Source organism: Acidovorax sp. PRC11 (assembly GCF_031844105.1).
Lineage (GTDB): Bacteria > Pseudomonadota > Gammaproteobacteria > Burkholderiales > Burkholderiaceae_C > Paracidovorax.
In genome coordinates, this window is record NZ_JAUZUQ010000023.1 from 1 (window position 1) to 56,660 (window position 56,660).

The 56,660-nt window shown below is 70.7% G+C and carries 47 protein-coding genes and 2 pseudogenes; 15 read left to right on the forward strand and 34 right to left on the reverse strand.

Annotated elements, in window-relative coordinates; genetic code table 11:
• From Q9R47_RS20360 to Q9R47_RS20395, 8 genes and pseudogenes are all read right to left on the reverse strand, one after another.
• A pseudogene (locus Q9R47_RS20360) lies at positions 1-108 on the reverse strand (electron transfer flavoprotein subunit beta/FixA family protein); the annotation flags it as partial.
• A gap of 67 nt (positions 109-175) precedes the next feature.
• Positions 176-1,207, reverse strand: coding sequence for a tripartite tricarboxylate transporter substrate binding protein (locus Q9R47_RS20365; RefSeq protein ID WP_311234936.1), 1,032 nt, complete (start codon positions 1,205-1,207; stop codon positions 176-178).
• A 143-nt stretch (positions 1,208-1,350) separates the two neighbouring features.
• Positions 1,351-2,361 (reverse strand): tripartite tricarboxylate transporter substrate binding protein, encoded by a 1,011-nt coding sequence (locus tag Q9R47_RS20370; RefSeq protein WP_311234937.1) that lies wholly within the window; start codon positions 2,359-2,361, stop codon positions 1,351-1,353.
• An 88-nt stretch (positions 2,362-2,449) separates the two neighbouring features.
• Complete coding sequence (locus Q9R47_RS20375) at positions 2,450-3,730, reverse strand: CoA transferase (RefSeq protein WP_311234938.1); 1,281 nt, start codon at positions 3,728-3,730, stop codon at positions 2,450-2,452.
• 66 nt (positions 3,731-3,796) lie between these two features.
• Complete coding sequence (locus Q9R47_RS20380; protein WP_311234939.1) at positions 3,797-4,606, reverse strand: oxepin-CoA hydrolase, alternative type; 810 nt, start codon at positions 4,604-4,606, stop codon at positions 3,797-3,799.
• Between the two features lie 21 nt (positions 4,607-4,627).
• The gene (locus Q9R47_RS20385; protein ID WP_311234940.1) at positions 4,628-5,767 is read right to left on the reverse strand and encodes an acyl-CoA dehydrogenase family protein; all 1,140 of its coding nucleotides are present in this window, start codon (positions 5,765-5,767) and stop codon (positions 4,628-4,630) included.
• 4 nt (positions 5,768-5,771) lie between these two features.
• Positions 5,772-6,968, reverse strand: a complete 1,197-nt coding sequence (locus Q9R47_RS20390; protein ID WP_311234941.1) for an acyl-CoA dehydrogenase family protein — start codon at positions 6,966-6,968, stop codon at positions 5,772-5,774.
• Positions 6,969-7,003: 35 nt separating this feature from the next.
• Complete coding sequence (locus Q9R47_RS20395; protein ID WP_311234942.1) at positions 7,004-9,136, reverse strand: 3-hydroxyacyl-CoA dehydrogenase NAD-binding domain-containing protein; 2,133 nt, start codon at positions 9,134-9,136, stop codon at positions 7,004-7,006.
• A 118-nt stretch (positions 9,137-9,254) separates the two neighbouring features.
• Between Q9R47_RS20395 and Q9R47_RS20400 the strand changes: the two genes are divergently transcribed.
• A complete protein-coding gene (locus tag Q9R47_RS20400) occupies positions 9,255-10,259 on the forward strand; it encodes a LysR substrate-binding domain-containing protein (protein ID WP_311234943.1) in 1,005 nt (334 codons plus the stop codon).
• A gap of 97 nt (positions 10,260-10,356) precedes the next feature.
• On the opposite strand, the gene htpX is transcribed toward Q9R47_RS20400, so the two are convergent.
• From htpX to Q9R47_RS20430, 6 genes are all read right to left on the reverse strand, one after another.
• Positions 10,357-11,232: a protease HtpX gene (gene htpX, locus Q9R47_RS20405; RefSeq protein ID WP_311234944.1), complete on the reverse strand. Its 876-nt coding sequence runs from the start codon at positions 11,230-11,232 to the stop codon at positions 10,357-10,359.
• A gap of 112 nt (positions 11,233-11,344) precedes the next feature.
• On the reverse strand, positions 11,345-12,151 hold the full coding sequence (locus tag Q9R47_RS20410; protein WP_404977183.1) for a DUF3025 domain-containing protein: 807 nt from the start codon (positions 12,149-12,151) through the stop codon (positions 11,345-11,347).
• Positions 12,152-13,075, reverse strand: coding sequence for an NYN domain-containing protein (locus Q9R47_RS20415; protein ID WP_311234945.1), 924 nt, complete (start codon positions 13,073-13,075; stop codon positions 12,152-12,154).
• A 45-nt stretch (positions 13,076-13,120) separates the two neighbouring features.
• Positions 13,121-14,206, reverse strand: coding sequence for a dihydroorotase (gene pyrC, locus Q9R47_RS20420; protein WP_311234946.1), 1,086 nt, complete (start codon positions 14,204-14,206; stop codon positions 13,121-13,123).
• A 299-nt stretch (positions 14,207-14,505) separates the two neighbouring features.
• Positions 14,506-15,663, reverse strand: coding sequence for an ATP-binding protein (locus Q9R47_RS20425; protein ID WP_311234991.1), 1,158 nt, complete (start codon positions 15,661-15,663; stop codon positions 14,506-14,508).
• 23 nt (positions 15,664-15,686) lie between these two features.
• Positions 15,687-16,433, reverse strand: a complete 747-nt coding sequence (locus Q9R47_RS20430; RefSeq protein ID WP_311234947.1) for a response regulator — start codon at positions 16,431-16,433, stop codon at positions 15,687-15,689.
• A gap of 190 nt (positions 16,434-16,623) precedes the next feature.
• Between Q9R47_RS20430 and Q9R47_RS20435 the strand changes: the two genes are divergently transcribed.
• The 9 genes from Q9R47_RS20435 to Q9R47_RS20475 are packed head-to-tail and all read left to right on the forward strand — an operon-like array spanning position 16,624 to position 24,584.
• Complete coding sequence (locus Q9R47_RS20435; protein WP_311234948.1) at positions 16,624-18,030, forward strand: efflux transporter outer membrane subunit; 1,407 nt, start codon at positions 16,624-16,626, stop codon at positions 18,028-18,030.
• Entirely contained in the window at positions 18,027-19,163 is a 1,137-nt protein-coding gene (locus Q9R47_RS20440; RefSeq protein ID WP_311234949.1) for an ABC transporter permease, read from the forward strand. The genes Q9R47_RS20435 and Q9R47_RS20440 overlap by 4 nt, the downstream gene beginning before the upstream one ends.
• Positions 19,160-19,921 (forward strand): ABC transporter ATP-binding protein, encoded by a 762-nt coding sequence (locus tag Q9R47_RS20445; RefSeq protein WP_311234950.1) that lies wholly within the window; start codon positions 19,160-19,162, stop codon positions 19,919-19,921. The genes Q9R47_RS20440 and Q9R47_RS20445 overlap by 4 nt, the downstream gene beginning before the upstream one ends.
• Entirely contained in the window at positions 19,918-20,880 is a 963-nt protein-coding gene (locus tag Q9R47_RS20450; RefSeq protein ID WP_311234951.1) for an HlyD family efflux transporter periplasmic adaptor subunit, read from the forward strand. Before Q9R47_RS20445 ends, Q9R47_RS20450 begins: the two co-directional genes overlap by 4 nt.
• A gap of 14 nt (positions 20,881-20,894) precedes the next feature.
• Positions 20,895-21,647: an MtnX-like HAD-IB family phosphatase gene (locus Q9R47_RS20455; RefSeq protein WP_404977184.1), complete on the forward strand. Its 753-nt coding sequence runs from the start codon at positions 20,895-20,897 to the stop codon at positions 21,645-21,647.
• Positions 21,644-22,564, forward strand: a complete 921-nt coding sequence (locus Q9R47_RS20460; RefSeq protein WP_311234952.1) for an alpha/beta fold hydrolase — start codon at positions 21,644-21,646, stop codon at positions 22,562-22,564. Before Q9R47_RS20455 ends, Q9R47_RS20460 begins: the two co-directional genes overlap by 4 nt.
• Positions 22,561-22,947: an EamA family transporter gene (locus Q9R47_RS20465; protein WP_311234953.1), complete on the forward strand. Its 387-nt coding sequence runs from the start codon at positions 22,561-22,563 to the stop codon at positions 22,945-22,947. Before Q9R47_RS20460 ends, Q9R47_RS20465 begins: the two co-directional genes overlap by 4 nt.
• Positions 22,948-22,951: 4 nt before the next feature.
• Positions 22,952-23,359 carry an EamA family transporter gene (locus Q9R47_RS20470; protein ID WP_311234954.1) on the forward strand — a complete coding sequence of 136 codons (408 nt, stop codon included), beginning with the start codon at positions 22,952-22,954 and terminating at the stop codon, positions 23,357-23,359.
• The gene (locus Q9R47_RS20475) at positions 23,349-24,584 is read left to right on the forward strand and encodes a DegT/DnrJ/EryC1/StrS family aminotransferase (RefSeq protein ID WP_311234955.1); all 1,236 of its coding nucleotides are present in this window, start codon (positions 23,349-23,351) and stop codon (positions 24,582-24,584) included. Before Q9R47_RS20470 ends, Q9R47_RS20475 begins: the two co-directional genes overlap by 11 nt.
• 59 nt (positions 24,585-24,643) lie before the next feature.
• Here the strand turns inward: Q9R47_RS20475 and Q9R47_RS20480 are convergent, their stop codons facing one another.
• The 3 genes from Q9R47_RS20480 to Q9R47_RS20490 are packed head-to-tail and all read right to left on the reverse strand — an operon-like array spanning position 24,644 to position 27,998.
• Positions 24,644-25,552 (reverse strand): hypothetical protein, encoded by a 909-nt coding sequence (locus Q9R47_RS20480; RefSeq protein ID WP_311234956.1) that lies wholly within the window; start codon positions 25,550-25,552, stop codon positions 24,644-24,646.
• Entirely contained in the window at positions 25,549-26,628 is a 1,080-nt protein-coding gene (locus Q9R47_RS20485) for a GNAT family N-acetyltransferase (protein ID WP_311234957.1), read from the reverse strand. The genes Q9R47_RS20480 and Q9R47_RS20485 overlap by 4 nt, the downstream gene beginning before the upstream one ends.
• Positions 26,625-27,998, reverse strand: coding sequence for an aminotransferase class III-fold pyridoxal phosphate-dependent enzyme (locus tag Q9R47_RS20490; protein ID WP_311234958.1), 1,374 nt, complete (start codon positions 27,996-27,998; stop codon positions 26,625-26,627). The genes Q9R47_RS20485 and Q9R47_RS20490 overlap by 4 nt, the downstream gene beginning before the upstream one ends.
• A 213-nt stretch (positions 27,999-28,211) precedes the next feature.
• Between Q9R47_RS20490 and Q9R47_RS20495 the strand changes: the two genes are divergently transcribed.
• Together Q9R47_RS20495 and Q9R47_RS20500 are read left to right on the forward strand one after the other, a co-directional pair.
• Positions 28,212-28,712, forward strand: a complete 501-nt coding sequence (locus Q9R47_RS20495; RefSeq protein ID WP_311234959.1) for a hypothetical protein — start codon at positions 28,212-28,214, stop codon at positions 28,710-28,712.
• 74 nt (positions 28,713-28,786) lie between these two features.
• Positions 28,787-29,698, forward strand: a complete 912-nt coding sequence (locus Q9R47_RS20500; RefSeq protein WP_311234960.1) for a hypothetical protein — start codon at positions 28,787-28,789, stop codon at positions 29,696-29,698.
• A gap of 36 nt (positions 29,699-29,734) precedes the next feature.
• Here the strand turns inward: Q9R47_RS20500 and uvrA are convergent, their stop codons facing one another.
• A complete protein-coding gene (gene uvrA, locus Q9R47_RS20505; protein ID WP_311234961.1) occupies positions 29,735-35,629 on the reverse strand; it encodes an excinuclease ABC subunit UvrA in 5,895 nt (1,964 codons plus the stop codon).
• A 302-nt stretch (positions 35,630-35,931) separates the two neighbouring features.
• Here uvrA and Q9R47_RS20510 point away from each other — a divergent pair, with 302 nt between their 5' ends.
• The gene (locus Q9R47_RS20510; RefSeq protein WP_311234962.1) at positions 35,932-37,050 is read left to right on the forward strand and encodes an ABC transporter substrate-binding protein; all 1,119 of its coding nucleotides are present in this window, start codon (positions 35,932-35,934) and stop codon (positions 37,048-37,050) included.
• Positions 37,051-37,095: 45 nt separating this feature from the next.
• Here the strand turns inward: Q9R47_RS20510 and Q9R47_RS20515 are convergent, their stop codons facing one another.
• The 14 genes and pseudogenes from Q9R47_RS20515 to Q9R47_RS20580 all read right to left on the reverse strand — a co-directional run bounded on the left by Q9R47_RS20515 (position 37,096) and on the right by Q9R47_RS20580 (position 51,620).
• A complete protein-coding gene (locus Q9R47_RS20515; RefSeq protein WP_311234963.1) occupies positions 37,096-37,293 on the reverse strand; it encodes a hypothetical protein in 198 nt (65 codons plus the stop codon).
• A gap of 117 nt (positions 37,294-37,410) precedes the next feature.
• Positions 37,411-38,400 (reverse strand): porin, encoded by a 990-nt coding sequence (locus Q9R47_RS20520; RefSeq protein ID WP_311234964.1) that lies wholly within the window; start codon positions 38,398-38,400, stop codon positions 37,411-37,413.
• A gap of 437 nt (positions 38,401-38,837) precedes the next feature.
• Positions 38,838-39,050: pseudogene (locus tag Q9R47_RS20525) on the reverse strand (porin); the annotation flags it as partial.
• Positions 39,051-39,243: 193 nt separating this feature from the next.
• Complete coding sequence (locus Q9R47_RS20530; protein WP_311234965.1) at positions 39,244-40,902, reverse strand: MFS transporter; 1,659 nt, start codon at positions 40,900-40,902, stop codon at positions 39,244-39,246.
• 168 nt (positions 40,903-41,070) lie between these two features.
• The gene (locus Q9R47_RS20535) at positions 41,071-41,721 is read right to left on the reverse strand and encodes a 2-hydroxychromene-2-carboxylate isomerase (RefSeq protein WP_311234966.1); all 651 of its coding nucleotides are present in this window, start codon (positions 41,719-41,721) and stop codon (positions 41,071-41,073) included.
• Positions 41,722-41,773: 52 nt separating this feature from the next.
• Positions 41,774-42,049: a DUF1289 domain-containing protein gene (locus Q9R47_RS20540; protein WP_311234967.1), complete on the reverse strand. Its 276-nt coding sequence runs from the start codon at positions 42,047-42,049 to the stop codon at positions 41,774-41,776.
• Positions 42,046-42,555 (reverse strand): YbaK/EbsC family protein, encoded by a 510-nt coding sequence (locus Q9R47_RS20545; protein ID WP_311234968.1) that lies wholly within the window; start codon positions 42,553-42,555, stop codon positions 42,046-42,048. The genes Q9R47_RS20540 and Q9R47_RS20545 overlap by 4 nt, the downstream gene beginning before the upstream one ends.
• Before the next feature lie 64 nt (positions 42,556-42,619).
• Positions 42,620-43,531: a hydroxymethylglutaryl-CoA lyase gene (locus tag Q9R47_RS20550; RefSeq protein ID WP_311234969.1), complete on the reverse strand. Its 912-nt coding sequence runs from the start codon at positions 43,529-43,531 to the stop codon at positions 42,620-42,622.
• A gap of 43 nt (positions 43,532-43,574) precedes the next feature.
• Positions 43,575-44,501, reverse strand: a complete 927-nt coding sequence (locus Q9R47_RS20555; RefSeq protein ID WP_311234970.1) for a glyoxylate/hydroxypyruvate reductase A — start codon at positions 44,499-44,501, stop codon at positions 43,575-43,577.
• 66 nt (positions 44,502-44,567) lie between these two features.
• Positions 44,568-46,601 (reverse strand): acetyl/propionyl/methylcrotonyl-CoA carboxylase subunit alpha, encoded by a 2,034-nt coding sequence (locus Q9R47_RS20560; protein ID WP_311234971.1) that lies wholly within the window; start codon positions 46,599-46,601, stop codon positions 44,568-44,570.
• A gap of 35 nt (positions 46,602-46,636) precedes the next feature.
• Positions 46,637-47,362 (reverse strand): DUF4126 domain-containing protein, encoded by a 726-nt coding sequence (locus Q9R47_RS20565; RefSeq protein ID WP_311234972.1) that lies wholly within the window; start codon positions 47,360-47,362, stop codon positions 46,637-46,639.
• Between the two features lie 21 nt (positions 47,363-47,383).
• Positions 47,384-48,187 (reverse strand): enoyl-CoA hydratase/isomerase family protein, encoded by an 804-nt coding sequence (locus Q9R47_RS20570; RefSeq protein ID WP_311234973.1) that lies wholly within the window; start codon positions 48,185-48,187, stop codon positions 47,384-47,386.
• A gap of 48 nt (positions 48,188-48,235) precedes the next feature.
• Positions 48,236-49,843, reverse strand: a complete 1,608-nt coding sequence (locus Q9R47_RS20575) for a carboxyl transferase domain-containing protein (protein ID WP_311234974.1) — start codon at positions 49,841-49,843, stop codon at positions 48,236-48,238.
• 43 nt (positions 49,844-49,886) lie between these two features.
• Positions 49,887-51,620: an AMP-binding protein gene (locus Q9R47_RS20580; protein WP_311234975.1), complete on the reverse strand. Its 1,734-nt coding sequence runs from the start codon at positions 51,618-51,620 to the stop codon at positions 49,887-49,889.
• Between the two features lie 167 nt (positions 51,621-51,787).
• On the opposite strand from Q9R47_RS20580, the gene Q9R47_RS20585 reads away from it, so the two are divergent.
• Both Q9R47_RS20585 and Q9R47_RS20590 read left to right on the forward strand, forming a co-directional pair.
• Positions 51,788-52,897 (forward strand): AraC family transcriptional regulator, encoded by a 1,110-nt coding sequence (locus Q9R47_RS20585; RefSeq protein ID WP_404977187.1) that lies wholly within the window; start codon positions 51,788-51,790, stop codon positions 52,895-52,897.
• 347 nt (positions 52,898-53,244) lie between these two features.
• Entirely contained in the window at positions 53,245-55,356 is a 2,112-nt protein-coding gene (locus Q9R47_RS20590) for a Ulp1 family isopeptidase (RefSeq protein ID WP_311234977.1), read from the forward strand.
• On the opposite strand, the gene Q9R47_RS20595 is transcribed toward Q9R47_RS20590, so the two are convergent.
• A complete protein-coding gene (locus Q9R47_RS20595) occupies positions 55,304-56,029 on the reverse strand; it encodes an HAD family phosphatase (protein WP_311234978.1) in 726 nt (241 codons plus the stop codon). The two genes, Q9R47_RS20590 and Q9R47_RS20595, sit on opposite strands and share 53 nt — an antisense overlap.
• 136 nt (positions 56,030-56,165) lie before the next feature.
• On the reverse strand, positions 56,166-56,612 hold the full coding sequence (locus Q9R47_RS20600) for a YchJ family protein (protein WP_404977188.1): 447 nt from the start codon (positions 56,610-56,612) through the stop codon (positions 56,166-56,168).
• Positions 56,613-56,660: the final 48 nt, after the last annotated feature.

Here is a 56,660-nt window from a genome sequence, read left to right on the forward strand (position 1 = left end):
GTTCATGCTCATCTTCACGTTCGCGATGTCCACACCCGTGTGGTCCGACTTCACGCGGACCTTCACGTTGTAGTCCACCACGCGCTTGACGGGGACCAGGATTTTCATGGGATGACCTCGTTGGATAAAGAAGGGAAGAAAAGGAAGGGGATGCAGTTGGAATCAGGAAGCCCGGTCACTCGGATGCGATGCCCTTGTCGCGGATGATCCCGCCCCACTTGGCGTAGTCCTGCCGCACGCGCTCGGCCATCTGGGCCGGGTCCTGGAAGTGCGCGATCGCGCCCGCGCCCAGCAGCCGGTCCTGCACGTCCTTCTCGGCCAGGATCTGCCGCACCTCGCCGGCCACGCGGTCCACCACCGCCTTCGGCGTGCCGCGCGGCGCCATCAGGCCGCCCCACGACACCGCGTCGTAGCCCTGGAAGCCCTGCTCGGCGATCGTCGGCACGTCGGGCAGCATGGTCACGCGCCGCGGCGAGCCCACGGCGAGGGCGCGCAGCTTGCCGGCCTGCACGTGCGGCAGCGCGGCCACGAGGTCGGCATACATCACCGGCACCTGGCCGCCGATGGTGTCGGTGATCGCGGGCACGCCGCCCTTGTAGGGCACGTGCTGCATGTCGAAGCCGCCCATCTGCTTGAGCAGTTCCATGCTCAGGTGGCCGAAGCTGCCGGTGCCCGAGCTGGTGTAGTTCATCGGCGTCTTCTGCGCCTTGGCATGGGCGATGAGCTGCGGCAGGGTCTTCACGTCGGGCAGCTGCGCGGGATTGACCACCACCACGATCGGCAGGTCGTACACCGTGGCCACGGGCGTGAAGTCCTTGAGCGTGTCGTAGCCGGTCTTCTTGTAGAGGTGCGGCGCCAGCAGCGTGGGCGTGGCCAGCATCATCAGCGTGTAGCCGTCGGGATCGGACTTGGCCACCTGCAGCGCGGCGATCGAGCCCGAGGCGCCCGGCCGGTTGTCCACCACCACGGCCTGGCCGAGCCGCTCGGCCAGCTTCTGCCCCACGATGCGCGACGCCGTGTCGGTGGGCCCGCCCGCGGGGAAAGGCACCACCAGCCGGATCATCTTGCCGGGCCAGGCGCCGCCCGGCGCGGATGGCTGCGCCCCGGCGTGGCCGGCCGGCAGCAGCGCGAGCGGCCCGGCGGCGGCGAGGCCCAGCAGCGTGCGGCGGGTGGCGCGGGCCAGGGGGGCGGTGGGGAACAAAGGCATTCGTCGGGTCTCCGGTTCGGTTCTGGGTTCAGGAAAAGCAGGGAAAGAACAATCGATGCGGCGCCCTTTCAGCGCCGCCATGGCAGAAGCCCGCGCTCATCGGGCACGGGGCCGGCGCGGCTGCGCGCAGGCCCCTTCGCCCGTCAGTCGAGCTTGGCGCCGGCCGCCTCGACCAGGGCCTTCCAGACCGGCATGTCGCGGCGGTAGTTGGCCTGGAAGGCTTCGGGGCTGTTCATGAGCGGCATGAAGCCCGCGCCGCGGATGCGTTCGAGCAGCTTCGGATCGCGGGCGATCTCGCGCAGGTGCCCCTGGAGCACGTCCATCACTTCCTTGGGCAGGTTCGCGGGGCCGCCCATGGCGACCCAGCCGAAGACGGCATAGGCATCGTCCGTCACGCCCTGCTCGTGGATCGTGGGCAGCTGCGGCAGGATGTCCATGCGCTGCATGCCGGTCACGCCGATGGCCTTGAGGCGGCCCGAGTCGATGAAGGGCTTGGTGTTCTGCGCGCTGGAGAAGCACAGCTGCAATTGGCCGCCGATCAGGTCCTGGATCATCGGCGCCTCGCCCTTGTAGGCCACGTGGGCCATGTCGGCATCCTGCGTCTTGCTCATGTAGGCGCCGCCCAGGTGCGCGTACGAGCCCACGCCCCACGAGCCGTACGAGACTTTGCCCCGGTTCGCCTTCACGTAGGCGAGCAGTTCCTTCATGTTGCTGGCGGGCACCGAGGGGTGCACCACCAGCGTGACGGGCGCGGCCGCGATCTGCGTGATCAGCGTCAGGTCCTTCTGCGGGTCGTAGGGCAGCCTGGTGTAGAGGAACTGGTTGATCAGCATCGAGGTGCTGAGCGAGAGCAGCAGCGTGTAGCCATCGGGCGCGGCCTTGGCGACCGCGTCGGTGCCCAGGATGCCGGCGGCGCCGCCCCGGTTGTCCACCACCACCGGCTGGCCCAGGCGCTGCGACAGGGCTTCGCCCACGCTGCGGGCGATGATGTCGGTGGCGCCGCCGGCGTTGAACGGCACGATGAGCTTGATCGGCTTGGTGGGCCATGCGGCCGCCTTGGGGGTCTGGGCGGGGGCCGTGCCCAGCCAGCCGGCGCCGCCGAGCGCGGCCATGCCGTGCAGCACGGCGCGGCGGTTGAATCGGGAACCTGTCATGGTGTTGTCTCCGGGGGTTCTCTGGGGAGGATCGGCTCCGGTGCGCCGCCTCTGCGGGCGGCCTGCTGCACCGGGCCGGCGGGGGGAATCAGGCGGGCGGCAAGGGCGCCTCCGGCAGGGTCAGCACGCCGCGCTGCTGCAGGCCCTGCAGTGCCTCGTCGCTCAGCTGCAGCAGGCGCTGCAGCACTTCGCGCGTGCCCTCGCCCAGCGTGGGCGGCGCATGGCGGATCGGCAGGCGCTGGCCGTCGATGCGGTAAGGCGGCGCGAACACCGGCGTGGTGCCCACCACGGGGTGCGGCATGTCCTGCAGCAGGCCGCCGCGCCGCGTGCGCTCGCTGGTGAGCGCTTCGTGCAGGCCGGCCACCTTGCCGCAGGGAATGCCGCAGGCCGTCATGCGCTCCAGCAGCACGTCGCGCGGGAAGCCGCGGATCAGCTCCGTGAGCATCGGGCCGATCTCGTGCCGGTTCTTCGCGCGCTGCACGTTGGTGGCGAAGCGCGGGTCTTCCACGATGTCGGGCCGTTCGATCACCTGGCGGCAGAACTTGTCGAACTGCGCGTTGTTGCCCACGGCGATGATGAGCGGGCCATCGGCCGCATCGAACATGCCGTAGGGCACGATGGACGGATGGGCGTTGCCGTAGCGTGCCGGGTCGTGCCCCAGCTGCATCGCGTCGAGCCCGTAGTAGCCGGTGACCATGAGGCCGCAGTCGTAGAGCGCCATCTCGATGAGGCGGCCCCGGCCGGTACGGCTGCGCTGGAACAGCGCCGCCAGCACGGCCTGCGCGGCGTACATGCCGGTCATCAGATCGACCACGGCCACGCCGAATTTCAGCGGCGGCTGCGAGGCCTCGCCGTTGAGCGCCATGAGCCCCGTCTCGCCCTGGATCACCAGGTCGTAGCCCGGCCGCTTCGCCTCCGGGCCGGTCACGTCGTAGCCGGCCACGGCGCAGTAGATCAGGTCGGGCCTGATCGCCTTGAGCTGCTCGTAGCCCAGGCCCAGCTTCTCGGCGCCGCCGGTCTTGAAGTTGTGGATCACCACGTCGAACTGCGGCAGCAGCTCGTGCACGATCTTCGCGCCCTCGGCGCTCTGCAGGTCCAGCGTGATCGACCGCTTGTTGCGGTTCATGCTGTTGTAGTAGGTGGTCTCGGTCTTGCCGATGCGCATGCCCCAGTCGCGCGTGTCGTCGCCGCGGCCGGGATGCTCCACCTTCACCACCTCGGCGCCGAAATCGGCCAGCACCTGGCCGCACAGCGGCCCGGCGAACACGCGCGAGAGATCGAGCACGCGCACGCCCTCCAGCGGAAAGTCGATGGCGTCGGTCGATGCGGTGTCAGGGGTGGTGGCGTTCAATGTCTTGTCTCCAGTCATTCGTTCATTGTGGTGCGGCGGGCGGCGCGGCCGCAGCCCCCTGCGCGACCCGGTACGGAAAGCGCGTCAGCCCGCCGGGCCGCGCAGCCGCACGTAATCGGGCGCGCGCTTTTCCAGGAAGGCGGCGATGCCCTCGCGCGACTCTTCGGTCTCCTGCGACAGCACCATGCTCTGCGCCTCGCTCTCCAGTTGCTCTTCCAGCGTGGCCTGGGGCGCCGCCAGGCACAGCGCCTTGATGCGCGCCATGGCCTGCTGCGGCCCGTTCGCCACGCTGCCGGCCAGTGCCAGCGCACCGGCCAGCGCCTCGCCGGGCTCGGCCAGGCGGTTGACGGCGCCGAGGGCATGCAGGCGCTCGCCCGAGATGCGCTCGCCCGTCAGGCACAGCTCCGTGAGCACCTGGCGCGACACGAACTCGGCCAGGAACGCCGTCGCGCCGCCGTCGGGCGTGAGCCCGACCTTCACATAGGCCACCGAGAAGACGGCATTGCGCGCCGCCACCAGCATGTCGCAGGCCAGCGCCAGCGACAGGCCCGCGCCGGCCGCCGCGCCTTCCACGGCGGCGATCACCGGCTTGCCGCTGCCGCGCACCGCGCGGATCAGGTCGTGCAGGCCTTCCAGCTTGGCGCGGCGCTCTTCGATGGGCAGCTCGCGCCGCTTCGCCAATTGGCGCAGGTCGCCACCCGCGCAGAAGTGGCCGCCTTCGCCGGTGAGCACGATGGCGCCCACCGCGGGATCCTGCTGCGCTGCGGCCAGCGCCCCGGTCAGCGCGGCGTAGAACGCGGGCGACAGGGCGTTGCGCGCGGCGGTGTTGTTGTTGCTGAGCACCAGCACGGCGCCTTCTCGGCGCTGCAGCAGGGGCGCGGTCGTCTCCGTCATGGGGCTGGATCCTTCTCGTTTTTAAGCCGGTTGACCAAGGGCGATGTAGCGCGCCAGATGGTGGTCTTCATCGCCCAGCTGGTGGTCGATCATCACCAGCCGCTTCGCATAGTGCGCCAGCGGCAGCTCCCAGGTCATGCCGATGCCCCCATGCATCTGGATGCTTTCCTCGGCCACCAGGGTGCCGATGCGGCCGATGCTGAACTTGGCCGCCGAGAGCGCCCGCTCGCGCGCGGTGCGGTCGGTGCCGTCGATCGCGGCCGCGGCGTTGATGACGGCCGAGCGGGCCTGCTCCACCTCCAGCAGCAGATCGGCCATGCGGTGCTGCAGCGCCTGGAAGCTGCCGATCGGCACGCCGAACTGCTTGCGGGTGCGCAGGTATTCCAGCGTGTGTTCCTTGGCCACGTCCATCGCGCCCACGGCCTCGGCGCAGAGCGCCAGCAGGCCCCAGCCCACGGCGCGTTCCAGCAGCGCGGCGCCCTCGCCTTCCGCGCCCAGCAGCGCCCCGGCGCCCACGGCCACGTTCGTGAAGACCAGTTCGGCCGTGCGGCCGCCATCGATGCGGCCATGGGCCCGGCGGGTGAGGCCCGCGGCATCGCCCGGCACGAGGAACAGCGATATGCCCGCGGCATCGAAGCTGCCGCCGCCCGTGCGGGCCGACACCAGCAGCCAGCCGGCGCTGGCGCCGAACAGCACCACGCCCTTGGCGCCGTCGATCACCCAGCCATCGCCCGCGCGGCGCGCGGTGGCCGTGACGCGCGTCGGCTCGTAGTGGCCGCCCGGCTCGTCGTGCGCCAGCGCGGCCACGGCCTCGCCGGACATCAGCGGCGCCAGCACGGCGTCTTTCTGCGCGTCGCTGCCGGCCGCCGCCACGGCGCGGCCCACCACCAGGGCGCCCAGCAGGGGTTCGGCCACCAGGCCGCGGCCCAGGCGCTCGAACACCACGCTGACGTCGAAGCCCGCGCCGCCGAAGCCGCCATCGGCCTCGGTGAACAGCGCGCCGATCGCGCCCAGGTCGGCGAAGCCGCGGTACAGCGCGGGGCTGTGGCCCTGCGCGCCGTAGGCGGCGTGGTTGCGCTGCTCGATGCCGGACTGCCCGGCGATGAAGCGGTCCAGCGTGTCCGCCAGCATGCGGCGGTCTTCGGTGTGTTCGAAATTCATGGCGTCACAGTCCGAGGATCATCTTGGAGATGATGTTTTTCTGGATCTCGTTGGAGCCGCCGAAGATCGACAGCTTGCGGTAGTTGAAGTAGTTGGCAGCGGCGGCGGCGGCACCATCCGGCCCCACGGCCCGGTCTTCGTGGCCGGCATGCAGCGCCTCTTCCTCGAAGGGCAGCGCGTAGGGGCCCATGGCGCGGCGCGTGAGCGAGAGGATCTCCTGGCGGATCTCGGTGCCGCGGATCTTCAGCATGGAGCTTTCCGCGCCCGGCACGCCGCCGCCGGCCACCGCGGCGATCACGCGCAGGTTGGTGGTCTTCATGTTCTCCAGGTCGATTTCCACGCGGGCGAGGCGCGCGGCGAACAGCGGGTCCTGCGCGAGCGGACGGCCGTTGCACTGCACGGTGGCGGCCACGCGCTTCAACTTCTCCAGCGCGGCCACCGAGAAGCCCACGCCCGCGATGTTGGTGCGCTCGTAGGTGAGCAGGTACTTGGCATAGGTCCAGCCCTTGTTCTCCTCGCCCACCAGGTTCCCGGCCGGCACCTCTACATCGGTGAAGAACACCTCGTTCACCTCGTGCTCGCCGTCCAGCGTGATGATCGGGCGCACCTCGACGCCGGGCGAGCGCATGTCCACCAGCAGGAAGCTGATGCCCGACTGCGCCTTGGCCTCGCGGTCGGTGCGCACCAGGCAGAAGATCATGTTGGCGTGCTGGCCGAGCGTGGTCCAGGTCTTCTGCCCGTTGACGACGTAGTGGTCGCCCTGGCGGACAGCCGTGGTCTTCACAGAGGCCAGGTCCGAGCCCGCGCCGGGCTCCGAATAGCCCTGGCACCACCAGTCCTCGCCGCTCAGGATGCGCGGCAGCCAGTACTGCTTCTGCGCCTCGCTGCCGTACTTGATCAGCACCGGGCCCAGCATGTTCACGCCGAAGGGCACGATGCGCGGCGCGCCGGCCAGCGCGCATTCGTTCTCGAAGATGAACTTCTGCACGGCGTTCCAGCCCGGCCCGCCGTATTGCCCGGGCCAGTGGTTCGCGAGCCAGCCGCGCGCGTTCAGGATCGCGTGCCAGCGCTCCATGTCGGCCTTGTCCAGGCGCAGGCCGGCGCGCACCTTGTGCGACAGGTCGGCGGGCAGGTGCTCTTTCAGGAAGGCCTGCACTTCGTCGCGGAAGGCCTCCTCCTGGGGGGTGAATTGCAGATCCATGGGGTCTTTCGTGGGTCGCTCGTGCAGTCGTTCGGTCAGTGCGTTTCGGCGGCGGCGCGGTTCAGGCTGCCGAAGTCGCGGCCCTCGGCCACCAGCTTTTCCAGCAGCGGCGCGGGCGTCCAGAAGAGGGGGTCTTCCTGCGCGAATTCGCGGATGTCGGCCAGGATCTTCGGCAGGCCCACCGTGTCGGCGTAGTGCATCGGCCCGCCGCGGAAGCGCGGGAATCCGTAGCCCGACAGAAAGGTCACGTCCACATCCAGCGGCCGCAGGGCGATGCCCTCCTCCACCACCTTCGCACCTTCGTTGACCATGGCGGCCAGGTAGCGGCGCATGATCTCTTCCGGCGTGAAGCTGCGCGGCACGACGCCCTTCTTCGCGCGCTCGGCATCGACGATCGCCAGCACCTCCGGATCGGGCTGGCCGGTGCGGGCGCCCTCCGGGTACAGGTAGAAGCCGCGCCCGGTCTTCTGGCCGAACCAGCCGCGCTCGCAGATGCGGTCGGCGATCTCCACGTAGCGCGCGTTGGGGTCGCGCGTGGCGGCCCGGCGCTTGCGCGTGGCCCAGCCGATGTCGCCGCCGGCCAGGTCGGTCACCTGGAACGGGCCCATCGGGTAGCCGAAACCGCGCACCGCCGCGTCGATCTCATAGGGCGACGCACCGTCTTCCATGAGGTAATCGGCCGCCTGCTTGTACACGGCCAGGATGCGGTTGCCGATGAAGCCATCGCACACGCCGGCGCGCACCGGCACCTTCTTCATCGTCCTGGCCAGCGCGAAGGCCGTGGCGACCACGTCGGCGCTCACCTTGGCCGGCACCACGATCTCCAGCAGCCTCATGATGTTGGCCGGGCTGAAGAAGTGCAGCCCGATCACGTCCTGCGGGCGCTGCGTGGCGGCGGCGATGGCGTCGATGTCCAGGTACGAGGTGTTGGTGGCGAGCACGGCGCCGGGCTTGCAGACGCGGTCCAGCTCGCGGAACACCGCCTTCTTGACCTCCAGGTCCTCGAACACCGCCTCGATCACCAGATCGGCCGCGGCGATGTCTTCGTAGCGCGTGCTGCCGATGTAGCGCGCCATCACGGCGGCCTTGGCGTCGGCGGTCATGCGGCCCTTGGCGACGAGGCCGTCGTAGACCTTCTCCACATGAGCGCGGCCCCGGGCCAGCGAGGCGTCGTCGCGCTCGATCATCGTCACGGGCAGGCCGGCGTCCAGCGCCGACACGGTGATGCCCGCGCCCATGGTGCCGCCGCCGATGACGGCGATGGACGTGATCGGCCGCGGCGCCGCGGCCTTCGCCTCCGGCACCTTGGCGACCTCGCGCTCGGCGAAGAAGGCGTGGATCAATCCCGCGCGCTGCGGGCTCGCCAGGCACTCCATGAAGGCCGCGCGCTCGCGCTGCATGCCTTCGTCGAAGGGCAGCTCCACGGCGTTGCGCACGCATTCGACGATCTTCTGCGGCGAGAAGAGGCCGCGCGATTTCTTGGCGGTGTCGGCCGCGAGCGCGTCCAGCTCGGCCAGCGCCGCGGCCTTGTCTGCGATGGCGACGTCGCGCGTGCGGCGCAGCGGCGCCTGCGCCGCCTGCAGCTCCTGCACGCAGGCCAGGCCCGCGGCCACTGCGTCGCTGCCGTCCACCAGCCGGTCCACCAGGCCGGCGGCCAGGGCCGCCTTGGCGCTCAAAGGCTTGCCGCTCAGCATCATCTCGGCGGCCGGCTTGACGCCCATCAGCCGCGGCGCGCGCTGCGTGCCGCCCGCGCCGGGCAGCAGGCCCAGGTTCACTTCGGGCAGGCCGAGCTGCGCGCCCGGCAGCGCCACGCGGTAGTGCGCCGCGAGCGCCACTTCCAGCCCACCGCCCAGCGCCGCGCCATGGATGGCGGCCACCACGCGCTTGCCGCAGGATTCGATGCGCTGGCAGACCTCGGGCAGCGAGGGCTCCACGGGCGGCTTGCCGAATTCGCGGATGTCGGCACCCGCGATGAAGGCCTTGCCTTCGCCCACGATCAGCACCGCCTGCACATCGGCCCGCGATTCGGCCTCGCCGATGGCGTCGCGCAGGCCCTGGCGCACCGCCGCGCCGAGCGCGTTCACGGGCGGGTTGTCGATGCGGACGACGAGAACGTCGCCCTGCAGGCGCGTTTGCACGGGCGAAGCGGTAGCCGCTGCTGAGGTCATGCCTTTGTCTCCTGGATAACTGTTCCGGGACATTCTTGCGGCGACAATGTTTTCTGACAATCCCATCATCCATTGACAGACTGTCAAAGGATTTCAACCAATCCCACCGAACGCGCCTATGGACCTGCCCTCGCTGACCCTGCTGGTCGAGATCATCGACAGCGGCAACCTGAGCCAGGCCGCGCGCAAGCTGCGCATGACCCGCGCCAACGTGAGCTACCACCTCACCAAGCTGGAGAAGGCGGTGGGCGTGCAGCTGGTGCAGCGAACCACGCGCCGGGTGGAGCCCACCGAGATCGGCCTGCGGCTCTACGAGCATGGCCGCACCATCCGCAACGAGCTGATGGCCGCGCAGGAGGCCGTCACCACGCTGGGCCAGGGCCTGCAGGGCCGCGTGGGCATCAGCGTGCCCAGCGGCTACGGGCAGATCGTGATGGGCGACTGGCTGATCGAATTCAAGCGCACGTACCCGGGCATCGTGCTGGACGTGCTGTTCGAGAACCGCGCCGACAACCTGCGCGACGAGGTGGACATCGCCATCCGCGTGGTGCAGGAGCCGCCCCTATCGCTCGTGGCGCGCAGCCTGGGCAACGTGCGCTACCTGGCCTGCGCCTCCGCCGACTACGCCCGCCGGCACGGCCTGCCGCGCACGCTGCATGCGCTGCGCGCCGGCCCGGTCATCACGGCCGGCGTGACCGGGCGCCAGCTGCGCCTCGCCGCCTACCAGGGCGCCGAGCGGCACGAGGTGCTGCTGGAGCCCACGCTGATCTCCGAGCACTTCCCATTCTTGCGCCAGGGCATCCTCGCCGGGCTGGGCGTGGGGCTGGTGCCCGACTACGTGGTGCAGGACGCGATCGCCACCGGCGAGGTACTGACCACGCTCGACGAGTACCGCCTCAGCATCTTCGGCACCCACATGTACCTGCTGTACCTGCCCAACCGCCACCAGACGCGGGCCGTGCGCACCTGCATCGACTTCCTGCTGGACAAGGCGCGGCATGCGCAAGGAGGACCGGACGCAGCGGCGGGAGAAGGAGACAGCCGGACGGCAGCCCCACCGGCGGCCATCGCGGCCGAGGCCGCGGCCCCGGCGCAGGCGCAGGCGCCTGCCGGCCGCTCGTGACACCCCGGCACAGAAAAAACCCCGCCGTGTCGCCACGGCGGGGTTTTTCGTCCTGCGCTTTCCTGCCGGCAGCCCGAACCCGGCTGCCGTGGAGCCATCAGCCCTGCGCGTTCTGCAGCGCGGCGATGCGCTCCTCGATCGGCGGGTGGGTGCTGAACAGCTTGCCGATGCCGCCGGAGATGCCCATGGCCTGCAGGCCCTTGGGCAGTTCGGCCGGGTGCATGCCGCCCAGGCGGGCCAGCGCGTTGATCATCGGCTGGCGGCGGCCCATGAGGCGGGCGGCGCCCGCATCGGCGCGGAATTCGCGCTGGCGGCTGAACCAGGCCACGATCATCGAGGCGAGGAAGCCCAGCACGATGTCGAGCACGATGGTGGTGACCATGTAGCCGATGCCGGGGCCGGAGCTGTTCTCGTCGTTGCGGCGCAGGAAGCTGTCCACCGCGTAGCCGATCACGCGCGAGAGGAACACCACGAAGGTGTTCATCACGCCCTGGATCAGCGTCATGGTGACCATGTCGCCGTTGGCGATGTGGGCCACCTCGTGGCCGATCACGGCCTCGACCTCCTCGCGGGTCATGCCCTGCAGCAGGCCGGTGGACACCGCCACGAGGGCGTTGTTCTTGAAGGCGCCGGTGGCGAAGGCGTTCGGGTCGCCCTCGAAGATGCCGACCTCGGGCATGCCGATGCCGGCCTGGTCGGCGAACTTGCGCACGGTCTGGACGATCCAGGCCTCGTCGGGCGAGCCCGTGCCGTCGATCACGCGCACGCCGGAACTCCACTTGGCGACCGGCTTGCTGATGAGCAGCGAGATGATCGCGCCGCCGAAGCCCATGATGAAGGCGAAGCCGAGCAGCGCCCCCAGGTTGAGGCCGTTGGCCGTCAGGTAGCGGTTGACGCCGAGCAGGCTGGCGACGATGCCCAGCACCACCACGACGGCCAGGTTGGTGAGCAGAAATAGCGCGATGCGTTTCATCGAAGGTTCTCCACGAAGGGGAAGCGTTGGGTGCGGGGGGAAGATACGGCCTGGTACCGGACCCGGCACGACAGTAATTTGGGGATGTCGGTCGGGCGTTCAAGCCGCCGTGTCAGCGCGGAGGGACCCCTGTTGTGTACTGTGATGCGGGGCGTGCGCTGCGGAACACGGAAGAGTCATCATAGAAGGAAAAGTTCTCGTTTTCGGCCCACCAGCCGGGCACCCCCAGCACGGGAAGGGGCGTGAACGGCTTGGCCTCCAGCCGCCCGGGCTGCAGCGCGCCGGCCAGCCATGCATCCACGTCCGCTACGCTTTCAGGAGCATCCGGCACCAGCAACACGTGGGCCGTGAGCGGTTTGCGGGGCCTCACCAATTGCTCCAGCAGGGCATGGCCGAAAATTTCCAGGCGCGCCTGCCGCCAGAGCGGGCGCAGGTCCGTGAACAGCCGGCGCCACGCGCGCGCGGCCAGCGCCTCCCGCAGCTCCCGGGGCGCGAACAGCACCGCCCCGTTCTCGTCGAACACCGTGACCGCATCGCGCAGCGGGCCGCGCACGGCGCCGACGCCCTGGGTGGCGATGGCGCCGGCCTGCAGGGCATTGAGCCGGCGCTTGGCCTGCGGGTAATGCAGCCAGATCAGGCCGTTGAAGAAATCGTGCAGGTTCTCGCGGGTGGGGACGGTGCCGGTGCCGTAGATGAAACCTTCGTAAGGCATGCCCCTGGCCAGCACGGCCTGGGGCACGAAGCGCATGCCGGCTCCCGCGCCCGTGGCAGCGAGCCCGCCCATGCCGTCCATGGCCGCACGGTTCAGTGCGTCCGGCAGGGTCATGCCGGCACGCCACGCGGACTCCACCTGGGCGCCGAGGGCCGACAGCGGCTGCAGCCACGGCGGCTCCGCGCCGAAAACGTCGAGTGCCGGCACTCAGCGCGGGGGCAGCAGGTAGCGCACGGTATTGGGCTGGCGGGCGGGCAGCAACTCGAAATCGTTCGGAAATTTCTTGAAGAGCTTGGTGGAGGCCGCGTTCTTGCCGAGCAGCTTCGCATCGTGCAACAGCTTCACGATCTCGCCCAGAGGCTGCGTGCTTCCGCCTTCCAGTGCGGGGGCGTGGCGCAGGATCTGCTGCACCGTGACCTGATCGGGTAGCTGGGCGGCGCTTTTCGCGCGCGGGGCGGGTGCCGGTGTCTTTTTGGCCGCGGCCGTCGCCTTCTTCGCGGGGGTCTTCCTGGCGGGTGCCTTTTTCGCAGCCGCCTTTTTGGCGGGCGCGGGCGACGGCCCGCCCTCCACGGCGGCCTTGTCGGCCGCCACCCGCTTGGCGGGCACGGCCTTCCTGGCGGGGGCCTTCTTGGCCGGCAAGGCGGGTTGCATCGTGGCGGCCGCAGGCACCAGTGGCGTGCCGACGTCCGCCGCGGTGGCCGTGAAAGCGTCCTGCGCAGGCCCCCCCACGAATAGCACCTTGTCGTACGCATCGACGGCCTCGGGGGCCATCTTGCCCCGCTCGGTGACACAAACGACCCGGAAACCACGTTCCCTCAGACGCAGCACCAGCGGCACGAAGTCCGCATCGCCGGACCCGATGGCGATCGTTCCGGGCCGCGGCGTCGCAAACGACAACTCCATGGCATCCACGGCCAGGGCCACGTCGGTGGTGTTCTTCGACAGCGGAAGATTCACGTAGGGACGGATCAGCCGCGTGCGGAGCACCTCCGCCAGCCCCTTGAGCTTTTCGGGGCTTCCGTAGGCGCGGCGCAGGGAGGTCCGGCCCTCCGAGTCCTCCAGGACACGGCATGCCTCTTCCACCCAGGGCGCCGCGCACAGGTTGTCTGCATCGATGAAAAACGCCGTCATGGGCTTTCCTTCCGTGTGTCTGCCGCTCGAGCGTTCAACGACGGCTCACGCCACCACGCGCCACGCCAGCGCCTCGCCCGAGCGCAGCGGCTTGAGCAGCGCCTCGCCGAAGGGGAAGCTCTCGGGCGGGGTCCAGGATTCGCGGCGCAGCGTCAGGGTGCCCTCGTTGCGCGGCAGGCCGTAGAAGGCCGGGCCGTGCAGGCTGGCGAAGCCTTCCAGGCGGTCGAGCGCGCCGGCGTTGTCGAACGCCTCGGCATACAGTTCCATGGCCGCGTGCGCGCTGTAGCAGCCCGCGCAGCCGGTGGCATGCTCCTTGAGGTGGGCGGCGTGCGGCGCGCTGTCGGTGCCGAGGAAGAACTTCGGGCTGCCGCCGGTGGCGGCCTCCACGAGCGCGAGCCGGTGCGTCTCGCGCTTGAGCACCGGCAGGCAGTAGTAGTGCGGGCGGATGCCGCCCGTGAAGATGGCGTTGCGGTTGAACAGCAGGTGCTGCGGCGTGATCGTGGCCGCGGTGTACGCATCGCTGGCGGCCACGTACTGTGCCGCCTCGCGGGTGGTGATGTGCTCGAAGACGATCTTCAGTTCGGGGAAATCGCGGCGCAGCGGGATGAGCTGCTGCTCGATGAACACCGCCTCGCGGTCGAAGAGATCGACCTCGCTGCCCGTGACCTCGCCGTGCACCAGCAGCAGCAGGCCGGCCTTCTGCATGGCCTCCAGCACGGGGTAGATCTTGCGCAGTTCGGTCACGCCGGCATCGCTGTTGGTGGTGGCGCCGGCCGGGTACAGCTTGCAGGCGACGACGCCGGCTTCCTTCGCGCGCGCGATCTCCTCGGGCGGCAGGTTGTCGGTGAGGTAGAGCGTCATCAGCGGCTCGAAGCGCACGCCCTCGGGCACGGCGGCCAGGATGCGGTCCTTGTACGCCAGGGCCTGCGCGGCCGTGGTGACGGGCGGCCGCAGGTTGGGCATGATCACCGCCCGTCCGAACTGCGCCGCCGTGTGGGGCACGACGGTCAGCAGCGGCTCGCCGTCGCGCACATGCAGGTGCCAGTCGTCGGGCCGGATGATGGTGAGCGTGTCCACCGGTGCGGAGGCCGGGGAGGATGCGGAGGGGGTGGGGCGTGCGGCAGCGGTCATGGGGGGCGATTCTCCCATCGCCGCCCGGCCGTGCCCACGGCGCGCACCCATAAAAAACCCTGCCCTCCGTGAGGAGGACAGGGTGAAACCCCGGATGACGGGGTGAGGGGGGACGGGAGGGAGGGGAGCGGTGCGGCGGAACTGCCGCGCTGGCCCCTTCCATGGACATCCATCGTAGGGACCGGCCCGGGGACGGGCTGTGGTCCGCAGGAGGCTGGCCGCGTAGGACGGCGTGCCGCCGCGTCCCCGCGAGGAGCACGCCCGCCTTCGGAACGGGCACCTCCCGGACGGTGGTGGGATCAGGCCGCCAGGGGAAACGCGACCGAGAAGCACGCACCGGCCCCGGGGAGGTTTTCCACCCGGACCTCGCCGCCCTGGCGCTGGACCAGCGCCTTCACGATGGAGAGCCCCAGGCCGGAGCCCTCGCGCCGCCGCCCCGGTTCGTGCGGAAAGCGCTCGAAGGGGCGCTCCAGCAGGCGCGCGGGCAGGCCGGGCCCCGCGTCGCTCACGCGCAGCACGGCATGCGCCCCCTGCACCGCCACCTCCACGCCGAGGCGGCCGCCGGCACGCGCATGGCGCAGCACGTTCTCGACGAGGTTGAAGAGGATCTGGCGCATGCGGTCCGGGTCCAGCACCACGCAGGGCTCCTCGGCGCCCTCCGGCGGCAGCCGCAGTTCCAGCGCCACGCCATGGTCCTCGATGCGGTGCGCATGGCCGGCGAGCGCGTCGCGCACGAGATCGGCGAGGTCCACCGTGCGGGTCTCCAGCGACAGCTGGCCCGCGTCGGCCATCGCCAGGGTGTGCAGGTCGCCGACGAGGCGACCGAGGTATTCGACCTGCTCCAGCAGCGCGCGCGACTCGGCCGCGTCGGCCTCGATGACGCCGTCGCAGATGGCGTGCAGGCGCGCGCGCAGCACCGTGAGCGGCGTGCGCAATTCGTGCGAGATCGACGCCGCGGAGGCGCGCTGCTCCTTGGCCATGCGCTCCAGCGCATCGATCATCTGGTTGAAGTGCCGCACCATGTCGGCCATCTCGTCGTGGTAGCGGCCGGGCTGGGCGCGCACCGAGAAATCGCCCAGCGCCACGTGGGACGCCACCTCCGCCATCGAGGCGAGCGGCTGCGTGACGATGCGCGACACCCAGAAGCCCACGATCAGCCCGACGGGCAGGCAGACCACGAGACCGACCACCAGCGACCATTTCTCGCCGAACAGCAGGTCGCCGTGCCAGTAGCGCCCGTAGATCTCCATCGCGCGCGGGCTGTCTTCCATGTCCCGCTCGCGCAGGTCGTCGAGTTCGCGCTGCACATTGGTCGGCAGGCTGCGGTAGAAGTCGCGGTACTGCACCTCGGAGAACAGCATCACGCTCACGGTGAGCAGCGCCATCGTCGCGAGCACCGTGGCGGCGATGCAGAGCCCGAAGCGGACCCAGACGCGGCTGAAGAAGGAGCCCTGCATGGGGATCGGTCGCACGCCGCGGCTCAGCCCGGAGCGCCGTCGCCGGGCCAGAGCCGGTAGCCGATGCCGCGCACGGTCTCGATCAGGTCCCCCTGGCCCGCCTGCTGCAGCTTGCGGCGCAGCTTCGAGAGGTGGGAATCGATCACGCGGTCGAGCGCATCGCTCTCGGGCAGGCAATGCTCGATGAGATGGCTGCGGGAGAAGCAGCGACGGGGCTGCGCGGCCAGGCAGGCGAGCAGGCGGTACTCGGTCAGCGTGAGGGGCAGGGCCACGGGCCGACCGTCCTCGCCATGGGCGAAGGCGGCATGCGCCTCCTGGTCGATCTCGATGCGGCCCACGCGGATGCGCTGGGCGCCCCGCGCCGGTGCCGCGGGCTGGGCCTGCGCGCGCCGCAGCACGGCGCGCACCCGCGCCACCACCTCGGGCGGGCTGAAGGGCTTCACCACGTAATCGTCCGCGCCCAGGCGCAGGCCCAGGAGCTTGTCCACGTCGTCCGCGAGGGCCGTGACCATGATGACGGGGGTGTTGCCGTCTTCGCGGATGGCGCGCAGCAGATCGAGGCCGTCCATGCCCGGCAGGTGGATGTCCAGCAGCACCATGTCGGGCCGGAGCTGGCGGAACAGCCGCAGCGCCTCCAGCCCGTCGTGGGCCTGCTGCGCGCGCAGCCCGTCGCGCTGCAGGTAGGCCGTGAGGATGGTGGCGATGCCGGGCTCGTCCTCGACCACGAGGACGAGCGGGCCGTTGGCCTGCGGAGCGGCGGGAAGGTTCATGGAGGAATGGGCGATGCTGGGCGGAATTATCCACAGCCGGCAGCGCCCCGGGCAAAGCCCCTGCGTCTCCACGAAGCCTCCATATGCCATGCAAGGCGGCGCAAGCTTGGGGCGTTCCAATCGGCCCCATCACCCTGGACGCCTTCCGTGCCCGCCCGGGATTTCCCTTTTTCGCAACGTACCGCCGCGCGTGTTCCTTCCGCCCTCCTCCCTGCGTCCGCTCCGCCACGGCCTGTTCGCCGCGGCGATCGCGATCCTGGCCGGTTGCTCGACCACGGATGTCCGCCGTCCGCAGGCGCCGGTGCTGCCGGCCGCCTGGACGTCGCCCGTCCCGGCGGGGGCCGCGGCGCCGCCGGAATTCCGCGCCTGGTGGAAGGCCTTCCACGATCCCGCGCTCGACGCGCTGGTGGACGAGGCGCTGGCCGGCAACCTCGACCTGGCGATCGCCACGCACCGGCTGCGCGAGGCACGCCTGCAGGCCGGACGCGCCGCGGTGCAGTTCCGCCCCTCGTTCAGCGCCGGGGCGCGGACGCTGCAGGACATCGAGGCCGCCGACAGCTACTTCCACGCCAGCATCGACATGGTGTGGGAGCTGGGCCTGTTCGGCGCCGCCGACAGCGCGCGCGAAGCCGCCGCGGCGGACCGGGAAGCGGCGGTCGCGGACGGCCAGGGTGCGCGCGTGGCCGTGGTGGCGGACGTGGTGCGCAACTACCTCGACCTGCAGGCGGCGCGCCGGCAACTGCAGTTGCTCGACCGGCTGGCCGAGCTCGACGAGCGCACGCTGCAACTCGCCCAGGTGCGCCAGCGCACCTGGACCGGTGGCGCCGACGAAGTGGCCCAGGCTGGCGTGCAGCGGGCCCGCACGCGTGCCGCCCGTGCCGTGCCCCAGGAGGCCCTGGCCCGTGCCGCCCAGTCGCTGGCGGTGCTGCTGGGCCGGCCCGCGCCGGACCCGGCCTGGACCGCGGCCGGCACGCTGCAGGCACCGGCCCTCGCGCCGTTCGCCTTCTCGTCCCTGCCCGCCGACCTGCTGCGCACGCGCCCCGACATCCAGGCCGCGGAAGCCGCCGTGCGCAAGGCCGCGGCCGACGTCGGCATGGCCCGCTCCGAGCTCTACCCCCGCTTCGCGATCACCGGCTCGCTGCTGTACGCGTTCAACATCACGCGCAACCGCCGCACCACCAGCGACAACGTGCCGGCCATCGGCCCCACGATCGACATCCCGCTCTTCGACTGGGGACGCCGCCGCATGCAGCTGGACGCGCAGGAGGAGGCCCTGCAGAGCGCCACCCTGGCCTACCAGCGCACCGTGCGCGGCGCCGTCGCCGAGGCCGACGGCGCACTCGCCGCGCTGGCCGCGCAGCAGCACCGCGCGGACGCGCTCGCCGAGGCGCAGCCGGCGCTCGCGGAACGCGTGCGTGCCGGCGGCGTGCAGGCACGGCTGGGCCTCGCCAGCGAATACGACGGCCTGGCCGCGCGCCGCGCCGCGCTGCAGGCCGATGCCGAATGGGCCACCGCGCAGGACGCGCGCTCGCTGGCCTTCGTGGCGCTCTACAAGGCCCTGGGCGGCGCGCCGCTGCCCGCCGGGGAGACGCCATGATCGCCCTCGCCCGCAAGACCCTCATCCACGAATGGCGGCGCTTCGTGCCCGCCGTGTTCGCGGTGGGCTTCTCGTGCGTGCTGCTCGCGGTGCAGGCGGCGCTGGTGCTGGGCATCTTCGGCAGCGCCGCGCTGTACGTCCGGGCGTCCGGCGCCGACCTCTGGGCCGGCTACCCCGGCACGCAGAGCGTGAACTTCGGCCGCGCGATCGGCCGCGACGTCGACCTGCGCCTGGCCATGGACCCGGCGGTCGCCGCCACCGAGCCCTACGTCTGGGTGGATGCGGACTGGCGCGGCACGCAGGGCGGTGGCGGCGGCGTGTCCGTCTACCTGTCGGGCATCCGCACCGCGCCGGACGGCATGCTGTTCTCCCGCTTGCTCGCGCCCTGGCAGCGCGAGGCCCTGCGCACGCCCGGGGCCGTCATCGTGGACCGGGCGGACCTCTCCACCCTCAGCGCCACCGTCGGCGGCAACGCCTGGATCAACGGCCATGCCGTGCGCGTCGTGGCGGCCGTGGACGGGCTGCGCGGCCTGGGCGGCGCGAACGTGCTGTCCTCGCTGGACACCGCGCGCGAGATCGCCGGCGGGAACGCTGCCGCCAACCCCACCTACGTCGTGGCCCGCACCCATTCGCCCGAGCAGGCCGCCCAGGTGCAGGCGCGGCTGGCCGCCGGTGCGCCGGGCTTCGGGCCCTTCGAGGTCTGGACGGCGCCCCAGTTCGCGCGGCGCTCGCAGCTCTACTGGCTGCTGGACACGGGCGCGGGCGTGGCCGTGCTGTTCATGGTGGGCATCGTCTGCCTCGTCGGCACGGTGGTCACCAGCCAGTCGCTCATGGCCGTGGTGGCCGGATCGGCCCGCGAGTACGCCGTGCTGAACGCGCTGGGCGTGAGCCGCCGCGCGCTCGGGCGCCTGGTGATCGAGCAGGCCTGCTGGATCGGCGGGCTGGGCCTGCTGCTCGGCGGCATCGCCAGTGCGGGGCTGCTGTGGATCGCCATGGTGCAGGGCGTGCCGGTGGCCATGACGCCCGCCACCGCCCTCGCCTGCGCCGGCCTCGTGGCGCTGGTCGCGCTGCTGTCGGGCCTGCTGGCCATGCGCGGCCTGATGGCCGCCGATCCTGCCCTGTTGCTGCGATGAACTCCGCCCCGACCATGGTCTCCGACGTTTCCCGCACCGCCGCGCCGCGGTCCGGCGCCCCGAGCCTGCAGGCACTGGAGCTGCAGAAATCCTTCGTCTCGGGCGTGGTGCAGGTGCCCGTGCTGCGCCAGCTCTCGCTGGCCATCCACCCGGGCGAGCTCACCCTCATTTCCGGCCCCTCGGGCTGCGGCAAGAGCACCCTGCTGTCGCTGCTCTCCGGGCTGCAGCGGCCGGATGCGGGCCAGACCTTCGCGCTCGGGGAAGACCTGGGCGCCCTCAGCCAGCGCGCGCTGGAGCGCTTCCGCCTGCTGCACACGGGATTCGTGTTCCAGGGCTTCAACCTGTTTCCCGCGCTGACCGCGCTCGAGCAGGTGCAGCTGCCGCTGGGCTACCTGGGCATGGATGCGCGCGAGAGCGCCCGGCAGGCGCGGCGCGCGCTCGACGAGGTCGGGCTCACGCAACGCGCGCACATGCGGCCCGCCCAGCTCTCGGGCGGCGAGAAGCAGCGCGTGGCGATCGCCCGGGCCATCGCCAAGTCGCCGCAGCTGCTCTTCGCCGACGAACCCACCAGCGCACTGGATGCCGACAGCGGCCAGCGCGTGATCGACATCCTCCACCGCATCGCGCGCACCCACGGCACCACCGTGCTGTGCGTGAGCCATGATCCGCGCCTCGTGCGGCACGCCGACCGCGTGCTCGGCATGGAAGACGGCGCCATCCGCAGCGACTGGCGCCAACCGGACGCCACCACCCCATGACACGCCTCTTCTCCCTCTCCCGGCCGCGGGCGGCACGCGGCATGGCCTGCACCGCCTCGGCCCTGGCCCTGGCCTGGCTCGCCGCCTGCACCGACCACGGCGCCGCGCCTGCGTCTGCGCCCGCCGCCGACGCCGCAGCCGCCTCCGCACCGGCGGGCGCTGCGGCGGACGTGGCCATCGCCCGCGGCCGCATCGAAGTGCAGGGCGGGCTGCTCGAACTCTCCCCGCTGCAGGACGGTGTGGTGGAATCCGTGGCCGTGCACGAAGGCGAACCGGTGAAGCGCGGCCAGGTGCTGCTGCGCCTGTCCGGCACGAACGCGCAGGCCGAGGCCGGCATCGCGCAGGCCGAACTGCAGCTGGCCGAGGCGCGCGAGCGCGCCCGCGCCCAGCAACTGCCGGCACTGCGCCGCACCGCGGCCCGCCTGGCCGAGGCCGCGGCCGCCAGCGCCGCCGAGCCGCAGCGCGCGGACGACGCCGCGCAAGCCCTGCGCGCCGCCGAATCCGATGCCGCCGTGGCCCGCGCGGAAGCCGAGGTCGCCCGCCGGCGGCTCGAGCAGGTGCGCAGCCAGCAGGCCCGGCTCGAACTGCGGGCGCCCGAGGACGGCACCGTGGTCCACCTGAAGACCCAGGCCGGCCAGCGCCTGCTGGCGGCCTCCACCGGCCACGCGGCGATCACGCTGCTGCCGCGCCGTCCGCTGATCGTGCGCGCCGAAGTCAACGAAAGCTACGCCGCCTCCGTGCAGCCCGGCATGCGCGCCTCGGTGGCCACCGACGGCGACGCCATGCCGGTCGACCTGCCGCCCGCGCACGTGGTGCGCCTGAGCCCCGTACTGGGCACCGCACGGCTGCAGGACGACAGCCAGCGCGGCCCCGTGCGGGTCGTGGAATGCGTGCTCGAATTCGACAAGCCCCCGCAGGTGCGGCCCGGCCAGAGCGTGCGCGTGAGCTTCCATCCCTGACGAGGAATGACCCGATGACGACAGCCTCCTTCCCCCTTTCCTCCCTGCGCCGCGGCGCCGCGCCGGACGCCGGCCTCGACGCACCGTTCCCGGGCTGGATGGTGCAGTGCGATTTCGACGGCACCATCAGCACGGTGGACGTGACCGACGCCCTGCTGCAGCGCTTCGGCCAGCCCGGCTGGCAGGCGCTGGAAGACGCCTGGGAGCGCGGCGAGATCGGCTCGCGCGAATGCATGAAGGGCCAGGTCGCCCTGCTCGACATGGACCGCGCCGAACTGGACGCGCATCTGGCGACGATCGCCGTGGACCCGCATTTCGCCGCCTTCGTGCGCGAGGCGCGCCAGCTCGGCATGCCGGTGCAGGTGGTGAGCGACGGCATCGACTACGCCATCCGCACGGTGCTGGCCCGCCACGGCCTGGAAGACCTGCCCGTGATCGCCAACCGCCTCGTGCAGGCCGGCCCGCGCCAGTGGCGGCTCGAATCGCCCTGGGCCAGCGCCGCCTGCGCGCGCGCGAGCGGCAACTGCAAGTGCGAGCGGCTCGAAGAGCAGCGCACGCTGCACGGCCGCGTGCTCTTCGTGGGCGACAGCACCTCGGATTTCTGCGTGTCCGGCCGCGCGGACTTCGTGTTCGCCAAGTACAAGCTCATCGGCCACTGCGAAAGCCAGGGCATCGCGCACGCGCCCTTCGTCGATTTCGCGGACACCATCGGGCTGCTCCACCGGCTGGAAGCGCTCGCGCCGCGCGCGCTGGAGCTGGCGGCATGAGCGCGTCCGCCGCCACCCTGCGCGCCACGCCGGACACGGGCGTGCCCGACACCCCGGCCTGCCGCCACGACACGCGGCATGAATACCTGCTCGAAGGCCACGGCCCGCTGGCGCAGACCGGCGTGCTGCTGATCCACGGCCTCACCGGCACCCCCAACGAGATGCGCCTCGTCGCGAAGGGCCTGCACCGCGCGGGCTTCACCGTGCTGGCGGTGCAGCTGGCCGGCCACTGCGGCACGCAGGACGATCTCGTCGCCACCCGCTGGCAGGACTGGGCGGCGAGCGTGCGGCGCGGCGCCGACCGGCTCATGCAGCGTACCGGGCAGCCGATCGTCGCCTGCGGGCTCTCCATGGGCGCCGTGCTCGCGCTCGCGCTGGCCATCGAGCGGCCGAAGCAGGTGGCGGGCGTCGTGGCGCTCTCGCCCACGTTCCGCTACGACGGCTGGAGCATGCCCGCCTACACGCGCCTGTCCTTCCTGCTGCCGCTGTTCCGGGCCCTCGGCATCGGCCGCCGCAGCGTCTTCATGGAGCAGCCGCCCTACGGCATCAAGGACGCCGCGCTGCGCGAGCGCGTGGTCGCGCAGATGCACTCGGGCGACAGCGCCGCCGCCGGCCTTCCCGGCAACCCCTGGTGGTCGGTGATCGAGATGCGCGCGCTGGCCGCCCACGTGCGCCGCAACCTGGGCGCCGTGCGCGCGCCCTGCCTGGTCATGCACGCGCGCCACGACGACATCGCTTCGGCGGACAACGCGCGCGAGATCGCCCGCGGCGTGCGCAACGCCCCCGTCGAACTCGTGCTGCTCGACGACAGCTACCACATGATCACCATCGACCGCGAGCGCCGCACGGTGCTGGCCCGCACCGTCGCCTTCGCGGAGGCCGTGGCGCGCGGGCACGGCGCCGGGGCGGCGCCATGACGCCCGCGGACGGCGGCGGCATCACGCCGCTGGTCGCCGTGCTCTGGCTGCTGAACATGCTGGTGGACACGGGCGGGCAACTGGCCTTCAAGGCCGCGGCGACCGCGGACCCGCGCGCCGGCAGCGGCCTCGCACGCTGGATCTGGATGGCGCGCCGCCCGTGGATCTGGCTCGGCATCGGCTGCTACGTGGCCGAATTCCTGGTCTGGCTCGCGTTCCTCTCGCTGGTGCCGCTCTCCGACGGCGTGCTGCTGGGCTCGATCAACATCGTGGCCGTGATGGTGGCCGGCCGCTTCCTGTTCCGCGAAAAGCTCTCGCCGATGCGCGTGGCCGGCATCCTGCTCGTGTCGGCCGGCGTCGCCGTCGTGGGCCTGAAGGGCTGATGCCATGAAGCGCTTCTACGCCATCGGCTTCTTCATCCTGGTCGCGTTCGACACGCTCGCGCAGATCAGCTTCAAGCTCGCCGGCGAGCATGCGCTGCCGCTGGAATTCTCCGGCGCCTGGCTCTCGCGCGTGTTCGGCCAGCCCTGGATCTACGGCGCCTTCGTGGGCTACGTGGGCGCCTTCTTCACCTGGATGACGCTGCTGGAGCACGCACCCATCGGCCCGGCCTTCGCGGCCTCGCACCTCGAAGTGGTGTCCGTGCTGGCGCTCTCGGCCTGGCTGTTCAACGAACCCATCGGCTGGCCGCAACTGCTGGGCGCGGCACTCATCGCGGGCGGCATCGCCTGCCTGGCGCGCAGCGAGGCGGCGGAGCAGTCGCCCGAGGCACCGGCCGCGCCCCATGGCGCCTGAGGCACCGCCCACCGCCGGCCTGCCGCTGCGCTGGAGCGACCTGCGCCCGGGCGGCGACGCCGGTCTGGGGAGTGCGCTCGCACATTTCCTCGGCGTGCCGGCCGTGCAGATCGAATGCTCCGGCACCGCCGCGCTGGTGATCGCCCTCTCCGCACTGCGCGCGGCCCAGCCCCGCCGCGACGAGATCGTCGCGCCTGCCTACACCTGCCCGCTGGTGGCCCTGGCCGCTGCGCACTGCGGGTTGCGGCTGCGCCTGTGCGACCTGCGGCCCGGCAGCCTCGACCTGTGCACCGGGTCGCTCGCCGCGCTCTGCGGCCCGCGCACGCTGGCCGTGCTGCCCACGCACCTGGCCGGCCGCGTGACCGACGTGGCGCCGGCCCGGGCCATCGCGCACGCCGCAGGCGCCCGCGTCATCGAAGACGCGGCGCAGGCGCTCGGCGCACGGCAGGCCACCGGTGCCTGCATCGGCACCGGCAGCGACATGGTCTTCTTCAGCATGGCCGTCGGCAAGGGGCTCACGCTCTACGAAGGCGGCGCGCTCGTGGTGGCCGACCCCGCCCTGCGCGCGGCCTGCGCACGGGCCGCGGCCACCCTCGCACCCTGGCGCCGCGGCTGGGAATGGCGCCGCAGCCTGGAGCTGATCGGCTACGCCGCGCTCTACCGCCCGGCCGGCCTGCCGCTGGCCTACGGACTGCCGCTGCGCCGGGCGCTGGCGCGCGGCGACCGTGTCGGTGCCGCGGGCGACGATTTCGACGACGCCATCCCCCTGCACCGCGTGGGCCGCTGGCGGCAGGCCGTGGGCGTGCGCGCCCTGGAGCGCCTGCCGGCATGGCTCGCCGAGAGCGAGCCGCGCGCGCGTAACCGCATCGCCTTGTTGCACGACCAGGTGCCCGCGCTGCAGGTGCTGCAGGACAGCCCCGCCGTGCCAGGGGCGCGCGGCACCTGGCCGACCCTGCTGGTACTCATGCCCGATGCGGCCAGCCGCGAGACCGCCCTCCGCGCGCTGTGGGGCGCAGGCCTGGGCGTGAGCCTGCCGTTCGTGCACGCCCTGCCCGACTATCCGCGCTACGCGCGCTGCATCGCCCGAGAAGCGGATGAAGACTGGCCGAACGCCCGCGACTTCGCCCGCCGCGTGATCGCCATCAGCAACAGCCCCTGGCTGCCGGATGCCGGCTTCGCCCGGGTGTGCGACACGTTGCGGCGTGCCATCGGCACGCGCCCCTGACACCTGCCCCAGCCCCGGTACCGGTACCGCTGCCGCACCGCGCAGTCGGCTCGCTGCGGTCAGTCCGCTTCCAGCAGATCCAGCAGCCACACGTTGAATGCCGCCTGCGCAGACTGCCAGGCCGGCAACTGCGCATGCTCGGCATCCGTCTGCTGCCCGTCGCCCGCGCTGAGCCAGCGCTTCCACGCGGCGGCATAGCGGTAGGTGGAGACATCGCCCGTCACGTCGCTGCCCACGATGCGGCCGCGCAGCCCGGCGATCACCGCGGCGGCGTGGCGCGCCTCCAGCGTGCCCTGGTCCCAGTTGGTCTGCACCACGCGCCGCGAGAACACGTCCTTGTCGATGCTGAAATAAGTCGGCGCCTGCTGACGCGCCAGCATCCGGGTCAGCTCCGCCACCAGCGCATCCGCATCCGGGAACGCGCGGAACCGGTCCGCGATGCCCAGCCAGCGGGCCCAGCCCGTGTCGACACCGCTGCTCCAGTAGGTGAGCCGGCCCGCTCGTAGCGGACCGAGGTAGTTCTCCCAGGCATGGCCCGCGCCGATGTCGTCCGAGGTGATGCCCGCCACATGCACGTGCGCCACCTGCGGCAGCATCGCCACGCGCCGCACCCAGGAGCCGCAGTGCACGCCGAACGGGAACCGCATGTTGTCCGGATGGTTGTCCAGCACCACCACCTGCAGCGGCCGCGCCTGCGAGAAGCCGTGCGCCGCGATGCAGCGCTCGATGAGCGGCCAGCTCAGGTGGTGGAAGTCGCCGCTGCCCAGGAACACCGTACCGTGCGCGGGCACGGCCGGCATGGCCGCGTCCAGCGCCTGCCGGAACGCCTGCATCGTGCCCATCCCGCAGCCGAAGCGCATCCGCTCCTGCCAGGCCGCCGCCAGCGGCAGGCGGATTTCGCCGGGCAGCGTGCCCACGGAGCCGTCCACGTCCAGCACGACGGGGGGTGGAGAGAAGGTGGCCGTCATGCCGCACCCTCCGTGCCGTCCTGCCAGCGCCGGTCGCTTTCGAAGTGGCCGGCGAACCGCCGGGCCAGCGCGCGCAGCGCCGGATTGCGCACGTACACGGCATGGCGCGTCCAGGTGAAGCGCGCACCCAGGCTGCGCTTGACCTCCGGATCGGTCCAGCCCGCGATGTAGTCGCTGAGGCCCCGCTCCAGGGCGTATTCCAGATTGACCATCCAGCTCACGAAATACAGGTTGACCTCGCGTGCCGCGGGGTAGGAGAGGCCGATGTACTTGTCCACGAGGCGCCCGCCGTGCTCGTAGCAGAGGTTCCAGCCCAGCAGCTCGCCCGTGGCGGCGTGCCGGTATTCGAACACGATGCCGCCGCTCGCTCCATCGCGCAGCAGCGCGGCGAAGAACCCGCGCGTGAGCCGGTCGAAATGCACCTCGCTCTGCGCATGCACGCCCTCGTAGAGCGCATAGCACGCATCCACGCGCGCATCGTCGGCATAGGCTGCGCCCGTCGGCACCCGCTCGATGCGCAACTGCGCGCGGCTGCGCAGCTTGCGCCGCAAATTGCTGCGCCGGCTGGACGACAGGCGCGCCAGGTACTCATCGAGGCTGCCGAAATCGATCGGCACGTAGGCCAGCGCCTGCCCCTCCACCAGCACGAAACCCTGCCGCACGCAGGCCTGCGCCAGCGCTTCGGCATAGGCGTTGTCTGCATCGCCCAGCAGCGGGGAATCCTGCGGAATATCCTTCACGATCGCGAGCGTGAAGCCGCGGCCCGGCCCGGTGCGCACCGCCTCGGCGAAGGCCTCCGGCGCCATGGCCTGCGGCAGCGGCGCGTACTCGGTCACGGTGGTGCCCACGAAGGCCGTGCGCACGCGCAGCCACCGGGACCAGTGGCCGAACAGCGGCCAGCCGCGCAGCCGTGCCTTGAATTCGTCGTCCGCCGTCGTGAGCAGATCGAACGGTGCCGAGAACACCGGCACCGGCAGCCCCTGCAGCCACGCGAAACCCTCCGGCGGATGCGCGCCTGCCTGCGCCACGAGCGACTCCGGCTCCAGTCGGTTGCGCCAGCCAGGGGCTTGGCTCACTTCTTGGCGCGCGTGAGAAGTTGGTCCAGCAGCACCATCGCCTCGTCGATCTCGGAGCGCGAGATCATCAGCGACGGCGCGAACGTGATCACGTTCTTGTAGTACCCGCCCACGTCCAGCACCAGGCCGCGCTTCTGGCCTTTGTATTCGAGCGTGCCTTCCAGGCCCATGTCCACCATCTTGTCGAGCAGCGCGCGGTTGGGCGTGAAGCCATCGGCCTCGCAGATCTCGGCGCGCAGCGCCAGGCCCAGGCCATCGACGTCGCCGATTTCCTTGTGGCGCTTCTGCAGTTCCTTCAGGCCTTCGAGGAAGTAGGCGCCGCTGTCGCAGACCTGCTTGCCGAAGTCCACCTCGTGGGTCATCTTCATCACCTCCAGGCCCAGGGCGGTGCCCAGCGGGTTGGAGGCGAAGGTGGAGTGCGTGGAGCCCGGCGGGAAGATCGTCGGGTTGATCAGTTCCTCGCGCGCCCACAGGCCCGAGAGCGCGTTCAGGCCGTTGGTCAGCGCCTTGGCGAACACCAGCACGTCCGGCTGCACGCCGAAGTTCTCGATCGACCACAGCTTGCCGGTGCGCCAGAAGCCCATCTGGATCTCGTCGACCACCAGCAGCACGCCGTGCTCGTCGAGCACCTTCTTGATGCCCTTGAAGTAGTTGGCCGGCGGGATCACGTAGCCGCCCGTGCCCTGGATGGGCTCGATGTAGAAGGCGGCGTATTCGCACTGGCGGGTCTTGGGGTCCCAGACGGCGTGGTATTCGTTCTCGAACTTGCGGGCGAACTCGGCCACCAGCGAATCGCCGTATTCCTCGGCCGTCATGCCCTTGGGGCGGCGGAAGGGGTACGGGAACGGAAGGAACTGCGCGCGGTCGCCGAAGTGGCCGAAGCGGCGGCGGTAGCGGTAGCTGGAGGTGATGCTGGAAGCGCCCAGCGTGCGGCCGTGGTAGCCGCCCTCGAACGCGAACATCAGGCTCTTGCCGCCCGTGGCGTTGCGCACCACCTTGAGCGAGTCCTCGATCGCCTGCGCGCCGCCCACGTTGAAGTGCACGCGGCCGGGGCGGCCCCACTTCTTCTCGGCGTCCTGCGCGATGGTCTTGGCCAGCTCGATCTTGGTGGGGTGCAGGTACTGGCTGGCGATCTGCGGCAGCGTGTCGAGCTGCTGCTTCAGCACGTTTTCCAGGCGCTCGTTCTTGTAGCCGAAGTTCACGGCCGAATACCACATCTGCAGATCGAGGTACTGCGTGCCGTGGTCGTCCAGCATGTAGCTGCCGTTGCAGCCCGTGAAGATCTTGGGCGGGTTCACGTAGTGGACGGTATCGCCGAAGGAACAGTACTTGGCTTCGTCCGCGAGGAGCTGGGCAGCGTCGATGGTCATGGAAGGAAAAGGTCCGCAACTGGAAACAAGGATGGGCGCGAGTCTGCGCAGCCAACCTTGATCGACTATCGAGCGTTTGTGTGCGGTTTGTGCAGATGGTGGAGAACGCGTGCGCAGGGGGAGGCGCAGGGGCCTGGAGGCGCGGCAACCTTTTCTTACAGCCGGCTCGACCGTGGCGGATTAAATTCCGCGGCCAGAGGGGGGAACAAACACATGCTGACCATCGACCCGCAGGACAGGGTGATCGAGAACGGGCGGCTCATAGCGCGGCGCCAGGGGCCAGATGTACCGGCCGCGCGCATCCGTGGTGCATCGGTCCACGATCTAACAAGGGCACACAGCGTCGCAAGAGCTGGGCGCCGAGCACTCTGGCTCGTCGTTGCTCTTGGACTGGCATTTTGCTTCTGGTATGCCGGTACGCCTGTTCTCAAGGGATCGGAGACAAGTCCCATGAAGGCTTATCGCGTCGATTACTACGACGCGTCTCCGATGCAGCGCGCCCTGCATCGCCAAATGAAGACTCCTTCAGTGGTGCGGTTGTACCGCGCCCAGCCCGAAGCCTTGTTGGCCCAGAGCGAGGTCGTTGATCTTTGGATGAACGGGACGCTGCATTGGTGGACCGATCCGCCGACACACGCGGTGGTGGTCGGCAGCAGCGTGGTGTTCGAGAACATTCCGGCGGAGTGTCCCTCTGCTTCTGGTTGCCCGCGTTGACGGGCTCGCGAAACCACCCTTCCCTTCGCGCGCCACGCCCCTGTGCCAGCACATCCCACTTCCAATCACGCACCATGACACCCCGCACCCGCACATCCCCCTGGCTGCTCGCAGCCCCCGTGCTGTTGCTGCTCGCAGCGGGCGTGGGCCTGCTGCAGGCGGGAACGCAGGACACCGCCCCCGCAGATGCCCATGCCGGCACCGCGCCCGCCGCCCGCCCCGTGTCGGCGGAACTGGTCCAGGCATACAACCAGGCCGGCAGCCTGCGAGACTTCGTCCGCCATGCCCTCGCGCACCCGGAAGCCGGCGGCGCGTTCTATGCGACGCAGGTGCTGCGCCGCTGCCGCACGCTGCAGGCGACCACGGCGCCGGAATCGGAGGCAGGAGCCGCGGCGGTTGGGGCATCCCTTCCCGCGCCCGCTGCCCGCGACGAGGCCCGCGCGGCGGCGGCCACCCTGCGCCAGCGCTGCGCCGGGCTGTCCCCGGACGACCTCGCGGAACGGCACCTCGCCCAGGCGGTCGCGGACGGCCTGGAGCATGGCGATCCGCTCCTCGCCATGGCGCTGCGCGCGGGCAAGGCCGCCTACCAGGGCCCGGAGCGGCGCAAGTCCCTGCTGTTCGATCTGCTGGCCGCCGGAGATCCGCTGCTGATCCAGGACGTGGCGCTGCGCATCGCGGTGCAGGCGGACCCGGACACGGGCGTGCGCGGCCACCGCTTCGAAGGCGCGTTCCATCCGCAATCGCTGGATGGCAACGTCGAACTGGCGCTGTACCTGCTGCCCTGCGGCCTGGGCCTGGACTGCACGCGGGCCACCGACTGGGACCTGCTCCTGCGCTGCGCCAACGGCTTCGAGTGCGCGGCCAGCCGCCAGGACCATGTGGCGGCCGTGCTGCGCGGCCAGCCCGGAGCCTATGAGCGCACGCTGGCGCTCTGCCAGCGCATGGTCGCAGCCGTGCGCAGCGGGCAGGTCGCCGTCTTCCTGTGACGGCGGCCCCGGCGCACCAGGGCGCAACGGTGCGCCCTACGCGCCCCGCGCCAGCACGGGTGCGATCGCCTGGCCGGTGTGCGTACCGAGCCGCACCACCTCTTCCGGCGGCGCCGCCGCCACGATCCGGCCCCCCTCCCGGCCGCCCTCCGGCCCCAGGTCGATGATCCAGTCGGCCTCGGCGATCACGTCGAGGTCGTGCTCGATCACCACCACGCTGTGGCCCGCGTCGACCAGCCGGTGCAGCACGCGGATGAGCTTGTGCACGTCGGCCATGTGCAGGCCCACCGTGGGCTCGTCCAGCACGTAGAGCGTGTGCGGCGCCTTCTGCCCGCGCCGGCCCACCTCGTCCCGCACCTTGGTGAGTTCGGTCACGAGCTTGATGCGCTGCGCCTCGCCGCCCGAGAGCGTCGGGCTGGGCTGCCCCAGGGTCAGGTACCCCAGGCCCACGTCCTTGAGCAGTTGCAGCGGGTGCGCGATGCCCGGCATGCTGGCGAAGAACTCCACCGCCTCGTCCACTTCCATCTGCAGCACGTCGCCGATGCTCTTGCCGCGCCAGGTGACGGCCAGCGTCTCCGGGTTGAAGCGCGCGCCGCGGCAGGCCTCGCAGGGCACCTTCACGTCGGGCAGGAAGCTCATCTCGATGGTGCGCACGCCCTGGCCCTCGCAGACCGGGCAGCGCCCCTCGCCGGTGTTGAAGCTGAAGCGCCCCGCCCCGTAGCCGCGCGCCTTGGCCTCCAGCGTTTCGGCGAACAGCTTGCGGATCGTGTCCCAGAAGCCGATGTAGGTCGCAGGGCAGCTGCGCGGCGTCTTGCCGATCGGGGTCTGGTCCACCTCCAGCACGCGGTCCACCGACTCGAAGCCCGCCAGGCCCGTGCAGCCGACCAGCGGCGGTGCCTTGCCGGCATCCATGGCGTCACGCCCGGCCTTGGTGGAGCGCTGCTGCACCCAGGCCTGCACATTGGTCAGCAGCACGTCGCGCGCCAGCGTCGATTTGCCCGAGCCGCTGACCCCGGTGACGGCCACGAGCCGGTGCAGCGGCACGGTGGCCGTCACGTTCTGCAGGTTGTGCAGGCTCGCGCCGTACACCGTCAGCCAGCGGATGGCGGCGCGCTCCCTGGCGTCCTCCAGCGCACTGGCCTGCAGGGCCGCGGCCTGCGCGGCCCGCTTCTTGGCGGCGGCGCTCTGGCGTCCGGCGGGAGCTTCCACAGGCTGGGCCGGCGCCGCGGTGCCGGCATCCAGCTCGGCCGGCTGCATGCTGCGCCGCGCCTGCAGCGGATGGCGCATGGCGTGCAGCAGGTAGCGGCCGGTCTGGGAATCTTCGGCGGCCTGGATGTCCGCCACCGTTCCCTGCGCCACCACGCGCCCGCCGCGCTTGCCGGCGCTGGGGCCGATGTCGATGACGTGGTCCGCGCGGCGGATGGTGTCCTCGTCATGCTCCACCACCACCAGCGTGTTGCCCTTGTCGCCCAGCTTGTGCAGCGCATTCAGCAGGATCTGGTTGTCGCGCGCATGCAGGCCGATGGTGGGCTCGTCCAGCACGTAGCACACGCCCTGCAGGTTGCTGCCGAGCTGCGCCGCCAGCCGGATGCGCTGGGCCTCTCCGCCCGAGAGCGTCGGCGCGCCCCGGTCCAGGGTGAGGTAGGACAGCCCCACCTCCTCCAGGAATTCCAGCCGGCTGCGGATCTCGGGGATCAGGTCGCGGGCGATCTCCGCCTCGCGCGCGGTGAGCACGCCGCCTTCCAGCGACTGCACCCAGCGGCGCACGTCGCTCACCGACATCGCCGCGATGTCGGCGATGCCCACGCCGGCGAAGCGCACCGCGCGCGCCGTGGCGTTCAGCCGCGAACCCTGGCAGGTGGGGCAGACGGTATCGACCACGTCCTCCGCCTCGGGCTCGGCGAAGGTCTGCTCGCGGCCGCGGTTGTCGTCGGACTGCACCGAATCATCGAACACCTTGCGCTGCGCGGCCGTGAGCTTGACGCCCGTGCCCACGCAATCGGGGCACCAGCCGTGCTTGCTGTTGTACGAGAAGAGGCGCGGATCCAGTTCCGCATAGCTCGTGGCGCACACCGGGCAGGCGCGCTTGGTGGAATGCACGTGCACATGGCCGATGCCGGCGGTAGAGACGCCCTCCTCCATCGCGCGGCGCAGGTCGCCCAGGTCGCTCAGCACGTGCACCACGCCCTTGCCCAGGTCCAGCGCGCGCGCCAGTGCCCCGCGCAATTGCGCCTCGCTGCGCGGCTCCACGTCGATGCTCTCCACGGGCAGCTCGATGGTGTGCTCCTTGAAGCGGTCGATGCGCGGGAACCCCGTGGTCGGCAGGAACTGGCCGTCCACGCGCAGGTGCGTGTAGCCGCGCGGCCGCGCCCAGTCGGCCAGCTCGGTATAGACGCCCTTGCGGTTCAGCACCAGCGGCGCCAGCAGTCCGATGTGCTGGCCCTTGAACTGCGTGAGCAGGTGCGCGGCGATGCTGTCGGCGGTCTGCGGCTGCACGGCGGCGCCGTCGTAGATGCAGTGCTGCACGCCCAGCTTCACGTACAGAAGACGCAGGAAATGCCACACCTCGGTGGTCGTGCCCACCGTGCTCTTGCGCCCGCCGCGCGAGAGGCGCTGCTCGATCGCCACCGTGGGCGGGATGCCGTAGACGGCGTCCACCTCGGGCCGCCCGGCCGGCTGCACGATGCTGCGCGCATAGGCGTTCAGCGATTCGAGATAACGGCGCTGGCCCTCGTTGAACAGGATGTCGAACGCGAGCGTGGACTTGCCCGAGCCCGACACGCCCGTGATCACGTTGAACTTGCCGCGCGGGATGTCCACGCTCAGGTGCTTGAGGTTGTGCTCCTTGGCGTTCACGATCTGGATCGCGTCCTGCCCCTCGGTGCGCTCCGCCTGCCGCGCGGCGCGCTGCGCGCGGCGCAGCACGGCGGCTTTCTCGTGCACCGAGTGGCCGCCCTCGCCCAGCGCCAGCTCGTACTCGCGCAGCGCCTCGCCCGTGTGCGAGGTGCGGTGCTGGCGCAGGTCGTCCGGCGTACCCTGCGCCACCACCAGGCCGCCGGCGTCGCCGCCTTCCGGCCCCAGGTCGATCAGCCAGTCGCTCGCGCGGATCACGTCCAGGTTGTGCTCGATGACGATGATCGAATGCCCCGCGTCCAGCAGCTTGCGCAGCGCGCGCATGAGCTTGGCGATGTCGTCGAAGTGCAGGCCCGTGGTCGGCTCGTCGAAGAGGAACAGCGTGCCCTTGCGCGCGAGCGGCTGCCGGCTGCTGCTGGCGCTCTTCGCCGCCTCGGCCAGGAAGCCCGCGAGCTTGAGCCGCTGCGCCTCGCCGCCCGAGAGGGTGGGCACCGGCTGGCCGAGCTTCACGTATTCGAGCCCCACGTCCACGATGGGCTGCAGTGCGCGGATCACGTCGCGGTCCTGCGCGAAGGCCTGCGCCGCTTCGCTCACCGTCAGGTCGAGCACGTCGGCCACGTTCACGGTGCGCCCGCCGCGCTCGATCGTCACCTCCAGGATCTCCGGCCGGTAGCGCTTGCCGTCGCAGTCGGGGCAGCGCAGGTACACGTCGGAGAGGAACTGCATCTCCACGTGCTCGAAGCCCGAGCCGCCACAGGTCGGGCAGCGCCCGTCGCCCGAGTTGAAGCTGAACTTGGCGGCGGTGTAGCCGCGCTGGCGCGCGAGCGGCGCCACCGCGAACAGCTCGCGGATGGCATCCCATGCGCCCACGTAGCTCACGGGGTTGGAGCGTGCCGTCTTGCCGATCGGCGACTGGTCCACGAACACCACGTCGCCGAGCTGCTCTGCGCCCAGCAGGCGGTCGTGCGCGCCCGGCGATTCGGTCGCCTTGCCGAAATGCCGCAGCAGCGCGGGCGCGAGCACGTCCTGGATCAGCGTCGACTTGCCCGAGCCCGACACGCCCGTCACGGTGACGAGGCGCTGCAGCGGGAACTCCACCGAGACGTCCTTCAGGTTGTGCTCGCGCGCGCCCTCCAGCACCAGGCGCGGCGTGGACGGCGCCACCGTGCGCTGGATGCCCGCGCTGATCTGGCGCCGCCCGCCCAGGTACACGCCCGTGAGCGTGTCGGCACGGCGCAGGTCGGCCGTGGTGCCGTCGAACACGATCTGCCCGCCGCGCTCGCCGGGGCCGGGGCCCATGTCGATCATGCGGTCGGCCGCGAGCATCACGGCCGGATCGTGCTCCACCACCACCAGCGTGTTGCCGGCGTCGCGCAGGCGCAGCATGGCCTCGGTGATGCGGTGCATGTCGCGGGGGTGCAGGCCGATGCTGGGCTCGTCGAGCACGAACAGCGTGTTGACCAGCGAGGTGCCGAGCGCCGTCGTCAGGTTGATGCGCTGCACCTCGCCGCCGGAGAGCGTGCGGCTCTGCCGGTCGAGCGTGAGGTAGCCGATGCCCACGTCGCACAGGTATCTGAGGCGCGTGGTGATCTCCTCATGCAGCAGCTTGAGCGCCTGCGCATCGCCGGTCCTGGATGGCGCTTCGCCCGAGGTGTCCGCGGCATCGCCCTCGGGCAGCGCCATGCGGTCGAAGAAACGCCGCAGCCGCTCGATGGGCAGCATCATCAGGTCGTGCAGCGCGAGCCCGGGCAGCGCCTCCAGCTGCGCGCGGCTCCACGCCACGCCCTGCGGCATGAACCGCCGCGCGGGCTCCAGCACCGCATCGGCGTCCTCCTTGCTGCCCACGCGCCACAGCAGGCTCTCGGTCTTGAGCCGGGCCCCTGCGCACACCGGGCACGGCGTGTAGCTGCGGTACTTGGAGAGCAGCACCCGGATGTGCATCTTGTAGGCCTTGCTCTCCAGGTATTCGAAGAAGCGCCTGATGCCGTACCACTGCTTGTTCCAGTTGCCTTCCTTGTAGTTGGGCGCGCCGCCGATCACCCACTGCTTCTGCTCTTCGGTGAGCTTGTACCAGGGCGTGTCGCGCGGAATGCCGGCGGTCTCGGCATGGCGCATGAGGTCGTCCTGCGCCTCCTTCCAGGCCGGCGTCTGGATCGTCTTGATCGCGCCCGCGCGCAGCGTCAGCCGGTCGTTCGGGATCACGAGGCCGTAGTCCACGCCGATCACGCGCCCGAAGCCGCGGCAGGCCTCGCAGGCGCCCACGGCCGAGTTGAACGAGAACATCGACGGGATCGGGTCGGCATAGCGCAGGTCGCTCTCCGGGCAGTGCAGGCCGGTGGAGAAGCGCCACAGGTCCGGTTCGCCCTCTTCGTGCAGCCGGTAGACGTTCAGCCGCCCCGTTCCGCGCTTGAGCGCGACCTCGATCGCCTCGACCACGCGGGCCCGCTCGGCATTGCCGAGCCGGAAGCGATCGGCCACGACATCGAGCACCTTGCGCGGGCCGGTGGGCGTACCGACCTCACGCTCGGCCTGCACCTTCGTGAAGCCGCTGGCGGAGAGCCACTGCTCCACCTGCTCGGCCGAGGTGTTCGCCGGCAGCTCGACCGGGAAGGTGAGCACCACGCGCGGATCGCCCGCCTCGGCGCAGCGGCGCTGCAGCTCGGCATAGATCGTGTCCGGCGAGTCGTGGCGCACGGGCTGCGCGGTCTGGCGGTCGAAGAGCTGCGCGGCGCGTGCGAACAGCAGTTTCAGGTGGTCGTTGAGCTCCGTCATCGTGCCCACGGTCGAGCGCGAGGAGCGCACCGGGTTGGTCTGGTCGATGGCGATCGCGGGCGGCACGCCCTCCACCTTGTCCACGGCCGGCTTGTCCATGCGGTCGAGGAACTGGCGCGCGTAGGCGCTGAAGGTCTCCACGTACCGGCGCTGGCCTTCGGCGTAGAGGGTGTCGAACACCAGGCTGGACTTGCCGGAACCGCTCGGGCCCGTCACCACGGTGAGTTCGCCGGTGCGGATATCCACATCCAGGTTCTTGAGATTGTGCTGGCGCGCGCCATGGATACGGATCAGGCCCTGGGTCATCGGGGGGATCTTTCGGTGGGGAAGGCGGGCCATTCTAGGAAGAGCGGACGGCCGGCCGGAGTCGGAGGGGGGCTTATCCATATGGGGGACTTCCTGCCGTTGACAACCACCGCCGGGACGCCGGGCGCGGCCTCCCACCCCGTTGCGTTCCGCGCTGCGGTTCGGGCATTGCAGCGACTGCCGAATTCCACCCCACCGGGGGTGCCGCCTCTTGTCACCCCGGTCGCGCTCGGGCATCGTGCAGCGCTGCGCCGGCGGCACGGCCGCTCCCCCTTTCCCATCGCTTACTGGAGATCCCCGTTATGGCCCGTTTCTGGCAGAGAACCCGCCTCGTCCTGGCGCTCGCGGCCGCCGTGGTGTCGGCGCCCTCCTGGGCGCAGCTGCTCATCGGCCAGACGGCGGGGTTCACCGGCCCCGTGGCGGCCGGGGTGCAGGAGACCACCGAGGGCGCGCGGCTTTACCTGAACGACGTGAACGCCCGCGGTGGCATCCACGGACAGAAGATCGAACTCGTCTCGCTCGACGACAAGTTCGATCCGGCGCTCACCAAGGCCAACGCGCGCACGCTCATCGAGCAGCGCAACGTGCTCGCCCTGTTCCTCACGCGCGGCACGCCGAACACCGAGGCCGTCATTCCGCTGCTCGACCAGGCCGGCGTGCCCCTGGTGGGCCCCTCCACCGGCGCCATGGTGCTGCACCGGCCCGTGCGCCGGCACGTGTTCAACGTGCGCGCGCCCTACCAGCGCGAAGCCGAGAAGGCCATCAGCCACCTGGCATCGATGGGCATCACCCGGATCGCCCTCGTGATCACCGACGACAGCTTCGGGACCGACGGGCTGGCCGGCGCACTCAGGGGCTTCGAGTCCGCGAAGCTGAAACCCGTGCTGCAGGAACGCTTCGACCGGGCCAGGCCCGACTTCTCCGCCATCGCGCCCAAGCTGGTCGAATCCCAGGCCCAGGCCGTGCTCATGGTCGCGTCGGGCGTGGCCGCCGCGGAAGGCTATGCGGCCTTCCGGACCGCGGGTTCGGGCGCCCAGCTGGTCACGCTCTCCAACAACGCCTCCTCGGGCTTCGCCAAGAGCCTGGGGCCCAATGCGCGCGGCGTCATCGTGACGCAGGTGTTCCCCAACGAGCGGGCCATGAACTACCCCCTGGTGCGCGAAGCGCACGACCTCGCGAAGGCGCAGGGCAAGGAGGTGAGCCCCGCCATGCTCGAAGGCCTGGCGGCTGCCAAGGTGCTGGTGGAAGGCCTGCGCCGCGCCGGCCCCAAGCCCACGCGCGAGCGGCTGCAGGCCGCGCTGGAGGGACTGCAGAAGTTCGACATCGGCGGGCTCGAGGTGAACTTCAGCCCCGAAGACCATTCGGGCCTGGACTTCGCCGACCTGTCCATCATCGGTACGGACGGCAAGTTCCGCCGCTGAGGCATGGCGCCGCCCGGGGACGGCCGGAGGCTGCGCCGCGCCTTCTTACCGGGAAGCGGCTCCGCTGGCCGGGATGGCCGGCAGGGAGGCCGGGGTGGACGCGGGCACGGCTGCGGGCTCGGGCGCATGGACCGCGTCGGCACCATGCTTCTCGCCACTCATGTCCACCTTGTCCCCCGCCTTCATGATCACGAAGAGCGAAAGCGCTGCGAAAACGATGAACCCCACCACGATCTTCCACATACCGGTCTCCCTGGATTGAAATATTGAACGGAAAGCAGGCTGAAAAAAAGCCCCACAACCCTGGCGGGGTGTGAGGCCCTTCACACGGCGGCGGCCGGAGCCGCCACGCGTTCAGACTCAGAAGTTGTGGCGAACGCCCACGGCCAGCGAGCTGAAGTCCGCGCCGGCCACGCCGGTGGCGTAGGAGGCGTTGCGGTCGTTGTTCACGCGGGTGTAGTAGCCGTACACCTTGGTGCGCTTGCTCAGGTTGTAGTTGTAGGCCACGGTGTATTGCGTGGCGGCGCTGTCGCTCAGGTTCTTGTAGCTGTTGGCGCGGCCCACGTTCAGGTGGAACTCCGAAGCGCCCATGATGTAGGCGCCGGACAGGCGGAAGTTGTCACGCTTGCCCACGGCACCGGCCGTGTCGGACATGGCGTTCCAGTCGTCGCTGCGCTGGTAGTAGGCGCCCACCATGAAGGGACCGGCCGTGTACAGGGCGCGCAGGGCGAACTGGTTGGAGTCGGCCAGCTTGGAGTAGCCGGCGCCCAGGGCCAGGGCGCCCAGGTTGTAGTTGGCAGCCAGGTCGTACAGGTTCTTGCCGCCCGAGGTCTGCTCGTGCATGCCCACGGCGCCTTCGACCGTCAGGCCACCCAGGCTGGGGGTGCGGTAGGCCACCGAGTTGGAGTTGGTGAACTGGTTGCGCATCACGCTGGCGTAGAACGCGTCGGCGGACGAACCGGTGTCGTGGTTGTGCAGGCTGACGTAGTCGGCCGTGGCGAAGTAGGACTCGGCGGTCCAGCGGCCCAGGCGGACCATACCGAAGTTGCCGGACAGGTTCACTTCGCTCTGACGGGCGAACAAACCGCGGGAATCGGTCGTGCCGGTGTCGGAGTTGAAGCCGCTTTCCAGCTGGAAGCCGGCCTTCAGGCCGCCGCCCAGGTCTTCCACGCCCTTGAAGCCGAAACGCGATGCGTTGTTGAACAGGCCGGTGACGGTGGAATCACCCACCTTCTGGCGCTCGACGGTGGTGTTCACGCGGCCATACAGCGTGACGCTGCTTTGCGCGAACGCTGCGGTGCTGCCCAGGAGGGCCAGAGCGGCGAGAGCCAGACGATGGGTCTTTTGCATGTGATGTCCTCGGATGCTTGTTCGAAAAGTTGGTGTAGGCACCGCGGTCGGCTTATGGCAACAGAATGCAAGTGCAGCTACTGGACAAATTCTAGGTGTAACAACCCGATTACCACGGTTGAAAGTCACGGCAATAACGAAGCTGACGTGTAATTGCCACAAACTGGCGTGTTTTCCCCACACTTGCAGACATTCGGCGGTTCTGCGTCAGGGTTTTCCCGACGCGGGGTCGCAGAGGAACGGCGACACCGGAAGCCAACGTTGTCCGTCGCCGGGGCACGTCCCGCACCGACCTCCCGCTGAAATCCCCTTGGTTACCGGCCTGGGCCAGGGCTTGCCTCGTTTCGCGACCTGGATGGCGCCCGCGGTGTAATGGCCGTGCAGGCCCGCATCCCAGTTGTCGCCAGCTTGGCATATCCGGCGACGGCGACCGACTGGTACAGCCGGTTGGAGAAATTGCCCGTGTCGTGGTTGGGCTGGTCCTGCACGCCATAGTCCGCCACGGCGTAGTACGACTCGGGAATCCAGTTGCCCAGGCGGATCTTGCCGAAGCTGCCCGACAGATGGACTTCGCTCTAGCGGCCGAAGAAGGTCTTTGCGGCCTCGCCGATGGAACTGCCGAAACCGCTTTCGAGCTGGAATCCGGCTTTCTGCATGGGACTCCCTGGAATATTGTGGTCGGAACGGGCCGCCGTCATTATTGCCACGCCCCCTGCATACCGCGTCGCCTACGTGCAACGCGACGGCGCACACCCGAAGCGCTCCATCCGGCATTTGCAACCGACAAAAAAACGGGGTGCGCGGCACCGCACGTGCCGCGCCCCCCGCCTGAAGACATCGCCGTCAGTCGTTGGCGTAGATGTCCACGTCCTTCGTCTCACGGATAAACAGCGTGCCGATCACGGCGGTCACGCCCGCGATGATGATCGGGTACCAGAGGCCGTTGTACATGTTGCCCGTCTGCGCCACGATCGCGAACGACATGGTGGGCAGCAGGCCGCCGAACCAGCCGTTGCCGATGTGGTAGGGCAGGCTCATCGAGGTGTAGCGGATGCGGGTCGGGAACATTTCCACCAGCATCGCGGCGATGGGGCCGTACACCATGGTCACCAGCAGCACCAGATAGGTCAGGATGATGACCATCATCACCTTGTTCATCTTGGCGGGGTCGGCCTTGGTGGGGTAGCCGTCGGCCTTCAGCGTATCGGCCACGGCCTTCTTGAAGGTGGCGTCCTTGGCCTTGGCTTCATCGGCGGGCAGGCCGCGGGCGGTGTAGCTCGGGATCGTGGTCTGGCCGATCCTGATCACGGCCGGGGTGCCGGCCGGCGCGGCTTCGTTGTCGTAGCTCACCGAGCTGGCGGCCAGCACCTGCTTGGCGACGTCGCAGGAGCTGGTGAACTTGGCCGTGCCGGTCGGATTGAACTGGAACGAGCACTCGGCCGGGTCGGCCACGATCACCACCTTGTTCTTCGCCTGCGCCGCGGCCAGGTCGGGGTTGGCGGCTTCGGTCAGCGCCTTGAAGACCGGGAAGTAGGTCAGCACGGCCAGCACGCAGCCCAGCATGATGATGGGCTTGCGGCCGATCTTGTCGGAGAGCGAGCCGAACACGACGAAGAACGGCGTGCCGATCAGCAGGGCCGCGGCGATCATCAGGTTGGCCGTGACGGCGTCCACCTTGAGCTGCTGCGTCAGGAAGAAGAGCGCGTAGAACTGGCCCGTGTACCAGACCACGGCCTGCCCGGCGGTGAGGCCGATCAGCGCCAGGATCACGATCTTCAGGTTCTTCCACTCGCCGAACGACTCGCGCAGCGGTGCCTTCGAGGTCTTGCCTTCGGCCTTCATGCGCTGGAAGGCGGGAGATTCGGACAGCGACAGGCGGATCCACAGCGACACGCCCAGCAGCAGGATGGAGACGAGGAACGGAATGCGCCAGCCCCAGTCACCGAAGGCTTCCTCGCCCATCACGGTGCGGGTGCCCAGGATGACCAGCAGCGACAGGAACAGGCCCATCGTGGCGGTGGTCTGGATCCACGAGGTGTAGGCGCCCCGCTTGCCCTGCGGCGCATGCTCGGCCACGTAGGTCGCGGCACCGCCGTACTCGCCGCCCAGGGCCAGGCCCTGCAGCATGCGCAGCACGATCAGGATCACCGGAGCCGCCACGCCGATGCTGGCGTAGGTCGGCAGCACGCCCACGATGAAGGTGGACAGGCCCATGATCAGGATGGTGACCAGGAAGGTGTACTTGCGCCCGATCATGTCGCCCAGCCGCCCGAACACCAGGGCGCCGAACGGCCGCACGATGAAGCCGGCGGCGAAGGCCAGCAGCGCGAAGATGAAGGCCGAGCCCGCATCCAGCCCGCTGAAGAACTGCTTGGCGATGATGGCCGCGAGCGAGCCGTACAGGTAGAAGTCATACCATTCGAAAACGGTGCCCAGCGACGAGGCCAGGATGACTTTTCTTTCTTCCGGCGACATGGGCCGGGGAGCGACGTTGGTAGCCATGGTGCTTGTCTCCATGAGGTGGTCGGTGCGACTGCTGCGCGGCCCCCCTCCAGGAACACCGCGTGCAACCTGGGCGCACTATCGATCCAACGTCTGACCGAAGTCTGACAAGCACGGCCCATCCGGGGAAAACCCTTTCCCGGGACAAACCCGCACCGGCGGCGCGGCCTACTTGAGGCCCGAGGGGATTTCGGCCACGGCATCCCAGCGCGGCCCCTCGAACCACGGGTCGCCCTCCAGGCGGGCGCGCAGCATGGGCAGGCCGTCCAGCCCCCAGAACAGCTGCCCGTCCACCACGAAGGCAGGCACGCCGAACACGCCCTGCACGGCGGCTGCGTCGGTATTCGCGCGCAGCAGTGCCTTGGCATGCGCACCGTGCTCCTCACCGGGGGGTTGCGCGCGCAACTGCGGAGCCAGGACCCGGGCCAGGTCCTCCAGCCGCCCGGGGTCCAGCGGATCGGCCCCTCCGAGCCACACGTGGCGCAGCACCGTGCCGGCGACGAAGCGGTTGATCGATCCGTCCTCGCTGCAGGCCAGGGACTGGCGCAGCAGCGGCAGCGGGTTGAACGGATGCCGCGCGGGCATGTCCAGCCCCGTGCCCAGCGCATGGCCCAGCCACTCGGCATGGCGGTACGTCCAGTCGCGCTTGGGCGCGATGCCGGCGGGGCCCGGGTTGCCGTGCTGCTGCAGCAGCGCCCCGAGCAGCACCGGCCGGTACTCGACCGAATGGCTCAGGCCCTCCAGCACCTGCGGCAGGCGCTCGAAGGCCAGCCAGGCGTAGGGCGAGACGAAATCCAGGTAGAAAACGATGTGCTTCATGGGGTCCTTCCTTCTCGGTACGTACGCGGCCGCCGCCCTGCCCGTCAGCCCGTCAGCCCGGCGGCCCTGCCGGAGCCTGCGGTGCCAGCCCCGCGCGCTGCAGCAGCGCGGCCCAGATGGCGCGCTGCCGGCCCGGCGGCGCGGCCGACCAGTCGCGGATCTCGTCCAGGGTGCGGAAGCACCCTTCGCAATGGCGGCCGCCGGCATCCATGCGGCAGACGCCGATGCAGGGCGACGGCACCGGCCCCCGGCCCTCTTGCGCGAAGCCGCCCGCGGCCGCGGCCTGCGCGGCGCGCTCCGCGAGCGCCTGGAGCGCCTCCCGGGTCATGCCGCGGCGGGCGGCGGCTGCACCACGTCCACGACCGGCGCGCCCGTGAGCGCTTCCAGGTCCTGCGGCCGCAGCGGGAACACGCCGTTCGGATGGCCTGCCGCGGCCCAGATCTCGTCGAAGCGGAACAGGTCGCGGTCGATCAGCGTCACCGGCGGCGTGGCATGGGCCACGGGCGAGACGCCGCCGATGGTGAAGCCGGTCCTGGCCTTGACGAATTCGGCATCGGCGCGGCCCGTCTTGCCCACCAGCGCATCCACCTTCTTCTCGTCCACCCGCCGGTCGCCCGAGGTGACCACCAGCACGGCCGCATCGTCGCTCTTGCGGCGGAAGATGATGCTCTTGGCGATCTGGCCGACGGCGATGCCGAGCGCATCGGCCGCTTCCTGCGCGGTGCGCGCCGAGCTGTCCAGCATGCGCGGGCCGTGCGGATGGCCCTTGGCCTGCAGCGCGGCGGCGACGCGCTGCACGCCGTCGGGAAGGGTTCGAAGTTCGGCGCCACACATGGGTACGGTCTCCTGGAAAAAGGTGGACGGGCTCCGGATTGTGCCGCGCCGAAGAGCCCGTGCGTCAGCCGGCGCGCTTGTTCAGCAGCGCCGTGGCCGCGCGCGAATTCGGCTTGCGGCCGAGGAAATCGCTGATGTAGGCGCCGGCATCCACCAGCGCATCCAGGTCGATGCCGGTCTCGATGCCCATGCCCTGCAGCATGTAGACCACGTCCTCCGTGGCCACGTTGCCCGTCGCGCCCTTGGCATACGGGCAGCCGCCCAGGCCCGCGACCGAGGTGTCGAACTGCCAGACGCCCATCTCCAGCGCGGCCAGGGTGTTGGCGAGCGCCTGCCCGTAGGTGTCGTGGAAGTGGCCCGAGACATCGTCCAGCGCATAGTGCGCGAGCGTCGCCTCGATGGCGCGCTGCACCTTGCGCGGCGTGCCCACGCCGATGGTGTCGGCCACGCCGATGTGCTGCACGCCGATGCCCTTCATGAGGCCGGCCAGGTAGCCCACGCGGTCGGGCGACACCTCGCCTTCGTACGGGCAGCCCACGGTGCAGCTCATCGCGCCGCGCACGTGGATGCCCGCGGCGCGCGCGGCCTCCACCACCGGCGCGAAGCGTTCGATGCTCTCGGCGATGCTGCAGTTGATGTTCTTCTGGCTGAACGCCTCGCTGGCGGAGCCGAACACCACGATCTCGTCGGGCCGGTCCTGCACGGCCGACTCGTAGCCCTTCATGTTGGGCGTGAGCACCGAATAGCGCACGCCGGGGCGCCGCTCGATGCCGGCCATCACGGCGTGGTTGTCCGCCATCTGCGGCACCCACTTGGGGCTCACGTAGCTGGTGACCTCGATCTCCGTCAGGCCGGCCGCCTGCAGGCGGTGCACGAGGCCGATCTTCACCTCGGCGGGCACGGGGGATTTCTCGTTCTGCAGCCCGTCGCGGGGGCCGACGTCCACGATCTTGGCGCGGGTGGGTAGAGAGGACATGGGAGGGTTCCTGAAAAGGGTTCGAGGGAGGCAGGCAGCGGCGTCAATAGCCCCGCGCCGGATCCACCTCGCCGCGCACGGACTCGGCCCCATTGCGCAGCGCGTCGATCTTGCGCGCGATCTGGGCGATGCTCTCCGCGCGCAGCGTGCGGGCCGAGGTGTGGGGCGTGACGGTGACGCGCGGATGGCCCCAGAACGGATGGCCGGCCGGCAACGGTTCGGTGCGGAAGACGTCGAGCGTGGCGCCGGCGACGTGGCCGCTCTCCAGCAGGGCGAGCAGATCGTCCTCGACGAGGTGCGCGCCGCGCGCGACGTTGATCACGTAGGCCCCGGGCAGCAGGCGCGAGAGCGTCTCCTTGCGCAGGATGTCCGTGGTGTCGGGCGTGAGGGGCAGCAGGTTCACGAGCACGCGGCTCGCGGCCAGGAAATCCTGCAGGCCGCCCGTGCCGTGGAAGGTGTGCACGCCCTCCACCGCCTTGGGCGAACGGCTCCAGCCCACCACGGGAAATTCGAAATGCGCGATCGCGCGCGCCACGCGCTCGCCCAGCACGCCCAGGCCCATCACGCCCACGGGGAAGTCCTGGCGCAGCCGCGGCTTGCGGAAGGCCCAGCGGCCTTCGCGCTCGGCGGCCTCATAGGCGTCGAATTCGCGGAAATGGCGGATCACGGCGTGGCTCACGTACTCGGCCATCTGCACGGCCATGCCGGCATCGTCGAGCCGCACGATGCGGCAGCCCGCGGGCATGCGCAGCTTGACGAGCGCGTCCACGCCCGCGCCGATGTTGAAGAGCGCGCGCAGCCGGGGCTGCTCGTCCAGGAACTGCTGGGGCGGCGCCCACACCACCGCATAGTCGGCCTGGGGGGCGCCGGGCTCCCACACGGTGATGCGGGCGTCGGGCAGGACGGAGCGCAGCCCCTCCAGCCAGGGAGCGGGCGGGGTATCGGTACAGCAGAAAAGAATGTCGGTCATGCCCTGGAGCCTATCGCAGCATGGCCCGCGGACGCTGTCGCGCGGGCACGCGTTCCGCGGGTTCCGTCAGGCGGCGGCCGCGAGCCGCAGCAGTTCGGCCCCTTCGGTCACCTGGTCGCCCGGCGCATAGAGCAGCTCGGCCACGGTGCCGTCGGCCGGGGCGGCGATGGTGTGCTCCATCTTCATCGCTTCCATCACCGCCAGGGCCTGGCCCTTGGCCACCGTGTCGCCCGCCTTCACGGCGAACGACACCACCTTGCCGGGCATGGGTGCCGTGAGGCGGCCGCCCTCGGCCTGCACCTCGCCGGCATGCGCCAGCCGGTCGACGGCCGTGAGCTGGGCCGCACCGCGCGGCAGGAACACATGGCGCGACTCGCCGCGGGCATGGACCACGGCCCGCGTGCGCTCGCCCGCGAACGCGAGGTCGATCGCTTCCGAGCCCTCGCCTTCTCCCTCCACCGCCTGGAACACGAGCGGCCCTTCGGCCAGCACCGCGCCCCCGGATTCCACGCGCAGCACCGGCGCATCGCCCGGCCGGTAGGTGAGCACGGCGGAGGCGGCCGTGCCCGCGCACTCCACGTCGAAGCGGCGGCGGTTCTCGCCCCAGCCCTGCCAGCCGTCGCGGCGGCCGAACGGATCGCCCGCGCGCTCGGCCGCACGTTCGGCCCGCAGCGCATGCGCCACCGTGGCGGCCAGCGCCAGCGGCAGCGGCACGGGGGCTTGGTGGAACAGCACGGCCTGCTCGCGCTGGATCAGCGCCGTGTCCAGCCGCGCATGCGCGAACGAATCCGAGCGCAGCACGTGGCGCAGGAACTGCACGTTGGTCGCCAGCCCCACGATGTGCATGCGCGACAGCGCCTCGTCCAGCCGCGCCAGTGCCTGCTCGCGCGTGTCGCCGTGCACGATGAGCTTGGCGATCATCGAATCGTAGAACGGGCTGATCGCATCGCCCTCGCGCACCCCGGCGTCGATGCGCACCGTACCCCGCTCGAAATGCGTGCACGGCCCGTGGCGGTAGACGGCCAGGCGGCCGGTGGCGGGCAGGAACTGGTTGTCCGGGTTCTCGGCGCAGATGCGCGCCTCGATCGCATGGCCGGTGATGCGCAGTTGCTCCTGCGCGAGCGGCAGCGGCTCGCCGGCCGCCACGCGCAGTTGCCACTCGACCAGATCCTGCCCGGTGATCGCCTCGGTCACCGGGTGCTCCACCTGCAGGCGCGTGTTCATCTCCATGAAGAAGAAGTCCATCGCGCCGCCCTCGCGCTGCTCGACGATGAACTCCACCGTGCCGGCGCCCACGTAGCCCACGGCCTGCGCGGCAGCCACCGCCGCCTCGCCCATGCGCGCGCGCATCTCGGGCGCCATGCCGGGGGCGGGGGCTTCCTCCAGCACCTTCTGGTGCCGGCGCTGCACGGAGCAGTCGCGCTCGAAGAGATAGACGCACCGGCCGTGCGCGTCGGCGAACACCTGGATCTCGATGTGGCGCGGGCGCTGCACGTACTTTTCGATCAGCACCGCGTCGTCGCCGAAGCTGTTGATCGCCTCGCGCTTGCACGACTCCAGCGCCGCCGCGAAATCGGCCGCCTTCTCCACCGCGCGCATGCCCTTGCCGCCACCGCCCGCGCTCGCCTTGATGAGCACCGGATAGCCGATGCGGTCCGCCTCGCGCTGCAGCAGGGCCGGGTCCTGGTCGGCGCCGTGGTAGCCCGGCACCAGCGGCACGCCGGCCTTCTCCATCAGCTGCTTGGATTCGGCCTTGAGGCCCATGGCCTGGATCGCCGATGGCGGCGGGCCGATGAAGACGAGGCCGGCGTCCTGGCAGGCCTGCGCGAACTCCTCGTTTTCGGACAGGAAGCCGTAGCCCGGGTGGATGGCCTGCGCTCCCGTGCGCCGTGCCGCCTCGAGGATGCGCTCCCAGCGCAGGTAGCTCTCCTTCGGCGCGCTGCCGCCGATGTGCACCGCCTCGTCGCAGGCGGCCACGTGGCGGGCCGACGCATCGGCATCGGAATACACGGCCACGGTCTTCACGCCCATGCGGCGCGCGGTGGCAGCCACGCGGCAGGCGATCTCCCCGCGGTTGGCAATCAGGATCTTGTCAAACATCGTTGCGTCTCACTCCAAAATCGGGCCGCCCGCACTCATCGCGTGGCCGGGGCCGCAGGCCGGGAAAAGAAAACGGACAGCCGCCGCAGCACGGCGCGCAGGAACTTCCACAGCAGCACCAGCAGCAGCACGGAGAGCGCCACCATGCAGGCCAGCGCGATGCCGAACAGCACCGGGTGCTGCGTGGCGAGCCACACCACCACCACGACGAGGCCATCCTCGAAGAACGACAGCAGCCAGTTGGACACGGGCTCGGGCGAGGTGTTGACGGCGGCACGCGCCGTCATCTTGGTGGCGAGCGCCGTGGCGGAGAGCGATCCGCCCATCAGCCCCGCCGCCACGGCCATCGCGCCGTTGTCGGCACCGAACACGCCCGCGGCCAGCAGCGCACCCGCAGGCACGCGGATCGCCGCGTGCGCCGCGTCCCACAGGCTGTCGAACCACGGCACCTTGTCGGCGATGAATTCCACGCACAGCAGCATCCCGCTCACCAGCAGCACCACCGGGTGCTGCAGCATGCGCAGCCCCTCCGGCAGCGCGATCCAGCCGCCCGCGCCCATCGCGCCGACGAGGAAGACCACCGCATACAGCCGGAACCCGCTGGCCCAGCCGAGTCCCGCGGCGAGCGCCAGCAGGCCCGGCATGTCCAGCGCGCCCGTGGCACGCCGCGCCTGCTCCGCCACGGCCTGTGCCGTGCCCGCGTCCACGTGCAGTCCGGCCGCATGCAGCCACTGGACGATGTGCAGCCAGAGGGCATCCATGGGATCGCGGCACGCGGCCCCTCAGTCCTGCGCCGGCAGCCACGAAGGCTTGCGCTTCTGCAGGAAGGCCTGCACGCCCTCGCGGCCCTCGTCGCCCGCGCGGATGTCGGCGATGGCCTCCACGGTGGAGGCGATGAGCGCATCGTCGATGGGCCGCGCGGCGATGTCGCGCACCAGCCGCTTGCCCGCGGCCACGGCCTGCGGGCCGGCCGCGGCCAGCGCCTGCAGCACCGCGTCGAGACGCTCGTCCAGCAGTTCGAAATCCACCACCTCGTGCACCAGCCCGATGCGCAGCGCTTCCAGCGCACCGAAGCGCTCGCCGGTGACGAAATAGCGCCGCGCCGCGCGCTCGCCCATGGCGCGCACCACGTAGGGGCCGATCGTGGCCGGGATCAGCCCCAGGCGGACTTCGCTCAGGCAGAACGCCGCGGTATCGACCGCCACGGCCACGTCGCAGGCGGCCACCAGGCCCACGCCGCCCGCGTACACGTCGCCCTGGATGCGCGCGATGGTGGGCTTGGGGCACTCGTTGATCGTGCGCAGCATGGCCGCCAGCAGCCCCGCGTCCTGCACGTTCTCGGCGCGCGAATAGTCGGCCATGCGGCGCATCCAGTTCAGGTCCGCGCCCGCGCAGAACGCAGGCCCTTCGGCCGCGAGCACGATGGCGCGCACGCCGTCCTGCCGGCCCAGGGTGTCGAACGCACGCGTCAGTTCGGCGATCACCTCGTCGCTGAACGCGTTGCGCACCTGCGGGCGCGCGAGCGTGACGCGCGCGACCGTGCCGGCCTGGCCCACGTGCAGATGCTGGTAGTCGGGGGTGGTCATGGATGGATCCTCCTCGTCGGGTTCAAAGATAGGGGCCCGCGCCGGTGCTCACATGCGGAAAACGCCGAACTTCGTGTCCTCCACCGGCGCGTTGCGCGCGGCGGCCAGGCCCAGCGCGAGCACGCGGCGCGTGTCGGCGGGATCGATCACGCCGTCGTCCCAGAGCCGCGCGGTCGCGTAGTAGGGATGGCCCTGCTCTTCGTACTGGCGACGGATCGGCGCCTTGAAGGCTTCTTCCTCTTCCGCGCTCCAGGCGCCGCCCTTGGCCTCGATGCCGTCGCGGCGCACGGTGGCGAGCACGCTCGCGGCCTGCTCCCCGCCCATGACGGAGATGCGCGCGTTCGGCCACATCCAGAGGAAGCGCGGCGAATAGGCGCGGCCGCACATGCCGTAGTTGCCGGCGCCAAACGAGCCGCCGATGACGATCGTGAACTTCGGCACGGCCGCCGTGGCCACCGCCGTGACCATCTTGGCGCCGTTGCGCGCGATGCCCTCGTTCTCGTACTTGCGGCCCACCATGAAGCCGGTGATGTTCTGCAGGAACACCAGCGGGATCTTGCGCTGGCAGCACAGCTCGATGAAATGCGCGCCCTTCAGCGCCGATTCGGAGAACAGGATGCCGTTGTTCGCGATGATGCCCACGGGCATGCCCTCGATGCGCGCGAAGCCCGTGACCAGCGTGGTGCCGTAGCGTGCCTTGAACTCGTCGAACTCGCTGCCGTCCACGATGCGCGCGATGATCTCGCGTACGTCGAAGGGCTTGCGCGTGTCCACGGGAATCACGCCGTACAGCTCCTCGGCGCCGAACAGCGGCTCCTGCGGCGCGGTGCCGCCGGCCGCAGAAGCGGGCCGCTCGCGGTTCAGGTTGCGCACCGCGTTGCGGGCGAGCTGCAGCGCATGCAGGTCGTTCTGGGCCAGGTGGTCGGCCACGCCGGAGAGCCGGGTGTGCACGTCGCCGCCGCCCAGGTCCTCGGCCGTCACCACCTCGCCGGTGGCGGCTTTCACGAGCGGCGGGCCGCCCAGGAAGATCGTGCCCTGGTCCTTCACGATGATGGACTCGTCGCTCATCGCCGGCACGTAGGCGCCGCCGGCCGTGCAGCTGCCCATCACCACCGCGATCTGCCCGATGCCCTGCGCGCTCATCTGCGCCTGGTTGTAGAAGATGCGGCCGAAGTGGTCGCGGTCGGGGAACACCTCGTCCTGGTTCGGCAGGTTGGCGCCGCCCGAGTCCACGAGGTAGATGCACGGCAGGCGGTTCTGCTGCGCGATCTCCTGCGCGCGCAGGTGCTTCTTCACCGTCATCGGGTAGTAGGTGCCGCCCTTCACCGTGGCGTCGTTGCACACCACCATGCAGTCCACGCCGCTCACGCGGCCGATGCCGGCGATCAGGCCGGCGCCGGGCGCCTCGTCGCCGTACATGCCGAGCGCGGCCAGCGGCGCGATCTCCAGGAAGGGCGAGCCGGGATCGAGCAGTTCGCGCACGCGGTCCCGCGGCAGCAGCTTGCCGCGCGCCACGTGCTTGGCCCGCGCGGCGTCGCTGCCGCCCTGGGCCACCTGGGCCGCGCGCTCGCGCAGGTCCTGCACGATCGTGCGCATCGCGGCGGCGTTGGCCTGGAAGTCGGCCGAGCGGGGATTGAGGCGGGTTTCGAGGATCATGGTGGAACGGGAAAAAGGTTCTCTGTGACGGTCCGCGTGCGGTTCAGGCGGTGGCGCGCTCGGCCAGGCCCAGCTGCTCTTTCATCGCATCGCGGATCTTGAATTTCTGGATCTTGCCGGTCACCGTCATCGGGAACTCGGCGACGAAGCGGATGTACCGCGGCACCTTGTAGTGCGCGATCTGGCCCTGGCAGAACGCGCGGATGGCGTCCTCGGTCGGCTGCTCGCCGGGCTTGGCGACGATCCACGCGCACAGCTCCTCGCCGTACTTCTCGTCGGGCACGCCCACCACCTGCACGTCCTGCACCTGCGGATGGCGGTAGAGGAACTCCTCGATCTCGCGCGGGTAGATGTTCTCGCCGCCGCGGATCACCATGTCCTTGATGCGGCCGACGATGTTCACGTAGCCCTCGGCATCCATCGTGGCGAGGTCGCCCGTGTGCATCCAGCCCTCGGCGTCGATCGCCTCGCGCGTCTTCTCCGGATCGCCCCAGTAGCCGTGCATCACCGAATAGCCGCGCGTGCAGAGCTCGCCCGAGCGGCCGCGCGGCACGGGCTCGCCGGATTCCGGATCGATCACCTTCACCTCCAGGTGCGGCTGCACCTGCCCCACGGTGGACACGCGCTTGTCCAGCGGCGTGTCCGTGCTGCTCTGGCAGCTCACGGGGCTGGTTTCGGTCATGCCGTAGGCGATGGTGATCTGCTCCAGGTGCATGTCGCTCACCACGCGCTTCATCACCTCGATCGGGCAGGGAGAACCGGCCATGATCCCGGTGCGCAGCGTGGAGAGGTCGAACTCCGCAAAGCGCGGATGCTGCAGCTCGGCGATGAACATGGTCGGCACGCCGTGCAGGCCCGTGCACCGTTCCGCCTGCACCGCCTCCAGCACCGCCAGCGGATCGAAGCCGTCGCTCGGGTACACGATGGTGCTGCCGTGCGTCACGCACGCCAGGTTGCCGAGCACCATGCCGAAGCAGTGGTAGAGCGGCACGGGAATGCAGAGCCGGTCTTCCGGCGTGAGCCGCATGCACTCGCCGATGAAGAAGCCGTTGTTGAGGATGTTGCGGTGCGTGAGCGTCGCGCCCTTGGGGAAGCCCGTCGTGCCGCTCGTGAACTGGATGTTGATCGGCTCGCTCGCATCCAGCGTGGCGGCCACGGCGTCGATGCGCGCGTCCTGCGCGTCGCCGCGCGCGATCAGTTCGGAAAACCGCAGCATCCCGGGCTCTTCCACGCCGTCCTGTCCCGGGGCATCGATCCACACCACGGTGCGCAGGTGCGGCAGGCGGCGCGCCGCCAGCTGGCCCGGCGGCTGCGCGGCCCACTCGGGCGCCAGCTCGCGGAGCATGCCCAGGTAGTCGCTGGTCTTGAAGCGCGACATGGCGACCAGCGCCTTGCAGCCCACCTTGTTGAGCGCGTACTCCACCTCGGCCGTGCGGTACGCCGGGTTGATGTTGACGAGGACCAGGCCCACCTCCGCCGTGGCGAACTGCATCAGCACCCACTCGGCGTTGTTGTGCGACCAGATGCCGACCCGGTCGCCCTTCTGCAGCCCCAGGCCCAGCAGCGCGCCGGCCAGGCGCCGCGACGCCGCATGCAGTTCGGCATAGGTGTAGCGCAGCCCCTGGTGCCGGCTCACGAGGGCCTCCCGCCCGGGCTGGCGCGCGGCCATGTCCGCGAAGAAGGCGCCCAGGGTCTGCTCGATCAGGGGCACGTCGGTGGCGCCCTTCGCATGGCTGGCGGCGGACGGCGTCTGGGACGGATCGGACGGCTGTGTCACGGTATTTGTCTCCTTGGGGCAGGCAGTCTCTGGCGGACGCGCGGCGGCCACCCTGGGGCGGCGGGCGTGCCGGTCGATGCCACAGCATACGCCGCCACGCCCGGAAACAGGCCACGGATCGGGTCACACAGGTTGCAAATCGTGCCACGCGCCCGCACACTCGCCGCATGCCGCGCACGCCGACCACCCCCGCCGACACCGCACCGCCTGCGGCCCCGGGCCCCGTGGCCGCCACACCGATGGCTTTCGTCCAGGCCATCCTCCAGGCCTATGCACAGCGGTCCCTGAGCCCTGCCCAGGCCCTGGCCGCGGCACAAATCCCGCCACAGAGCGTCCGCAACATCCGCGCGCGCATCACCGCCCTGCAGATGGAGGCCCTGTCCGCGGCCGCCATGCGCGAACTCGACGACGAAGCCCTGGGCTGGTTCGCGCGCCGCCTGCCCTGGGGCAGCTACGGCATGCTGGCGCGCGCGTCGATCAGCGCCCCCACGCTGGGCCTCGCGCTGCGGCGCTGGTGCCGGCACCATGCGCTGCTGGTGGACGACATCGGGCTGCACCTGGATACGGACGGCCATACCGCCACGCTCGCGCTGGCCGAGCACCGCGACCTCGGCCCGCTCCGCGAGTTCTGCACCGTCTCCGTGCTGCGCAACGCGCTCGGCCTCGCCTGCTGGTTCATCGATTCGCGCCTGCCGCTGCTGGCTGCCGCCTTCCCGTTCGCGGCACCGCCCCACGCCGAGGTCTATCCGCTGCTCTTCGGCGTGCCCCCGCGATTCGACGCGCCGCAGGCCGTGCTGCGCTTCGACGCCCGCTACCTGGACCTGCCGCTGCAGCGCGACGAAGCGGCGCTGAACCAGATGCTGCAGCGGGCCCTGCTGCTCACCGTGCGCCAGTACCGGCGCGACCGCCTGCTGGTGCAGCGCGTGCGCCAGGCCCTGGCCCATGCGCCCGAGTTCTCCCACAGCGCGGAGACGATCGCGGCGCAGCTGCACGTATCGCCGCGCACGCTGCACCGGCAGCTCCGCGAAGAAGGCGCTTCGCTGCAGGCGCTCAAGGACGAGGCGCGCCAGCAGCGCGCCCGCGACCTGCTCCAGCGCACCGACCGCCCCGTCAAGGCCGTGGCGCAGGCTGCGGGCTTCGCCAGCGAAAAGAGCTTCATGCGCGCGTTCCGGCAATGGACGGGCACGTCGCCCGCCGAATACCGGCGCCAGCGGCGTGCCGACGCCATGGCGGACCGGGACACTGCGCCGCGCCGGGCAGTCGTCCACCGGACGTGACCACGCACCGGAGGTCGGGCCCGCCGTCCGCGTCCGCGTGCGCGCTTCGCGGATGACCCCACTGCTTCGCCTGCGCCTCTTTTCCGTGCACCGCGGGGCGGTAGCGTATGCCGTGCAACCCACCCGGAAAAAAGATGGACCACATTCTCCGCACCGGTGTCGACGGCCATCGCAGCGCCACGGGCACCCTGGAGGGCCGGCGATCGCCGTCGCCGCCCCCGGGGCGGGCAAGGAGTCCCGCCCCGGGTCTCCCGATGCATCCTCTGGGTGGCTCCCCGCCTCCATCGCGGGCACTGCAGTCCGCGGCCGAAAGCCCGGTGCATCGCACGCGTGCCTCCCCGCCCAGGGTGGCCCCACTGGAGAGCCATCCGATCCTGGCCGAAGCCCTTCCCCGGTACGGCAAGGGGGAAAGCTGGGAACAGCTGCTGCGTGATTTCCCGGGCATCCGCCGCTATCTGACGCCCTACGGGCTCAGCGAGCACACTGCCAACTCCGTGGTGGTGCAGCTGGATGACCAGGGGCTCCGCGACCTGAGGCAACAGGTCGGGCGCAGGATAGAAATCCTCTACCACGGCCGCGACAGGGATCTGGCGATGGAGTGTCTCCACGATGCGCTGTCCGACGACTACCGCCAGGAAAGAATCGAAAAATTCCAGAGGCAACAGGCCAGGGAGGCGGAAAGAAGCGAACGGGTTTTCAACAAGGAAAAAGAATTCTTCAGGACCTTCATAGAAGGCTTCCTGGACGTCATCGACCGCTTCGAATCCGGAGAGTCGGTCGGCTCCCTGAAGAATGACCTTCCCAACATCGGCTCATACATCAAAAGCGATGGATTCTCGAAACGTGCGACCGGGCTGCTCAAGTACCTCACCCCCGAGGAGAGCGAACGCATACAGCGCGCATTCAGGAAGCGCCACGCTGCGCCAGCCGTGCCGGCCCCGCCCGGCGGCAGTGCGTCTTCGCTCCCGAAACTGAGCGGCGCCCTCCTCGCGCTCCAATCGGATCCGCAGTCCATCCTGGACATATCGGGAAGATTCAGCGACCGCACCCGGTCGATCGAAGCAGGGGTATGCGACGAGTACGTCACGCCCTACACGCTCGGGAGAATCGTGAACAAGCGGACCGGCGAGTTGACCCCCACGGGCGAACGGGTCATTGCCAACGCGGATGCACGCACCCGGGCAGCCATCCGTGCGAACTTCAAACTCCGCTTCCAGAACGCTCCCGCGCCCCGCACCCAAGCGCCCGCAGCCCCCCTCCACCGGCCCGACAGCCCGCCCTCCACGTCGCTGTTCTCCGGCTTTTCGGAAGAACTGCGGCGCAAGGGCTTCGTTCATGAACCCGCCACACCCCAGTACCCGCCGGAAGCACCGGCCATGGCGCACCCGCTCGGAGGCGCCGATGCCGAACGAGCCCATGCGCCGCCGACCGATTCCTTCTTCTCCGACCTCACGGAGGACCGGCGGCGCATGGGCCACCTTCCGGAGCCCGCCACGCCCCAATATCCGGCGCAGAGCCCATCCTCGACCTTCGCCGGTCTTTCCTCCCTGGACGGCGGGGCCTTTGCAGGCCCCGATGGCGACCCCGGCTCCCCCCCGGAAGTCACGCAGCCCTGGCGTGGCGACGATCCCCTGTTCCCGGAGCCGTCCGCCGGACAGCGGACCGCGCGGACGGGCAGCCCCGAGAGAATCGATGTGGACGCGCTGCCGCCCCTCGCGCAACCAGAGGCGCCGCAGGTCCGGGAACTGCAGCTGTCCGCAGGGGCGTGGCTGAGCGACGAACACATGAACGCATACATGGAAGCCCTCGCCCATCGCCTGGAGGGCCGGCCCCGTGCCGAGCTGCTGAACTTCGCCAACCCCTTGCACGTGGGCCTGCTGTACAGGAAAGACATGGGTGACAGGCACAGGGGGCTGCGCTACATCACGGCCCGCAACGACGCCCCGTTGGTCTTCCTGCCGATCCACAACCCGCACCCGCCTGCGCACTGGTCACTGCTCGTGATCGACCGGCGCGCGGGAGCGGCGTTCCACTACGACTCCCTCGTTCATCCCCACGCCGCCGCCGCAGCGGTCGACACGGCCCAGTACCGGAGGGCCAGCATCGCGGCGTGGGAGATGGGCATCCACACGCCCGTCAGGGGCGTGCCCATCGCCCGGCAGCGGGATGGCAACTCCTGTGGCGACCATGTGCTCCAGGCCATCGACGTGCTGGCCCACCGGGTGATCGATGGCACGTTCACGCAGGACGACATGGACCTGAGCGGCATAGAACCGAACCGCCGGCTGCTGGCAGACAGCCTGGCCCACGCCGCCGCACTGCCCGCGGAGCACAGCGCCTCCGCCGCGCCCCCGGCCGACGGCAGGCCCGCGAAGAAAAGCCGGGTGGGAACGTTCTGGCAGGACCTCAGTCCGGCGCTGCGGCCAGGAGGTCCGGCAGCGCCGCCATCGACCCGATGACAGCGCAAGCCCCTGCCGCGCGCAGCGCCTCGGCGGGATCGTGCCCCCAGGCCGCGGGGCTGTAGCCCACCACCGTGGCCCCGGCGGCCACGCCCGCGGTCACGCCCGTCACCGTGTCCTCCACGACCAGGCAGCGCCCGGGTGGAACGCCCAGCGCTGCCGCGGCGGCCAGGTAGACGTCGGGCGCGGGCTTGGTGCGCGGCATCTCGTGCCCGCTGAAGACGCGGCCCTCGAAGTACGCCATCAGGCCGGCCTTGGCCAGCTGCAGCTCGACCTTGTACCGGTCGGCACCCGATGCGCAGGCGATGCGCCCCGCCATGCGCCGGTGCGCGGCCTCCACCGCCTGCAGCGCGCCGTCGATCGCCTCCAGCTCCGCGGCCAGCGCGGCGTTGCGGCGCGCGTAGAACTCCGCCATCCAGGCATCCGTGAGCGGAGCGCCCGTGTGCGCTTCGATGCGCGCCGCCTCGCTGCGCACGGCCTTGCCGATGAAGATGCGCATGCACTCCTCCATCGTGAGCGTCCAGCCGGACGCCTCCAGCATGGCGCGCAGCACGCGGTGCGTGATGGGCTCGCTGTCCACCAGCACGCCGTCGCAGTCGAACAGCACGGCATCGAAAGGCGGCAGCGCCTCGGCGGGGGTTGCGGCAATGGCAGGCGAGGCGATGGGGGGCATGGAGGATGTTCTCGTGCGCGGCGGGCGCGCAACGGCAAAAAAGAACGGCGTCCGGAGGAACGCCGCGACGGCACAGTCGAATCTACCGCATGCGGAATGTCCGGCCTGCTGTGAAGGCACCCTGCGCGGCGGGGGATCAGCCGCGCGGGAACTCGCCGTCCACGTACACCCAGCGCCCCGCCTCCCGCACGAAGCGGCTGCGCTCGTGCAGGCGGTGCGCGCGCCCGCCGGCATCGCGCTGGCGGGCCACGAACTCCACCTCGGCGCGGTCCGCGTCCAGCAGGCGGTGCGCCCGCACCTCCAGACCCAGCCAGCGCACACCGGGCTCGAACCCGATCGACGCGGGCCGGTGCGCCTCGGCCCACGTGGCGCGCAGGTACTCCGCCTCGCCGCGCACGAACGCGGTGTAGCGCGATCGCATCAGGCTCTCGGCATCGGGCGCGGGCGCGGAATCCCAGTGGTCGATGTAGCGCCCGCAGCATCCGGCGTACGGCAGCGGGACGCGCCGCTCCGACAGCCGACCGCAGGGGCAGGCAGGGGAACGGGAAGAGGAAGAGGAAGAGGAAGGATCGGACACGGCCATCGTCGTCGGCATCAGGGCGGGGCTGCATTCTTGCAGATGCCCGGCAGG

Coding starts and splice junctions, on each gene's coding strand:
- Q9R47_RS20460 (WP_311234952.1), top strand. CDS start 21,644: ATGAGCGCGTCCGCCGCCACCCTGCGCGCCACGCCGGACACGGGCGTG.
- Q9R47_RS20530 (WP_311234965.1), bottom strand. CDS start 40,902: ATGGCTACCAACGTCGCTCCCCGGCCCATGTCGCCGGAAGAAAGAAAA.
- Q9R47_RS20565 (WP_311234972.1), bottom strand. CDS start 47,362: ATGGATGCCCTCTGGCTGCACATCGTCCAGTGGCTGCATGCGGCCGGA.
- htpX (WP_311234944.1), bottom strand. CDS start 11,232: ATGAAACGCATCGCGCTATTTCTGCTCACCAACCTGGCCGTCGTGGTG.
- Q9R47_RS20440 (WP_311234949.1), top strand. CDS start 18,027: ATGATCGCCCTCGCCCGCAAGACCCTCATCCACGAATGGCGGCGCTTC.
- Q9R47_RS20450 (WP_311234951.1), top strand. CDS start 19,918: ATGACACGCCTCTTCTCCCTCTCCCGGCCGCGGGCGGCACGCGGCATG.
- Q9R47_RS20400 (WP_311234943.1), top strand. CDS start 9,255: ATGGACCTGCCCTCGCTGACCCTGCTGGTCGAGATCATCGACAGCGGC.
- Q9R47_RS20470 (WP_311234954.1), top strand. CDS start 22,952: ATGAAGCGCTTCTACGCCATCGGCTTCTTCATCCTGGTCGCGTTCGAC.
- Q9R47_RS20535 (WP_311234966.1), bottom strand. CDS start 41,721: ATGAAGCACATCGTTTTCTACCTGGATTTCGTCTCGCCCTACGCCTGG.
- Q9R47_RS20415 (WP_311234945.1), bottom strand. CDS start 13,075: ATGACGGCGTTTTTCATCGATGCAGACAACCTGTGCGCGGCGCCCTGG.
- Q9R47_RS20490 (WP_311234958.1), bottom strand. CDS start 27,998: ATGACCATCGACGCTGCCCAGCTCCTCGCGGACGAAGCCAAGTACTGT.
- Q9R47_RS20425 (WP_311234991.1), bottom strand. CDS start 15,663: ATGCAGGGCTCCTTCTTCAGCCGCGTCTGGGTCCGCTTCGGGCTCTGC.
- Q9R47_RS20465 (WP_311234953.1), top strand. CDS start 22,561: ATGACGCCCGCGGACGGCGGCGGCATCACGCCGCTGGTCGCCGTGCTC.
- Q9R47_RS20390 (WP_311234941.1), bottom strand. CDS start 6,968: ATGGATCTGCAATTCACCCCCCAGGAGGAGGCCTTCCGCGACGAAGTG.
- Q9R47_RS20455 (WP_404977184.1), top strand. CDS start 20,895: ATGACGACAGCCTCCTTCCCCCTTTCCTCCCTGCGCCGCGGCGCCGCG.
- Q9R47_RS20495 (WP_311234959.1), top strand. CDS start 28,212: ATGCTGACCATCGACCCGCAGGACAGGGTGATCGAGAACGGGCGGCTC.
- Q9R47_RS20510 (WP_311234962.1), top strand. CDS start 35,932: ATGGCCCGTTTCTGGCAGAGAACCCGCCTCGTCCTGGCGCTCGCGGCC.
- Q9R47_RS20550 (WP_311234969.1), bottom strand. CDS start 43,531: ATGTCCTCTCTACCCACCCGCGCCAAGATCGTGGACGTCGGCCCCCGC.
- Q9R47_RS20545 (WP_311234968.1), bottom strand. CDS start 42,555: ATGTGTGGCGCCGAACTTCGAACCCTTCCCGACGGCGTGCAGCGCGTC.
- Q9R47_RS20500 (WP_311234960.1), top strand. CDS start 28,787: ATGACACCCCGCACCCGCACATCCCCCTGGCTGCTCGCAGCCCCCGTG.
- Q9R47_RS20475 (WP_311234955.1), top strand. CDS start 23,349: ATGGCGCCTGAGGCACCGCCCACCGCCGGCCTGCCGCTGCGCTGGAGC.
- Q9R47_RS20560 (WP_311234971.1), bottom strand. CDS start 46,601: ATGTTTGACAAGATCCTGATTGCCAACCGCGGGGAGATCGCCTGCCGC.
- Q9R47_RS20380 (WP_311234939.1), bottom strand. CDS start 4,606: ATGACGGAGACGACCGCGCCCCTGCTGCAGCGCCGAGAAGGCGCCGTG.
- pyrC (WP_311234946.1), bottom strand. CDS start 14,206: ATGACCGCTGCCGCACGCCCCACCCCCTCCGCATCCTCCCCGGCCTCC.
- Q9R47_RS20445 (WP_311234950.1), top strand. CDS start 19,160: ATGAACTCCGCCCCGACCATGGTCTCCGACGTTTCCCGCACCGCCGCG.
- Q9R47_RS20555 (WP_311234970.1), bottom strand. CDS start 44,501: ATGACCGACATTCTTTTCTGCTGTACCGATACCCCGCCCGCTCCCTGG.
- Q9R47_RS20365 (WP_311234936.1), bottom strand. CDS start 1,207: ATGCCTTTGTTCCCCACCGCCCCCCTGGCCCGCGCCACCCGCCGCACG.
- Q9R47_RS20575 (WP_311234974.1), bottom strand. CDS start 49,843: ATGATCCTCGAAACCCGCCTCAATCCCCGCTCGGCCGACTTCCAGGCC.
- Q9R47_RS20370 (WP_311234937.1), bottom strand. CDS start 2,361: ATGACAGGTTCCCGATTCAACCGCCGCGCCGTGCTGCACGGCATGGCC.
- Q9R47_RS20540 (WP_311234967.1), bottom strand. CDS start 42,049: ATGACCCGGGAGGCGCTCCAGGCGCTCGCGGAGCGCGCCGCGCAGGCC.
- Q9R47_RS20595 (WP_311234978.1), bottom strand. CDS start 56,029: ATGCCCCCCATCGCCTCGCCTGCCATTGCCGCAACCCCCGCCGAGGCG.
- Q9R47_RS20520 (WP_311234964.1), bottom strand. CDS start 38,400: ATGCAAAAGACCCATCGTCTGGCTCTCGCCGCTCTGGCCCTCCTGGGC.
- Q9R47_RS20480 (WP_311234956.1), bottom strand. CDS start 25,552: ATGACGGCCACCTTCTCTCCACCCCCCGTCGTGCTGGACGTGGACGGC.
- Q9R47_RS20395 (WP_311234942.1), bottom strand. CDS start 9,136: ATGACCTCAGCAGCGGCTACCGCTTCGCCCGTGCAAACGCGCCTGCAG.
- Q9R47_RS20385 (WP_311234940.1), bottom strand. CDS start 5,767: ATGAATTTCGAACACACCGAAGACCGCCGCATGCTGGCGGACACGCTG.
- Q9R47_RS20570 (WP_311234973.1), bottom strand. CDS start 48,187: ATGACCACCCCCGACTACCAGCATCTGCACGTGGGCCAGGCCGGCACG.
- Q9R47_RS20585 (WP_404977187.1), top strand. CDS start 51,788: ATGCCGCGCACGCCGACCACCCCCGCCGACACCGCACCGCCTGCGGCC.
- Q9R47_RS20430 (WP_311234947.1), bottom strand. CDS start 16,433: ATGAACCTTCCCGCCGCTCCGCAGGCCAACGGCCCGCTCGTCCTCGTG.
- Q9R47_RS20515 (WP_311234963.1), bottom strand. CDS start 37,293: ATGTGGAAGATCGTGGTGGGGTTCATCGTTTTCGCAGCGCTTTCGCTC.
- Q9R47_RS20600 (WP_404977188.1), bottom strand. CDS start 56,612: ATGGCCGTGTCCGATCCTTCCTCTTCCTCTTCCTCTTCCCGTTCCCCT.
- uvrA (WP_311234961.1), bottom strand. CDS start 35,629: ATGACCCAGGGCCTGATCCGTATCCATGGCGCGCGCCAGCACAATCTC.
- Q9R47_RS20375 (WP_311234938.1), bottom strand. CDS start 3,730: ATGACTGGAGACAAGACATTGAACGCCACCACCCCTGACACCGCATCG.